This window comes from Sporosarcina sp. P13 (assembly GCF_002743055.1).
In the GTDB taxonomy this organism is placed as follows: domain Bacteria; phylum Bacillota; class Bacilli; order Bacillales_A; family Planococcaceae; genus Sporosarcina.
In genome coordinates, this window is the sequence record NZ_PDYM01000005.1 from 1 (window position 1) to 57671 (window position 57671).

Below are 57671 nucleotides of genomic sequence, written 5' to 3' on the forward strand. Positions count from 1 at the left end.
CCGTCCGCCGCTAACAGTTAGAAGCAAGCTTCTAACTGTTCGCTCGACTTGCATGTATTAGGCATGCCGCCAGCGTTCGTCCTGAGCCAGGATCAAACTCTCCATAAGACTGACAGTCGATATGCCGCGAATTGCGTCGTCGATTTCAGTCGTTTAGTCAGTCACGTACCTGAGTACGCTCCTTCCTTCTCTTCCTCATCTCCTAGCACTTCACAACACCTCGCCAGTCAGTAGAACAGAAATTCGATTAGCTCGAGTTTCATTTGCTGGCATCAATTAAGATACTCATTTTGTTTATGTCACCGACAGAGTCGATTTACAAACATTTATTTCGTTAACGTTTTGCTGTTCAGTTTTCAAGGTTCATTGCAGTGCTTGTCTCGACTGCTTATTAAATATACCAAAGGGGTTCAATAATGTCAACAACTTTAAATATCTTTTTTAAAAATATAGACTGTATTTCTCCCCCCCTTCTTCATCAAACGAATACAAACAAAGAAAAAACCGCTCCCCTATTGGCCGGAGAGCGGTTTTTTATGTCTATTCAATATAAATGAAATACAATATAAATATCACAAACAACATGTACATGATTGGATGAATCTCTTTTCTTCTACCGCTAACTAACATAGTGATCGGATAAAAGATAAAACCAATTGCGATTCCCGTGGCGATACTATACGTCAACGGCATAGCGATAACTGTAAAGAATGCAGGTACAGCGATCTCAAAACGGTTCCATTCTATGTTCCCTAATGTAGAAACCATCAATACTCCTACAATAATCAGAGCTGGGGCAGTCACGGCTGGTGTAATGACTAGCAGTAATGGCGAGAAAAATAACGCCAATAAAAATAATACTGCTGTTACTATGGAAGCAAATCCCGTTTTCGCCCCTGCAGCAACGCCGGCTGTAGATTCAATATAAGATGTCGTCGTCGATGTTCCCATTGCAGCTCCCGTTACGGTTGCCAATGAATCAGCTAGTAATGCTTTACCTGCACGTGGAAGACGATCCTCTTTCATAAGTCCCGCTTGTGTTGCAACCGCCACTAACGTGCCTGCCGTATCGAAGAAGTCAACAAACAGGAAAGTAATAACGATCACAAGAAATTGAGTTGTCATTAATGAAGCGGGATCATTAAAGATTGCATCGAATGCCGCGCCAAACGTCGGAGCAACGGACGGAATTTTATCGACTACTTTATGTGGCACTTCTATTAGACTGACTGCCATACCTAAAACTGTAGTCAAAATCATTCCATAGAAAATGGCGCCTTTAATTTTACGAACCATCATAATGATCGTCACAACTAACCCGAAAATCGTTAGTAATGTAGGGCCCGCAGTTAAATCACCTAGACCTACTAAAGTATTCTCGTCTCCTACAATGATCTTCGCGTTCTGCAATCCAAGGAAGGTAATAAATAAGCCGATACCAGCTCCAACTGCGAATTTAAGCTGTGCTGGTATCGCATTAATAATCATTTCACGCAACCCAGTTAATGAAAGAACGATAAAAATCAATCCAGAAAATAGAACACCTGTTAAACCAATTTGCCAAGGTATTCCGTATGTTAACACTACTGTAAAGGCAAAAAACGCATTCAGTCCCATACCAGGCGCTAAACCAATTGGATACTTCGCTATTAACCCCATAAATAACGTTCCGACCGCTGCTGAAAGTGCTGTAGCAACGAAAACGGCTCCTTTATCCATTCTCATGGAATCAGGCAAATCTGGCACAACATCTAAAGACAGCATAATTGGATTGACCGCTAAAATATAAGCCATTGCCAAAAATGTAGTGATTCCACCGATAATCTCGCGACGGTAATTGGTACCCAGCTTATCAAACTCAAAATACTTTTTCATCTTGACCTTCCTTACTCTCATTATCTAAAAAGAGGCATACGAATGATATTCGCATGCCTCTAGTCAATCCAATAGAAGATTCTCTTCTATTTCGGATCGTAGTCGAAACATTTACGGTGCTTCGGTAGAGACTTCCAGGCCATATTCCTAGCGTTATACGATCATATTCAATTAATTATTTTATTCCCACTCGATTGTGCCAGGTGGTTTCGCCGTAATATCATATACGACACGGTTGACTTGATCGACTTCTGTAGTAATACGCGTACTGATCTTCTCCAGTACATCCCACGGAATACGTGCCCAGTCAGCTGTCATACCATCTACCGAATGAACTGCTCTGATTCCAATTGCGTAATCATACGAACGCTGTTCATTACGGACACCTACACTGCGAATGTTCGGTAAAACTGCAAAGTATTGCCAAATCGCACGATCTAACCCTGCTTTTGCGATTTCATCACGCAAAATCCAGTCTGCATCACGAACGATTTCTAACTTATCTACTGTAATTTCACCAAGCACACGAACACCAAGGCCAGGACCAGGGAATGGCTGACGGTTAACGATTTCTTCAGGTAAACCAAGTTCCGCACCAACTGCTCGAACTTCGTCTTTAAATAACGCACGAAGAGGCTCGATCAATTCGAAGTCCATATCTTCTGGCAAACCACCGACATTATGGTGTGATTTAATAGTAGCAGATGTAGCTGTACCACTTTCAATGATGTCTGCATAAATTGTACCTTGTGCTAAAAATTTGATGCCGTCTAACTTAGCAGATTCTTCATCGAACACATAGATGAATTCATTACCAATGATCTTACGTTTTTGTTCTGGATCTGTAACGCCTGCAAGCTTATTCAAGAAACGTTCGCGCGCATCAACTTTGATGAAATTCATGCTGAACTGTTCGCTGAATGTCTTAACGACACTTTCTACTTCACCTTTACGAAGCAAGCCGTGATCAACAAAAATACATGTTAACTGGTCGCCAATTGCACGGTCAATCAAAGCAGCTACTACTGAAGAGTCCACTCCACCACTCAATGCACAAAGAACTTTACGATCTCCGACAGTTGAACGAATTTTCTCTACTTCGATATCTATGAAACGATCCATCGTCCAATCGCCTTTTGCTTTACAAATATCGAAAACGAAATTGCGTAAGAATTCCTTACCATGTTCTGAATGATGCACTTCCGGATGAAATTGAATCGCATAGATTTGTTGTTCATCATTTGAAATTGCTGCAATATTGCCAGCAGAGTCTTTTGCAGTCGCTGTAAACCCTTCTGGTAATTGCGTAACATTCACACTGTGAGCAACGTAGACATTTTGCTTCTCTGTTTGACCTGCAAACAATGGTGATGTTGTATCCACTGTAATCTCTTCTGTTTGAGCAACGCAGTCTGCCGTCTTTTCAATTGCACCACCTAGATGATTCACGATTAACTGCGTTCCATAACTAATACCTAGAACTGGAATGCCTAACGTGAATATTTCCGGATCAATCTCATATGCAGAAACATCTTCAAAAGATGCCGTTCCACCAGAAAGTACGATACCTACTGGATTCATTGCTTTTAATTCTTCAACAGTCGTAGTATGCGCATGTAATTCACTGTATACACCAAATTCACGGATTGTTCGCGTGAAGAGCTGATTATACGTACTACCGTAATCGAGTACCACCATTTTTTCTTGTTCGACTAACAAAGGAGCATTTGACAACTGATCCACCTCTTCCAATTTAATAGTGCCGATTCACGCCTCAACTACAAAAGACGCGTTAGAAAGTCAACTTTCCACGCGCCCCCTTCCACCACAGTATACAAACCATTCTATACAATGATGGTTGACGTTCGTTAGTGCAAGATATGTCGAGGCCATATCAAGCATTGATTCGCTATTTATTTTACTCATATTTCAAACAAAAATCAACAAATAGTGCTAATAATTAAATCTTCCCAAACTTCATTTAACTTATGCCATTCTTGTGATTGAACATCTTTTCCGTATACACCCTTTTCATAAGCTTGTGTCAATATACGCATACGGTCACCACCATACTTTTCATCCACCATTTTCGCATAATGCGATAGTGTCATTCCCGCTTCTTTCTTTATTCCCGCGCGATTCAGTTGCCGTAATAATTGGCTATACTGTTGTTCAAACTTCTGCCAACCATCCGAACGTTTACGAAGTTTGCGTACATTCCATTTCGGAAGCCACGTTCCCCTAAGTCGATAAGCAAATGCAACCCCGCCAGCAAGCAAGAGAATCACTATGACATATAACCACCATTGTCCAATGAACCAAAGAACTTTTTCTTTTAGCTTCTTAACTAATTGGGATGACTTATTTTTCTTCTGAGTCGGCTGTACTTTTTCTACTTGTGACGCATCTTGTTGCTTTACACTTCGCTCTTTTTCGACCAATTCCGCAGTATCCAACTTTATATCTGTCGGATGCGTAAAACCAATCGTTGGCTCAAAGGGCATCCAGCCTATTTCCGGTATATACGCTTCTACCCAAGAGTGCGCTTCGTCATTCGTTACACGATAGACACTTTTCCCTGACGCTTTGTATGATAATTCCCCTGGTGCAAAACCTTTTACCCAACGCGAAGGTATTCCAGCCGAACGAAGCATTACCACCATAGACGTAGAAAAATTATCACAATAGCCCCTTTTCGTCTCGAATAAAAATTGATCTACATAATCTTGATCCTCACCCGGAATTGCTACATTTTGCGTTTCATATATAAATCCACTTTTCTTAAAGTATTGCTCCACCGCTTTAACTTTATTATAGACACTCATTTCAGTTTCCGTAATTGATAAAGCCAACTCTTCTACACGCCGCGGAAGGTTTTCTGGCAGTTGGGTATAATTAGTTAAATCTTCCGTGACCGTCTCAAAAGCGAGCATCTCCGTTTTTTGTAATTCGGACATCGTATATTTTGGTGGTACGTATTCCACTTCATACTGTTCCAATTCTTCTTGAACACCCATCAATAGATATAAGCGATTCGCTGCAATCTCATGCATAATCGAAAGTGGTTCAGGATATAGAACTTTCTTGGTACCATAGGGTGTCACGAGAAAGGGCAACTTTTCACTAAATTGAAGTCTTGCGTAGGACGGTTTAACATCGTCAGAATCCCATAAATTTTCATTGGTCCGCAAAATCTCTGTAGCTACTTCTTTGTTCTGGATCCAACCTTTTGAAGTATACGTATCCTTCGTTTCGATTCGCCAATATTGACGATTCTTTACAGCCACCTCAAACACTAACTGATGATCTTGGACAAAGGCACCACCGAGTTGGGAATCATCGGGATCATATCCCGCTTTCGAAACACCTTCTCCTTGTTCATTTCCATCAGCTCCAGCTAATGATAATAAAAACGGCACTGGATCAGGCCAAGCCGGCGGATGAACAGGTGCATTCTTAGCGAGCAAACCGACAATCGATACGAAAAAGAGCAATGGAAGTGATAAAAGAAGTAAACGTTTCGGACGAATTGATATCCGTTCCTCCCCCGTCAAATGGATAAGCGTTACATAACCGACGACTAGCAGACCGACAATCATAATTCGAACAATAGAAGCTGAGGCATCATACGGACTAAACGTATCAAGCAGTGCAACGAATAAGACCGTAAGTGCAAAAAACATCATCATACTATTACGTACTTCAATCCAATACCGGATTAAATAAGCAATCATCCAAATTAATATAAATAGTAGAAGCGTACGGAATGAATTAGATAACTCCCATAGCTCCCCCTCAACTAAGTACAGAACATTTTGCTTCACATCCGCTAAAATGATGGCAATCGTATCTGTAGATAATAGTAGTTGATCAAAGTAGATATAATGAATTGCCCATAAAATATAAAGCACTTGTAAAGGTGCACTGATCCACCAATTCACATCAACTAACGCTAGGATAAAAAACAGCAGGATATAAATAAAAAACAAAGACGCATATCCGAAATCTGTCAGTTCCACGATGGGAATAAACCATTCCCAAAGCAAGATGACACTTAATCCATACAAGAATAATAAGGCTTTCCAATTCAAACGGCTCTTCTTCAAGATGTCACCGCCTCTTTTAGTACCAATGAAATATTCGATTGGCTAATCAGCCGGACGCTAATACCTAGTTTCCTAACTTGCACAACTATTAACTCCAAATCTTTTGTAATCGAATTTCCATCGACTGCTACAAAACAAATAATCGCGGACGGTCTACGATAGCCTTCTAGCACTTGATTTATGAATTCCATTCGAAGATTTCCGGTAATCACTAACAATAGATCATCCTTATCGGTATGCTTCATGGGCAAAGATAGGGTAGATGTTTCTTTTGGCTGAATTTTCGCCAGATGAACTAACGCTTGTTCCAGTTGATCGGTTGAGCGAATATCAAGATGCCGTTGATCAGAAAGCAATAACGTCAGACTTGCTTGATGCTGCCGAGCAGTCACAAGAATGGATGCTGCAAATCCCACTACTGCCTCAAATGTTTCTGACGGTGCACAATCGAGTAACACCATAAACTGTTCGGATTGTTGATCATCAAATTCTTTAGTCATTAACTTTTTCGTGCGTGCAAAAGATTTCCAGTGAATCCAGGATAACCGGTCACCCGTTGCATATTCTCTAACACTTGAAGGCAAAGTCGCTTCTCTTACTAGCATATAAGCTGACATTTCCCTCCCTTCACTCGTTCCAAAAGAAGATGATTCATAGACCAGCTCAGTCAGTTTCGGATATACGAGAAATGTATCCCCTACCGCAAACACCCTACGTTTTTTAATCCAATTAAAAAAGTCCACTACTTCAATTTCTATGCTTGGCAATATATATTCCCCACGCTTAATACTCGTCAATGTGTAGGTGAATGAATATTCTTTGCGAAATCCTAGTAACACCATTTGTTGAACTTTACGTTCTTTCCCTGCGAATCGCCTACAATCTGTAATGACCGTGTACAGTAGTGGGAACGGCCATTTCCTTTTCACTACCAAGCGAACAGTCACTCGTCCGTCACTCGTTAATTGACTGGATTCTATTTGACGTTTTACGGTGAAGTCGCGTAATGGATACAAATTAAGCAACATCGAATATGTAATAAAAGGGAGGATCATATAGAAAATAAACCAACTAACAAACCCACCTTGAAATTTCGAAAAGACATAAGCAATGATCCCGATGCCAATGACACCTGCAGTACGTCCGATTGATTTTATTCGCTTCATATAGTAGAAGACCTACGTATTGGCACTTCTAATCGATGTAAAATTTGACGAACGATTTCTTCAGGTTTTGCACCTTCATACTTAGCTTGCGGACGCAAAATCAATCGATGCGAAAACGCGTATGGCGCTAAATACTGCACATCATCCGGTAAAACGAAAGAGCGCTCTTGGATAAATGCATAGGCTTGGCAAGCTTTCATAAGCGCTAATGAACCGCGAGGACTAACCCCTAATGACACTGACTCATGTTGGCGTGTCGCCTCAGCGCAATCTACTATATAAGAAACAATCGTATCGTCCACGACCACTTCTTGAACTTGTTGTTGTAACTCCAATAATTCATCTATTGTCAAAACTGATTGAATTTGTTCGATGGGCACCTGTCGTTCCGCACGCTTTAAAATATCTATTTCTTGTTGTTTCGTCGGATAGCCCATTTTCAATTTAAAAATAAAACGATCTAACTGCGCTTCAGGCAACGGATAGGTCCCTTCATATTCAATAGGGTTTTGCGTTGCCATAACAAAAAATGGTTTCGGTAGCTGAATTGTCGTACCATCTACAGTAATTGAGGATTCTTCCATACCTTCTAATAAAGCGGATTGCGTTTTGGGTGACGTACGATTGATCTCATCTGCTAAAACAATATTACCGATTAAAGGACCGGGGCGAAATTCAAATTGCATCGTTTGTGGGTTGTAAACAGAGACGCCCGATACATCTGAAGGCAATAAATCTGGCGTAAATTGTATACGCTTAAATTGTGCACCTATCGTTGTTGCGAGTGCTCTAACTAGCATCGTCTTTCCAACACCTGGCACATCTTCAAGCAAGACGTGACCCCCAGCGAGTAATGCCGTTATACTTAACTCCGCAATTTCGCGTTTTCCGACAATCACTTTCTCTATATTCGTCAATACCTCTTCAATCCATTGTGAATGCACGGCGTTCCCCCCCTTCTCTATTTATTTACTCCGTTCATCTATATGTAATTATCATACCCGAAACCAATTCTTCCGACAAACAGAAAAACTGCCGGTCTTTTGTATAAAAGACCAGCAGCCATTATTTCCAAAAGTCGTCAAACACCGTGATCGGCAAATGTCGTTTATGAGTTGAACGCAAATAATGTCCTTCTATTTTCTTTCTTGCTTCATCAGAAACTTGCTTGCCTTCTAGATAATCATCGATTTCATCATACGTTACGCCTAGGGCAATTTCATCGGGTATCGCAGGTTTATTACCTTCAAGATCGGCTGTAGGGATTTTTTCGTACAGATGTGGGGGGCACTCTAGCGCCTTCAGTATTTGTTTTCCTTGGCGCTTATTCAGCCGATAAATTGGCATAAGATCCGCTGCACCATCTCCAAATTTCGTATAGAAACCTGTAATAGCTTCTGCCGCATGATCGGTTCCGAGAACGACGGCGTGATGAACAGCTGCTACCGAAAATTGGACCTTCATACGCTCGCGTGCTTTTTCATTACCTTTATCAAAATCGGTAATATGTATACCCGCATGTTTTAGCGCCCGTTCACTCGCATCGACTGCTTCCTTGATATCTACTGTATATACTACCGAAGGACGGATAAAGCGCAGTGCATCCTGACAGTCATCTTCATCGAATTGCACACCATATGGTAAACGAATGGCATAGAAGCGATAGATTTCCTCCCCTGCTTCTTCATTCAATTCATCAACTGCCATCTGCGCCAACTTACCGACTAATGTAGAATCCTGTCCACCCGAAATACCCAGTGTCATTCCTTGTAAAAATGTGTTCTTTTTCATATACATTTTTAAAAAGTCAATGGAAGTTCGGATCTCTTGCTGCGCATCGATTTCCGGCTTCGCACGTAACATTTGGATAATTTCTTGCTGCAATGTCAACGCTCCCACTCCCTTGTCATTTTGTATAATTGCGTACCATTTCATGAACTTCTTCTATATTACGTCTTTTGTTGTCCCAACACTTCTGACTTAAATCGACAGGATATTCTTCAGGATTCATGGAACGTTTATATTCCTCCCACAACAAATCTAGATTGCTGTTGGCATATTCACGAATAGCATAGACGGATGGATTTTCATAAATAACATCTCCACCGCGAATCACTTGTTCGTGGAGATTCACCGCTTTGAAATTCGTTACAAACTTTGAGATAAATGTATGCACTGGATGGAACATTTTAATACGTTCTTCTGATGCCGGATCCTCATCATGCATCGTAATATAGTCACCTTCTGCTTTACCGTTTTCCAAATCTATAATTCGATACAGCTTTTTGCGTCCAGGCGTTGTCACTTTTTCTACATTCGCCGAGATCTTGATCGTATCTTCCATCTCACCATCACTATTTTCAATCGATACAATTTTGTAGACCGCCCCAAGCGCTGGTTGATCGTAAGCTGTTATTAGCTTCGTACCGATTCCCCAAATGTCCACTTGGGCCCCCTGTGCTTTCAAGTTCAAAATCGTGTATTCATCCAAATCATTGGACACGACGATTTTAGCATCCGGGAAACCCGCTTCATCGAGCATACGGCGCGTTTCTTTGGATAAGAACGCAATATCTCCACTATCAAGTCGAACACCGATAAAGTTAATGCTATCGCCAAGTTCCTTAGCTACTTTGATTGCAGTAGGCACTCCAATTTTCAATGTGTTATACGTATCCACTAAGAATACGCAGTCTTTATGGCGCTGTGCATATACTTTGAACGCTGTATATTCGTCTTTATATGCTTGTACGAATGAATGGGCATGTGTGCCTGAGACAGTTAAACCGAAACGCTTCCCTGCTCGAACATTACTCGTTGACTCCGCTCCACCAATTATAGCTGCGCGTGCGCCCCATATCGCCGCATCCATTTCATGTGCACGACGACTACCGAACTCCATGACGATATCATCTTTCACTACTTGTTTAATACGGCTCGCTTTCGTACTGATCAACGTCTGGTAATTCACGATATTAAGTAAAGCTGTTTCAATTAACTGTGCTTCAATAAGATTCGATTCAATCCGAATAATCGGTTCGTCAGCAAATACTAACTCCCCTTCCTTCATTGAATAGACGTCTCCTGTAAATCGGACATCTTTCAAATAATCAAGGAAGTCGTCAGCGAATCCAAGTTGTTCACGCAAATAAGCTAAATCGCTTTCAGTGAATGAAAACTCCTGTAAGTATTTTAATACATGCTCCAGGCCTGCAAAAACTGCATAGCCATTACCAAATGGGATTTTTCTGAAATACACTTCGAATACAGCTTTCCTCTCGTGTACCCCATCTGCCCAGTAAGACTCTGCCATGTTTATTTGGTATAGGTCTGTGTGTAACGCTAAGCTGTCGTCTTGATATAATGAAGTCATAGTCGTCTCCTTCTTCCGCTACAATAATGGTTTCATTATACACTATTTCCCCTTTCTCTCCGCAAAGTAACCATCTTCTGCATCTATTAAACATGAAACTTTTATTATTAGCATTTCATATATATAAAGGAGTGATGATAGTGAGTTCGATTTTACCTAATCACATGTACCTTCTTTATATTAGGAATCACCCACCACAATATAAGTTGCTTTAACTGGACCATGTACACCTACGACTAAATTCATTTCGATATCAGCCGAGTTGCTTGGGCCGGTGATGAAGTTGATGCAGGAAGGCACCAATTCGCCGTTGTCGAGTTTTTCACGGATTAAATCGGCAGCTTGTGTAATTCTCGGAACAAGGGTACTTTTCGGGATTATAGCTATATAATGTGTCGGTAGCAAACTGACGGAGCGTCCTTTGTCTGCGCTACTGAATAGCACGACAGTACCTGATTCTGCAAGTGTCAGATCACTGAATGTGATACCGACATTCGCTTGCTCGGCTCGTACGATATTCTTATCGCCAAGTGTCGTGTCCCAACTGTTCACTTCCATCTCTTCAGAAGGCCACTTTGTCTCAATTAAATCAGACAAGCCAAATTCTGCAAAGCGTGGATCTTTCCAAAGTGATAATGGTCCGCCACCATATAACTTAACTGTTTCGTTCAGCGCATTCGCCAAATTTGCAAGTGTTGTCTCAACTAAATCCGTATGAATCTGTTGGCATTGTTTTCGAAGTACTTCAAGCAATTCATCTGCAGAAGCATCTGTAAGTACCGCACGTTGTGGTTGATACTTCCATACCGGTTTCTCCACTTGCATTTTCGGCTCTCTACCAAGCCGCGTTGCAATTTCTCCTAGAAAACTATCACGGTTTTGAATTGTTCCTGCCATGTTTATTTACCCCCTTTCTGATCATAAAACCAATCACGGAAGCGCGTGTTACCTACTGCAGGAAATTCTCGCAAGTCCGTCCAATCTTTTAATGGACCAGGTCCTTTTGAAATTCGGTTATTTTTCGTTAATGGCTTCATTGCAGTCGATGCCACTTTCGCACCCATCGAATATAGCGGATTAGATGAAGCTCCGATTCCAAATGCTTTCATGGCAAGTTTTTCTGAAATAGGCGAACGACCTTCCTCTTCCACGATGACTCGTCGATGCTGATGAAGTAATTCATGAAGTGGGATTTTCACTGGGCAAGCATCTGTACAAGCTCCGCATAATGTGGAGGCAAAAGGTAATTCTTTGAAATCATCATAGCCACCAAGCAAAGGCGATAGCACCGCACCGATCGGCCCTGAATAAATCGAGCCATACGAGTGACCACCGATATGACGATACACTGGACAAACATTGACGCATGCTGCACAACGAATACATTGCAACACCGATTGGAATTCAGTACCTAGAATTTCTGAACGACCATTATCAACTATCACCAAATGAAATTCTTCCGGTCCATCGGCGTCCCCTGCATCTCTAGGACCAGTTAGTGCCGTGACATAACTAGTCAACTTCTGTCCGACCGCACTGCGAGTCAATAAACTGACTAACACTTCAAATTCCTCAAATGAAGGAACGATACGCTCCATGCCCATTACCGTAATCTGCGTTTTCGGCAGAGCAGATACTAGACGCGCATTCCCTTCATTCGTTACGAGACTAATCGAACCTGTTTCCGCGATGGCAAAGTTACAGCCAGTGATCCCGATATCCGCCGCCAAAAATTCCTGTCTCAGCTTTTCACGTGCATGTAATGCCAATTCCTCTGGTTTCGACGTGTTCTTATAATCGAGTTTTTCGGTGAATACAGCACGAATTTGTTCTCGGTTTTTATGGAGTGCCGGAGCCACGATATGCGATGGTGGATCGTGATCATCTACTTGTAGAATATACTCCCCTAAATCTGTCTCGATGACTTCGCAACCAGCTTCTTCTAATACCGCATTCAAATTAATTTCCTCTGTCACCATCGATTTTGATTTAACAACTTTCTTACCTTCTTTTTTCACTATGACGTCACGAACGTAAGCGCTTGCTTCTTGTGCTGTTTTAGCAAAGAATACATGACCTCCACGCTCCGCTACGTTCTCACTTAGTTGATATAAATAATAGTCTAGATTTTCTAGTACATGCTGACGGATTTCTTCACCATGAGAGCGCCACTCTTCCCAGCTTCCGAGTTCTTCAGCAGCATCCAGCTGACGACTATGCAATCTCTCCTGTGCACTTGCCACTGCTTTACGCATAAAGTCATCGGAAATATTGTCCTTTGTACGCTCATTGAAGTTTTTCGTGCTAAATTTCATCGACATAAACATTCACCTCATTTCTATTCGCGGCTATTCAGTACTTGCGCTATGTGCATGACGCGAATCGACTTGCCTGTTCGCTCTGCGCGTCCACCGATATTCATCAGACATCCGCAATCCGCTCCGATTAAGTAATCCACTTCCGTTTCCATCGCACTGTTTACCTTCTCGTCTACCATCTGTTCTGAAATATCGCCCATTTTGACAGAAAATGTCCCACCGAATCCACAGCAATTATGACCGTTCGGTAATGGGATCATTTCTAAACCTTCGACTTGGGCAAGTAATTTCTTTGGTTGTTCTTTCGCTCCTAGTAATCTCGTCATATGGCACGACGGATGATAGGTTGCTTTTCCCGTTAGTTTCGCACCAACATTTTCAACTTCTAAAACATCTACTAAAAACTGCGTGAACTCATACGTTTTATCCGCAAGTTTCTGTGCTTTGTCTCTCCACTGTAAATCATCATTGAATACTTCTGGATACAATTTGAACATCCTTGCGCAAGACCCTGATGGTGTGACAATATATTCAGCGTGTTCGAATGTCTTAATCATGTTTTTCATCGCAGCCTTTGAACTTTCTACGTAACCGCTATTATAAGCCGGCTGGCCGCAACATACTTGCCCTTTAGGAAACGACAGTTCACACCCTTGTCGCTCTAACACTTCTACCATGTCTTTTCCCACGTCAGCATAAAACATATCTACTAAGCATGTGATAAATAAACTAACTTTCATATTCACTCACCCCTTTAAAAGAAATCAAGTCACTTCTATGTGCATACAATCCGCTGTCGTATCTCAATCTATTCCATCGCACACGCGGAAGTCAATGTTTTTAGAATAGTCAATCTTCAAGTGCCGGAATTCTCCCCTATTTGTGGAACTGAATCTAATTTATCTACAAGCGTTAATTCGCCACAACGTATTAATTCTACTAACGTTTCCGCTACTACTTCGTAAATCTTTTTCGGCTTAAAATATTTGTATTTTGCGTTCGGCCACTCTTGTCTTGTGAAATCATTATAGTCTATATTTGTCTACCATGTGCATTCTATATATTTAAAAGACAAAAAAACTAGAAAGAGCAAAGTCTAGCTAGCTCTTTCTAGTTTACTTAGTAATGAATACTTTCTACGAACTTGCATTTCTCACATTCTCGATGTGTAGTTGATTCTGTAAATCGATGAATGCAATTAGCTTGTATCTCGTTTAATTGCAATTCCAATTGACGCAAACTTTGACGTTGTAAAGCAATGAGATGTACTAACGAATTCGCCGTTGACATATGACTCACTCCTTATTCAGAGATAGATTTCCGCACCTGACTTTTTGAATTCATCTGCTTTACTTTGCAAACCTTGTTCAATTGCTAGCTTTTCTTCCAAGCTATTTTCATCTGCATACTTACGTATATCGTGGGAAATTCGCATACTACAGAATTTGGGTCCGCACATAGAACAAAAGTGAGCTACTTTCGCACCTTCAGCCGGTAAGGTTTCGTCATGATATTCCATGGCACGCTCAGGATCCAAGCTTAAATTGAATTGATCCTGCCAACGGAATTCAAAACGTGCTTTAGATAAAGCATCATCACGTTTTTGTGCATTCGGATGTCCTTTCGCTAAATCCGCTGCATGCGCTGCTATTTTATACGTAATGACGCCTTCGCGTACGTCCTCTTTATTCGGTAAGCCAAGATGCTCTTTTGGCGTTACATAACAAAGCATCGCCGTACCAAACCAACCAATCATCGCTGCCCCGATTGCAGACGTAATATGATCATAGGCAGGCGCAATATCTGTCGTCAACGGACCTAATGTATAAAATGGAGCTTCTTGACATATCTCTTTTTGCTTATCCATATTTTCTTTGATCAAATGCATCGGGACGTGGCCTGGCCCTTCAACCATCACTTGCACATTATGCTTCCAAGCAATTTTCGTCAGCTCACCAAGCGTTTCAAGTTCTGCGAATTGGGCCTCGTCATTGGCATCTGCAATTGAACCCGGACGTAAACCATCTCCTAAAGAAAAAGCAATATCATATTGTTTCATAATTTCACAGATTTCCTCAAAGTGTGTATAAAGAAAACTTTCTTGGTGTTTTAACATACACCATTGCGCCATAATTGAACCGCCACGTGACACGATGCCCGTCATACGATTCACTGTCATAGGAATATAACGCAATAACACCCCCGCATGAATCGTGAAATAGCTAACACCTTGTTCCGCTTGCTCGATTAACGTATCACGAAACACTTCCCAGGATAGATCTTCCACCCGACCATTTACTTTTTCAAGTGCTTGATAAAGCGGCACAGTTCCAACCGGTACAGGAGAGTTCCGAATAATCCATTCACGTGTCGTATGAATATTCTTTCCTGTAGATAAATCCATAATATTATCTGCACCCCAACGTGTAGCCCATGTCATCTTCTCAACCTCTTCAGTAATCGATGAGGACACTGCAGAGTTGCCGATATTGGCATTAATCTTAACATGGAACTTACTTCCGATAATCATCGGCTCCGCTTCTGGATGATTGATATTGCTAGGGATAATTGCCCGTCCTCTAGCGACTTCATCGCGAACTAGCTCTGGATCTACCGATTCACGAATTGCAATAAACTCCATCTCAGGTGTAATGATTCCTTGTCGGGCATAGTACATTTGTGTTACATTACGTCCTTTTTTCGCACGTAACGGTTTGCGTTTTAATAAAGGAAATTGCTGAGCATTGTTCATCTGTTCCGACGTACGAAAACCGTTATCTTGCGGCTTCACTTCTCGTCCTTCGTATTCTTCCACATCATTCCGCTCAAGAATCCAAGCTCTTTTAATCGCAGGAAGTCCTTTTTCTATATCTATTTCATATTCAGCTTCTGTGTACTTTCCACTTGTATCATAGATTCGCAAAGGTTCATTTGGAAATTCTCCTTGCTCAGTCACAGTGGATGATAAGGTGATTTCGCGCATTGGGACAAGGATATCTGGACGACTACCTTGTACATACACCTTTTTACTTGCCGGAAAACACGTATGAATCTGGATTTCTTCTGTTGCTTTTTTCACTTTGTCATCGTCTCCTTTTTCGAGGGTAGACCATGACTACATACAAGTAAAGGGAATCGACGAAAAAAAGACCAGTCCCATCGTAATGGACCTGGCCTTCTAAAACGCACAAATAAGCACGTCGATTGAAAGATAAAACTTCCCCACGCTGGTACGAGCCAGATCAGGTCCAAAGAGTTCGGAATGCTTGCGATTCATTTCATTCCATCTCAGTCCAGTTTAGCTGGACACCCCTAGTTATGATTATTAAATTGTCGAACATTTCCATTTTAGCATAGACTTCTACATTGTCAACCAATTGTCTTTGAACTATTTTCCAACTGATGCAACTGCGCCTTTACTTCTTTTCCATCTCGGTACCCCGACAAGCTACCGTCTTTTCCAACGACCCGATGACAGGGAATCACTAGCAGCAACGGATTATTTCCGATGGCAGAAGCTACTGCTCGAACAGCAGATGGTTTGCCAATGCTATTAGCAATGACTGAATAACTGACCGTGTCCCCATAAGGTATTTCTTGAAGGGCGTGCCATACTTGAAGTTGGAATGGCGTGCCTTGTCGATCAATCGGCAAGTCTATAAAATCTGTCTGTACACCAGATAAATACTTAGCAATTTCATTTGCATAAGTTGCCAACCTATTAGCACCTTTCACCATTTCTACTTTACCGAATTTCTTGTAACACCAGTCGAACATACATTGTTCGCTATCGTCAGCCAATCCTACGTAACAAAGACCTTGTTCAGTAGCTGCCAACGTTACTTGCCATTTAACAAATTGAAACTTGGTCCAATACACCAATACCTTTACACCCTTTCAGTTAGCCGAATAACTTCAAACCAACAGCCCCTACTATAATTAACGATAAAAAGAAGATGCGCTTAACGCTAGCAGACTCTTTAAAAATGACAATCCCCATTACTACCGCACCCGCCGCACCAAAGCCTGTCCAGATAGCATAAGCTGTACTCATTTGAATTTCACGCATAGCAAGGGATAGAAATACAAAGCCAAAGCTAAAGATGCCCACAATAAGAAATAATCGTTTCATCGAACGCTTCTGTAAATAATAATTGATACTTATGACACCAAAAATCTCTCCTAGACTGGCAATCACTAAGTAGACCCAAGCCATGATTAATCGCCTCCTTGCTGATCGGCTTCATCCGTTGTCATCTTAATACCGACGACTCCGATTACAATCAACGCGATAAATGACAAGGTGATCCATGTGAAGCCTGCTTTGAAAACAAGTATATCCACTATTAAAATCGCAGCGGCTCCTGCTCCCGTAAATACAGCATAAACAGTTCCTGATGGGAGTTTCTCACACGCTTTAATGATGAAGTAAAAACTACTGATAATCGCTACGGTCGTACCAGCCCATTGCAAAAAAGTCCCCGAGTAGCGTAATCCAACTACCCAAAAGATCTCTACGAGCGCCGCTAAAGCGACATAACCCCAAGCCAATGCGTTCGTCCCCTTTCACTCACTACGTACCTTTTAGTATAACAAATCTTTAGGCGGAACAAAAAATGAACCCATCATCTAAGAGGGTGACTTGCATCTACTATGTCCGCATGATAGAATGAGTTTGTCTATAGTATTGCCTATATTATGAATATTCTTATCGAGAGAGACGGAGGGATAGGCCCAAAGATGTCTCAGCAACCAGCCGTATCGGCATGGTGCTAATTCCAAGGGTGAACACTCACCTTGAAGATGAGTATATGACAAACTAACTTGTATGTTCGAGGGCCTATTCGAAAAGAAGAGGTCTTTTTTTATTTTTCTAAGGGGGATGAAGGTTGATGACAAACAACGGATTAGAAACAAGATTAGTACAATTAGGAAATAACACAGATAAGAGAACTGGTGCGGTCAATACCCCTATTTACTTATCGACTGCTTATCATCATGAAGGACTTGGAAAATCTACTGGATATGATTACACGCGAACAAAAAATCCGACACGCTCCGTTCTAGAAGAGGGAATCGCTAATCTAGAAACCGGCGATCAAGGGTTTGCTTGTAGCTCTGGAATGGCAGCAATTCAGCTAATTCTATCTCTGTTCAAAACAGGCGATGAAATACTTGCGCCCGAAGATTTGTATGGTGGAACCTATCGTTTGTTCAATCAATACGAACAAACGTATCAGATTACGACACGCTACTTATCATTTGAAGATGTCGCGGAAGTGGAACAGGCAATTACAGAGCGCACAAAAGCAATATTCTTGGAAACGCCTACAAATCCGCTTATGTTGAATATAAATATTTCAATCTATGCAGCGCTCGCAAAAAAGCACAACTTACTGTTAGTTGTCGATAATACATTCTTAACACCCTATTTCCAGCGTCCGATTGAAGAAGGTGCAGATATCGTCATCCATAGCGCAACAAAATATATCGGTGGGCATAATGACGTGCTTGCTGGTCTAGTTGTCGCAAAAGGTGAAGAACTTTGCGAGCGTTTGTTCACGAATCATAACGCGATTGGTGCAACACTTTCTCCACTTGATTCATGGCTCATTGTCCGCGGGCTGAAAACGTTACACTTACGTATGAAACAACATGATGCCAATGCAAAAGCGATGGTTGCCTATTTGGAAGAAGAACCTTTAATTGTGGATGTGCTCTATGCGGGAATCGGTGGCATGGTATCTTTCCGTGTACAAAATAGCGAATGGGTTGGTCCATTCCTAGAAAATATGCAACTTATTTCATTTGCGGAGAGCCTTGGCGGAGTGGAAAGTTTCATCACATACCCAACGACACAAACACATATGGATATTCCAATCGAAGAACGGAATCGTCGCGGCGTCGATGATCGTCTACTACGTTTTTCTGTAGGCGTTGAAGATATTGAAGATTTAATCGCCGATGTTAAACAAGCACTTTATGCTGCAAAAGAGGCAGTAGAAGGCGTGAAAGTTCAATAAGTTTACTTGTCTTAGAATTTTTCATAAAGATACAAAAAAGACATCCAACTAGGATGTCTTTTTTGCATTAATGAGCTTGCTGCCATTTTTTCTTTTCATTTGAGTAAACGACTGCTGCCGGGGCTGCAATGAATGCTAGTGCTGCGATTCCCGCTAACATACCTGTCATCTCTTGGTTTCCTAAAGAAAATCCTGCTGCTGCACCAAATCCGATTCCTGCCAAAACTGCCAACACAACTACTTTATACATTGTACACCCCGACCTTTCAAGTTATGATTCCGAATATTTCGTTGCTTTTAGCATACTCCCATTGAGAACGTTTTTCAAGTATAAATGAGAATATTTTTCATTGAATGATTAATTTATTTGTAGTCTATGCAGTGAAGGAAAAAGTTATGTTTGTTCACGTCAAAAAAAGGCCCAAGCAAACTACTTGGACCTTTTCATGTATAATTATTTCGCTAGTAACTTCAATGACTCGCGATTGAATGCTGGAATATCGTCTGGTTGACGACTTGTAACAAGCTGATTTTGACAGACGACTACTTCTTTGTCTGCAAACTTTGCACCCGCATACTCCATATCGACGCGAATAGATTTATACCCTGTTGCGTCACGTCCTTCTAAAGTCTTTGCTGTAATTAACAGCTGAGGTCCGTGACAGATTGCGAATACTGGTTTGTCTGCATCCATGAACTCTTTGGCAAACTTTACGAAACGGTCGTCCCCACGCAAAATATCCGGTGAGAATCCACCTGGAATGAATAATGCATCATAATCAGACGACTTCACATTATCAATTGATTTATCTAGTTTCACTGCTGTATTCTCTTTCATACCCGTAACTTCCGCTCCAGCTTCCGTCCCAATGACTTCCATTTCATGACCAGCATCTTTATAAGCCTTCGCTGGTTTCAGATACTCTGAGTCTTCAAACATATCTCCTAATACCGTTGCAATTTTAGCCATATTGCTTACCACTCCTTAGTTGATGTTCTATATTTACTGTTCCACAAGTGTACGTTCCTTAAACATCCATCAACCAAAGTCTACTTCTTATGCATTTAAACGTGCAGTGACATTCGCTACATTCTTCATAAACATGTGTTTTCGTGTGCCTATATGAAGCTCCGGACCGGAAAATGCTCTACCGAATTTGATACGATCTTTTGCACTCGTCCGAATTACAGTCTTCACCGGACTCTCTGAACGCAGTTAAAAAAATACTCCAATAATAACAAGTGCAGCGATAATATAAAACCCGACAACTCCGATGACGTCAGCGGTTACAACAGGTTTCTTTTGGAACACGTCGATCAACTCGAGATCTTCTCGAAGTTGCTTTACTTCCTTACGTAATTCTTCCACTTCTTGATTTAGCGTACTGATTTCATGCGATTCCCTTGTAACTAGTTCCTGTTTTTCATGAGTCTTTTTATTAGTTTCCATAGAGCGGTCGCTCCTTTGCGGTTTCTTCACTATACGTTCAACCTGCCGTTTAAGATTCAACTCGCAACAAAAGTTTCCATTTGCAATTTTATGCGACTGGGTGTACTATTAGTTTACAAGCTGTATTGTTCGTATGTACATTAAGTTTTAACCTTTAAGCTGTAAAAGGGAGTTTATTACGAAACGGGAATGGCGTGCCGAGTTCCATTTTAGCAATTCGGACAAACAGGAACGTTTCCGCAAACACCCACTTTGAGGAGTGGTGGTTTAAAACTTTCTATGACTAAACTACGGCAAAGACGGCTTTTATAAACCGAGAAAACACCTTCCTTTTTAAAAAGGAAGGTGTTTTTTTATATGTCTATCAATCAAGCCACATCGCTACAGGATTCTGCACATTTACGGCAAGTTTTTTTCACACTTTCGACAGTGACCTCAGTCATGTTTTAAGCATTCCTCAAGTTGACATAGCACATCTCCATATGTACTAGCCTACCACATGTAATTTATTTTGTATTTTCCGCTCCCATTTATGCTTAAATGTAAATAACTCATTCCTTATTCATTGAAAGCACTTTCATTTCTCAGTTATACTAGTACCAATCATTAAAAATGACGAGGTGTTTACTATGAAATTATTTAAATGGACAGGTCCGCTTGAAGATGCAGGTCACTTACCCGAAGATACCCATGCGATTCTTATGAATAATGACGAGGAAGTTTTAGTATTACAGGAAGCTGAAGCTACACACTTAGAAAACACGGTCGAATATGAAGTAATGGATCATAGCGGCGACCTACCTTCTGGACGTTTCGCAGTGTTGAATAATATACCCGTGTCCGAAGATGGCCGCGAGATTTTTGAACAACGTTTTAGTAATCGTGCGCGTTTAATTGAGGCGGAACCAGGTTTCGTAGCCATTCGTGTACTACGTCCTATAGATTCCGATACATATGTCATTTTGACTATGTGGGAAGATGAAGAATCCTTTACAGCTTGGCAGTCTTCACAGGCTTATGGAAAAGCGCACGCCAAACGCGGCACAGATGACGGTGTCGATAAACGTCCGAATATCTTCCCAAGACCTTCATTTGTTACAACGTATAAAAAGTAATTGTATAAAAGATTAATTTACGACCATACTACTCCTGAACGTTTATCATACGTAAGGAGTGGATTTATTGGGTATTTTAGATGGCAATTCAAAAGACGAGCCGTTACACTATGGTGAAGTGACTGCAATTTGGGCATTTATTGGAGCCAATAACGGTTTAATCAGTGGCTACGAAGCCTTTGTCAATCAAGCAGGTGATGCAGATCTCAAAGAATTACTAGAACAAGCGATTAAGACGATGAAATCTGAGAATGCCTCATTCGGTAAAGTATTAAAAGCGAATGGTATCACGCCTCCTCCCGCGTTACCAGAGAGACCGAAATGTAATCGTGAGGACATTCCTGCGGGCGTTCTCTTTATGGATCAAGAAATAAGTGGAGCTATTTCCATTAATGTTGGTCAAGGACTCGTTTCATGCAGTTTGGCGATGGGTCAATGCTTGCGTGAGGATGTTGCCGCCATGTTTGCCAAAGCTCATATGGAAAAAACAGCATTCGGTGCAAAGCTACTAAGTTTGAACAAAGAAAAAGGATGGATTTTCCCTCCACCCTTTCATATGAATTAATCCTAAAAGAAATTTCACTGGTCACAGTGAAATTTCTTTTTTTGATGTAATAGTTTGTTCAATTCTGCACAAGCTATCTGTGTAGATGGCTAGTCCACTAACAATCGAAAAGGAAGTGCATACAATGAATAAACGAAAAGAAGATCGTCAACGTCAAGAACAACCAAATCAAAATCAGCGTCAGCGTCAAGGGCAACCAAATCAAAACCAGCGTCAGGGACAACCTGAAAACATGGAGTTTGGAGAAGAGTTTAACTTCGATCAGAAACGTGAACAGCCAAACGGTATAGAAAACAAAGAACGTCGTAACAACAGAAAGTAAACAGGTCTGAATAATTTAATAAACTATACCCTATAAGAAGGACGCTTTGAGAAAGTCCCTCTTATAGGGTGTTTTATTTATACATGAAAATGGTGTTTGGGTGAAATCAAAAGAAAAAAGTAGTTATTTGATAAAAGGGTACAGGATCAACTATACAATGCACCCTGTTACACTTCAAAAAAAACACATCATCCTTGCTGTTCTAGGATGATGTGTTTTTTCAGAACTATTCTATTGTTCCTGTACTTTGTAATTTGACGTCTGCCTTTACTTTAAATTCAATCGTCGGATACGCATTTTCCCACATCTTCACTACATCCCTTCGATGTAATCGAGTACTACGGTAATGCAATCCGAAGCCGAAAGGATCTAAATTTTCTTCCTGCATTCTTTTGAAAAAATGATATGCTTTTTTTTGCACTTCTTTGGATGCCATGTGATTGTACTCATCTAACTTGGATACGGAAAGTTTCTTATTTGACTCTCCAATAATTCCTTTCAGTTTAATGTGAACCTCAATTGTCTTTGGCGTTTGATTTTTACTTTCACTAATTTTATAGCTCATCTTACTTTCACTAATATCCAACAGTAACTTCAATTGATCATTTTTAACTTGATAAGTAAAGCCTGTAGAACCTTTTAATAGTGAATCATAATATTTAGTTTCCACAATACTGAGAATAACCGGTTCTTTCTCCCTAGAGATAACAACTGAATTATTCACTATTAACTCATCTTTTTTTTCGTTCGTCTCGATTAATGGCAGGACGGAATTAATCCCTTTTGCCAAATGATCCCTACGTAATTGAAATAAGTACGTCGTAACGATAAATGGGCTTTCAATTGCGGAATCCCCGAAGAGGTTAAATAATGCGACCGAGGCTGGCGCTTCAGTCGATGGCTCGACTTTCAGTATGGTTTCTGCCGATGGTCTAGCTGCAGCGACGTAGGCAATCTGTTGAATATCAGCGCGTCTTACAAAATAGTCCATAAATTCTTGCAAATGTCCTGCCAAAAGTTCCTCGTGAATAACAATTGTCTTCATATGTCCCAGTTCCAACACTTTATCCACATGCGTTTCCAACAAACGAATCGCTTCACCAACAGAGGCTCCTTCCTCAGATATATAAGCATAGCCTGGTTTTGTCGAGCTTTTAATAGCACCAAACGGTAATGCGATTTTCAATGTTACTTTAAAACCTTTATCAAATTTGTCTGAAGGGTCTATACCAACCGCAGCTACAAAAAGGCGTTTATCAATATCTTTAAAAGCACAACCTGTTTGTAGCAACACACTCCCTAGCAACAATGCCATTATTAACACTTTTATAATTGGGGAGTTTCTCATGACTTCGCCCTCCTATTTAGAACCCATAACAAACCTAACAATCCAATGATTACAACAAACATTAGGTTGAAATAATAGGAACTATAGGTAAACAAATCATACTCCGTCAATTTTACCGTGACGAGAAATGCCACTACCCAAAAAACCACCAGAAGTAGACAAGTACGTATAGTTTTTCCTTTATCAGTCATTGACTTTTTCAAACGAAATACATTTTCAAATAAATTAAATGAGATGTGCCAATGTATTACGATATTTAAAAATGCGATCGCCAAGAAGATTAACAAGAAGATAAATACGACACGCTCAATCACTCCATACTTCATTCGAATAGAATCACTCGTAAAGATCCAAGGGTAAATAATATCTTCAATACGATCAAATCCTAATACACCAATAGGAATAAAATAAGTCGTGAAGATGGTGAACACTCCCAATAGGAAAACGAGAGTAGCTTGTTTCAGGCCGAACGTCATTTTCTTTTTAAAAAGAGAATTGAGAATTATAATGTCAAACGTTCCAGTGAAGAAAAACAATGTTGTTGAAAAGACTAAATAATTTGGAGGATTATCGATAAACGTCATCGCTAACTTTACATGGTCCCAACTGATTTGCGGTGAAAAATAAAGCTTTACTACATAGTAAATAGCAAAAGGTAATAGCAAAACAAACACAAGTTCAAGTGTGAATAGAATACTACGACTCTTCATAATAACACCAAAGCTAATCACAACAATAAACATAGACAAGGTTGTGAATACAGACATTTCTGGAGTTAAAAACCGTAACAATAAATCGACGTATGTTATTAACGTCTGCAGACCCGCGATATACCAGATCGTCCCAAGTACCAACAAAATGGGTATTGAAATCCATCTATTTACATATAAATCTAAAATTTGCGGAAGGCTCTTACCTGGAAACGCTTTAAAAGATCTAATTAGTGCCCAATTGATAAACACTCCAAAAAACAGTGCAAGAACCATTGATACAATGGCCCCTTGTTCACTTTTACTAAATAAAATTCTTGGTCCAGCAGCAATGACATTAGCCACCATATTGGAGATTAATAAGTAATAAACAAAGCGACTCATTGTTCATCCGCCTCTAATTCTTCTTGGCGGTTTTTCCAGAACAATCGTAAGTACGGCTCACCAAAGCTATCCTTATTCACTAAATAGATAATTAACCCCAACATACCAAGAACTAAACCTGCTAGACCAAATACTGTTGTATAGATCAATAATAAAAAACGACAAACTCTAATTGCATAATTCATCTCACTAATCGGTATGACGAATGTGGAAATAGCTACTAATGATACAACGATGACCAAAATATTTGAAGTTAGCGCAGCCTCTACTGCAGCAGTTCCTAAGATCAATCCACCAACAGTAGTCGCTGTCGCACTAATGGTAGTAGGCAACCGCATACTAGCTTCTGTTAGTAGTTCTATGAATATCAGCATAAAAAACACTTCGATAAAAGAAGGATACGGTACACCAATTCGACTTGCCGCCACTGTCAATGCAAGCTCTGTTCGGAAAACATCTGGTGTGTAAGACGTAATACCAACATATAAAGCCGGCAACATAATACAAGTAAACAATCCACCATAACGAAGAAATTGAATTAATTTAACTACCCAAAATGAGTAATAATTATCTTCCATTGAAGCCATAAAATCAAAAAATACAGTGGGTGCTATTAGAGCATGTGGACTTCCGTCTACTATAATAATTACTTTTCCAGCTGCCATATTATGAAGGACTCGATCGGGTCGTTCCGTAAGAAGGGTCGTTGGAAATAAACTATATTTCACATCGTTCATATGATGCTGAAGATCCGAACTCCCCTGAATTAATTTTGCATCTATCGACTGAATACGCTTTTTTAAAACTTTCAACAACTTAGGACGAACAATATCTTTATCATAAACTAACGCGTATGATCGATTTGAAGCCTCTTCTAACTGCAATGTCTCGATGATAAGTGAAGGCTGATGATAACGTTGGCGAATCACATTAATATTTGTCTCCAAACTATCACTTAAGCCTAGTTGTGGGCCGTGAATGGTCGGTTCCATCTTCGCCTCTTGCACTGTATTAGACGCTATCATTTTTAATTCAAGTAAGTTGATTTGCTTGTCAAGCATGACAAAGACATTCCCTTTTGTTATTTCAATAAGAACATCCTCATCACCTGAAGGCATATTTGTTTCGTAAGGTAAGGACCCAATATAGTCCGCAAAGTTTTGTTCTTTGGGTAATTCATAGAAAGGCTTTACAATAATTTCTTGCAGTTGCATCATGTCTACTACACTTTTCAAATACAGCAAATGGACAATCCGTTCTTTACTTTTCAATGTTTTTTTCACTACATCGGCAGAAGGTGCCAATTGTTTGGCAAGCCGATTTAAATAGGCCGGTGCTTCGTTTTCTACTTCACCCAAAATCATCACTTCTTTCTTCGCGCGTAAGTATGTATTGTTTAGTTTGTCCGAATACTGGAATTTTTAATCAGTAAAGACTAAGAAGTCATGCGATTTACCAACTCAATATACTCTTCGGGAAATTGTTTCAAATCAGCTTAAAGTGGTTATTATAAAAAGAGGACTATGATTTTTAAAGAATGGGAGGAGGAAGAGCCATGAATTTAGCTGCCATTGGGGTACCGGGACTAATTATTATCTTAGTCATCATTTTAATACTATTCGGACCGCGCAAACTACCTGAAGTCGGTTCTGCAGTAGGAAAAACATTAGCCGAATTCAAAAAATCCGCAAAAGACATCATGGATGACGATGATGAGCCGAAGAAAATCGAAGCGCAGAAAGTAGAACCAAAAGAGCAGGTGAAATAATTGACACCCTCCGAACAAAAACAAACAAATGAATCTGTTGAATCTACCGAATCGGTTGATTCTATTTCTATAGAAGACTCTTTGCTTGAGCCTACAGTTGTAGATCACTTAACCGATTTACGTAAACAGTTGATTAAAAGCGTTGCTATCTTTTTAATATTTTTCATTGGCGTCTTCAGTACAATTAACCTTTGGTTTCCTTATGTTACAAGAGGACATAAGTTAATTGTACTAAGCCCGATGGAAATAATTTCTTTCTATATGTCAGTCTCTGCAGCTTTAGCATTTGGTTTAGCCTTACCTTTTGTCTGTAATTTTTTATGGCACTTTGTCAAACCAGGATTGAATGAGCGCGAAAGTCGTTTTCTAAGCCTGTACTCCCCTGTGATGTTTTTACTATTTACAGTAGGTTTAGCATTCGGTTATTTTGTCGTCAATCCGCTGAGCTATAACTTCCTTATTTCGCTCGGGGCGATGAATTTCGATATTATGATTTCTGCACAGGAATACGCACGATTTTTATTGCTTACGACTATGCCGATCGGTTTATTGTTCGAGTTGCCAATGGTCGCGATGTTTTTAGCTGCGATTGGTTTGTTGACTGGCGACACGATGAAGAGAGTGCGAAAGTGGTCTTATGTGACGTTAGGTGTACTTTCGGCATTGATTACACCACCTGATTTTCTAAGTCAATTAATCGTACTGATTCCGATGATGGGACTTTATGAAGCGAGTATCCGGTTAGTCATGCATATGGAAAAACGTTCGCAAATGAAAGCAGAAGAAAGCCAATCACGGCCAGCGTGATTGGCTTTTGTTATGTGGATAATCTACACAATTGCTTTCCGTTTACTTGAAGTTGGTATTTTTAGCTCTTCACGATATTTACTTACCGTTCTCCGTGATATCGTCACTCCTTTCACTTCCCTAAAATGATCAGCAATTTTCTGATCAGATAAAGGTTTTCGTTTATCTTCTTCAGCAATCAAAGTTCTTAGTAACGATTTAACCGTCGCTTGAGAAATACTAGCACCTGTCTCTGTGTCTAACCTGGAAGTGAACAAAGCACTCATTTCGAACGTTCCCACAGGTGTCTGTATGATTTTGTTCGATACTACACGACTAATTGTCGATTCATGCATCTCAATACGATCTGCAATATCCTTTAATGTCATCGGCACTAGCGCTTCACTACCATTTAGAAAAAACAACCGCTGTTTTTCTAGTAATTCCGTCACCATTCGAATAATTGTCTGGCGCCGTTGTTCAATACTCGACAAAAGCCACTGCGCTTTCTTATGATATTCATGCAAGTATGATGATAGCTCTGTCGAACCTTGTAGCGAGGAGACATATTCCTGCCGCAAACTAATTCTTGGTAATCCACGATCATTCAAATGAAAGGATAAGTTACCATCCTTCTCAGTAACGATAATATCAGGCGTTACGAATTCAATCTCTGTTCCTACAAGTTCAGGGCAAGGACGTGGTTTCAGTGTAAGTAAATACTCATACAAATCCTTTACTTGGTGCAATGTAATATCCATCCCCTTCGCAATTTCAGACCATTTCCGCTCAGCTACTAGAGATAAATAGTTTGCAATGAATTCCTCAGCCAGTTCAGGGTGGGATTGCGATTGCTTAACTTGAAGCAATAAACACTCGCGCAGATTCCGCGCACCAACACCAGGAGGTCCTAGTTGCTGCAATAACCCTATACCTCTTTCCAACTCGCAAGCATCCATCGACACCATTTCTTCAGATAAATATCCGTTATCATCTAAATTATGAATCAACGTTTTCAGTAACCGTTTTGTATCACTATCAGTGAAATTGACATTCACCTGCTTAATTAGCTGATCTCGCATACTTAACGTTTGTTCTTTTATCCATTCCTGAGGATCCTGTCCTTGTCCTCCCACTGAATTTCTCCCGTTTTCCTGAAATGAATCAGTTCTTTCACGTTCTTTTAACTCAATTAAGGGATTTTCTAATTCTTGTTCCCGAATATATAGTTCCAAATCATGTGTATTAAGCTGTAGTAACTCGATTGCTTGGCGAAGTTCCGTAGTCATTCTTAAATTTAATTCTTGCCTTTGATGAAGCACCATTTTCATATAATACGCCTCCAATTTATCTACTGATATTCCTGACCGACATTTGAATGCGCTTTCATTAGTCTATGTCTATCTTAACATGTAGATGAAATTATTCTATATAAATTAATAGTTTTGACGTATTTCTATCATCACCTATCCTCTCTATAACTTAATCTATATTATGACATTACGCATAACTCCAGATACTATAGGTTCATGAAGTCCTACCCGTTGAAGATTTTAACTCAATCCATAGAAAAGAGTCGAATGATGGGCCCCACATCAATCGACTCTTTTCACTTAATAATTTCATGTATTCCTTTATTTACTCTCTTTATGCAGTGTATGCTTCTTCAATCTAGGACTATATTTCATAAGTTCAATGCGCTCGGGATTCGTTCGTTTATTCTTTGTTGTCATATAATTACGATCGCCCGTTTCAGTACATACTAGCGTAATATTTACTCTCATTTCGTTCCCCCTATGTTAATTTTATATATTGAATGAAGGCAAAGGATCTTCAAACTCGGACCACTTCTGAGCCATTTCTTCTTCTGTAAGCAAACACTCATCCAACGCACATTCTACTTGGTGTCGATCCATATCAATACCGATCATGACGAGTTCTGTTAAACGATCGCCATGCACAGTATCCCAGCGCTCCAATATTTCCGGCTCTTCATTTGCAATTCTATTTTGTTCTGCTTGTGGATACGTCGCAATCCAATTACCCGCTACTTGGAACGTCAATGAAGGTCCCGCTTGAGACAATAGGCAAACAATGTCATTCCTTGTCGCCAACCAAATAAATCCCTTCGCTCGTACGACGTCCACGGGCCATTCCTCAATCCATGACATGAACCGCTCAGGATGAAAGGGCTTATTACGGCGATAGACAAATGAAGTAATACCATACTCTTCCGTTTCCGGAACATGCTCTTCATTTAATTCTTTCAACCATCCTGCCCCTTGACTAGATCTTTCAAAATCAAATAGCCCAGTGTTTAACACCTGATCTAAAGATACTTTTGAAAATTCACTTTCGATAATCTTAGCTTGTGGATTAAACTTCTGCACTACCGCCTTTAACTCATGAACATCTATCGATGCGACTAAATCAACTTTATTTAATACAATAACGTCTGCAAACTCTATTTGATCAATTAATAAATCCGCTATATCCCTTGTGTCCGTATCATCCACTGCCTGCTTACGGTCCAAAAGACTTTCCCCAGAAGCGTAATCGTTCCAAAAACGATTTGCATCCAAGACCGTTACCATTGTATCAAGTGTACAGATCGCGGACAGATCGATTCCGAGTTCTTCATCAATATATGTAAATGTTTGAGCGACCGGTATAGGTTCACTAATCCCGCTTGATTCAATCACGATATAATCAATCACACTGTCTTTCACCAACTTCTCCACTTCTATTAGCAAATCTTCTCGAAGCGTACAGCAAATGCAGCCATTCTGCATTTCAACCAATTTCTCATCCGTTTTGGAAAAACCATTTTGTTTTACTAAAGAAGCATCGATATTCACTTCACTCATATCATTAACAATTACAGCGACTTTCAAATTCTCCTTATTACTTAAAATATGATTCAGCAACGTCGTCTTACCTGAACCGAGATACCCACTCAATACAGTGACTGGAACTTTTTTTGTACCCAATAATTTCACTCCTTTTTTTGGAAAACAACCTATTATAAAAAAACTCCACATCTTAAACCGTAATGATTCCTATTTATAAAAGCGTAAAAAATACAACATCAATAAGTCTGCTTTATTATAAACAGGAATCATTCCTATTTGCAAGTGTTTTATTAATTAATTTCTAATGCTATAGGTTCAGACCCAGTAGCTATACATTATTTACCCATAGAAAAAAGTCGATTGACGGAAATCTTCCTTCAATCGACTTTTCTCATTCCATGTTATTTAGATATTCTTTCCAAGCAGTAATACCACCCTCTAAGAGAACAACATCACAATCACGATCTGCAAGGATATTCGCACACTTAGTTGCAGAGTTTCCAGTCGTACAAGTAATGATTACTTCTTTATCCGTTGGCATAGATGAAATAAGCACCTCTTGTTGATCCTCTAGCTTAAAAATCTCTGTTTTCGGTATGTGTATACTTTCTACTGTTGGTCCATCAATATGGAAGTCGTTATATTTATCTTCGGCTCTTACGTCCACAAGCACGACCTCTTCTTGCGACTTCATTTTCTTGAACAATTCTTCTGCCGTAATCGTTTTTAGTGTCAACTTGATTTCCCCTTTCCATGCAATCCATCCTAGTATAGACGATTTCTGAAAAGTTAGCGATACAAGACTACTTGTGATCTACTCATTAGAGTCCAGGTAAGAATCCACTCATCAAATTCAATAAATAAACCATACCGAGCGCAGACAACCCAGCGATGAAACCACCAATCGACCATGCTTGAATCGTTTGTGGAATTGTTAATCGTCCGAATTTATTAACAACCCAAAAACCGGAATCATTCGGTAATGACAAGCCAATCGCACCGGCACAAATCGCGAGTCCTAGTAGGATTGGAGATACACCAAGCTCGCCTGCCATCGGTCCGAGAATTGAGGATGTCGTAACAAGCGCAACTGTTGCCGATCCAAGTGATGCACGCAAGATTTGTGAGAAGATGAATGCCAGAATGAGAACAGGAATGCTCCAGCCTTGCATCGTTTCAATCAAATAATCACCGATGCCACTTTGATTGATGACGGCACCGAATGCACCTCCTGCTCCTGTAACAAGGATAATCATACCGGCAGAATTGATTGCTTCATCATATAGCCTTTTATACGGCACATGAATATACGGTTTCAATACAATCAATGCGACAATCACACTGATCAGTAGAGCGACATTTTTATCTCCGATGAAACCTAGAATGCGTGACGCTGTTCCTTCTTCTAACCATAACTTTGTTACTGTATTTAAGAGAATCAAAATAATCGGTAACCCGAGCATGAAGAAAGATAAACCTGTAGAGATTTCTTTGCGTCCTTCCACAGGTTCAGGGACGACAATATCTTCCACTAGTTCTTCAGGTGTTGTATGAATTCGTTTACCGATGAACGTTCCGTAGAAATAGCCACCGATCATAGTGGCAGGTATTGCACAAATAATACCGTACAAGATGAATAGCCCTAGGTCTGCCCCTGTATTCTCTGCCACGACAAGTGGACCTGGCGTTGGCGCAATCATACTATGTGAGACAATCAAACCAACACCTAGCGCGGTAACGAATGTTACGATTGAAATTCCTGTACGTCTCGACAAACTTTTCACTAATCCGCTTAAAATGACGAATGCTGCGTCAAAGAAGACGGGAATCGAAACAGCGATTCCTGTTAATGAAAGTCCTGCTGCTGAATGTTTTATACCAAACACTCGTAGCACAGCACCCGCAATTTTCTCGATTGCCCCCGATACACCGAGGAACTGACCGAAAATAACACCTAGACCAATCAAGATTCCCACACCGACTAACGTATTACCAAAACCGGTCGTAATCACTTTCGGAATTTCTTCTATTGGAAAACCAAGTGCAAGTGCCGTAACAAAAGCTACGATAATTAACGTCACAAATGGTTCAATCTTCATTTTCAAAATCATGAAGAATAAAGCTGCGAGTGATAGTAAAAAAATTACGATTAGCATATTACCTTCTACCATATAGACACTCCTCAATCCTTGTAGTCTAATTTTTCTACGACATCACGTAGCGTATCGACTTCTCCAACGTTTCCGGGGAAAATAATATACGGAATACCTGGAAAACGACTTTCTTCTCCTGTTTGCCATACGGGTATACCAGGAGCGATCTGGCCCGCCACTTCCGCCTTTTTCACGGCTAATCCAATTGTCCCTACATCACTCGACGTGATTCCGCCTTTAGCGATAACGAACGCTGGTTGCGGATGACAGTTTGCAACAAATTGCGTCACAGCTGATGAAATTTTCACAGAAAGCGCCAATTCCTCTTCTTGACGTCCTTCCCCTAGATCCAAACGTGCACGGGAAGTAAACACACAAACCGTCGTTCCTTCACTGATTTTCTCATTGATTCGTTGTTGAATACGTTCTACCTCTTCATTGAATTTCTCTGTATCTACCACTAAGTTACAATGAAATTCCATAAACTCTACTGATTCGAGTGACTTCAGTGCATTCAACTGATCCGTCGTTTTCTGTACATGGGATCCGACAACGATTAATCCACCTGCTGTCGATTCATTGTGCATTAAGTCTTTTTTCATCAAATATGGTTTGGAAGAAATATTACCAATTACTTTTGTAAAGGAAGCAGCCGTTCGGAATAGGAAGTGTTTTCCTTGATCCATGACACGCATCAAAGCAATCGTGAACACTTGTAAGTCCTCTTCTGTTACCGCATTAACAATCAACTTCTGGAAATCTTCCAGTTGATTTAATTTCCACTCAATTGTTTCAAAGTCAAACGTGCGCAACTCGTCTAGCGAAACGGATAACACACTTTCTGCAGGGTATTGATTTTGCGTTTTCTCAGCGATATATTCTTTCAAATTACTTTTCGTAAACCCAAACATCCGGTCTTTCGCAAATTCCGTTTCACCAGCTGGAACATACTGTCCATTCTGTATGACATAATGCACGTCATCAATCGTTTCTCTGCCGCCTTCTTTGAAAAACGGAATGAGTATTTCGCCATCGACAGTGTAGGCATCATTTCTCTCCAGCGTATTTTTCAATACTTCCGTCTCTAGGGGATAATGACCACGCAACGTAGAATCACCTCTGCTAATCATTAAAAATTCTTTTCCTGTTCGCTTGGCTGCAGCGGCCACTCTTTCTGCAATCTGTGTATGAACTTTCGTTGTCTCATCAACAGAAAATGCACGAGAATTGGTTAATAAAAACACCAATTGGCGCGGTTCATCAAACATGGCCTGAATGGTTTCTGCAGACCAATCTGTATAAACGGGAATACCATGAACTGTCTGAACACCCGTAGGATCATCATCCAAAACAATGATTTTTTGACCGAATACAGATCGTTCCGTGTTCCATAATGACTTTAACCCTGGGCTGTATGATTGTAGTTCTTCGATTCGTTTCCTCAAATTACTTACCACCCTTAGGCACTTCAAAATTCGCCAATTTTTCATAGTACTGAATCAAACCTACGTGATCGTCCGCGGCTTTGCCATCCACTTTCAACGCATGAAACATTTCGAGCACATCTGTCGTCAACGGCATCGGCACACCAATATCGCGTCCTGCTTGCACGACATTTGTCAAATCTTTCATATTAATATCGATTCGTCCGCCTGCTTGGAAATTACGCTCCAAGATAAGAGGTATTTTCGCATCCAACACTGTACTACCCGCTAGCCCACTTCGTATCGCCTCATACATCTTTTCAATATCTACACCTGCTTTAGATGCTAGTACCACCGCTTCTGACATTGCCGCGATTGTCACATTCACTAGAATTTGATTTGCTAATTTAGTCGTAGAACCGCTACCGTGACCTCCGACATGCGTCACGTCCGCAGCCATTGCCTGCAGAACTGGAAGAGCTTTCTCTAAATCGTGGTCTTCACCACCAACCATAATCGCTAATGTACCATCAATCGCTTTCGGTTCCCCACCACTTACGGGGGCATCCATGAACCCGACACCTAGCTTTTTGAGTTCATGTGCACAGAATGTCGAATCCGCTGGCGATACGGAACTCATGTCAATGACGATTGCTCCTGGACGAAGTATTTCACTAATGCCGTTCATGCCAAATAGCACATCACGCACGATTGCCGCATTTGGCAACATAGTAATGACAATATCGCTGTCCTTTGCAGCATCCACAGGAGAAAGCGCTTCCACTGCGCCCGCATTAGTTACGAATTGCATAGCTTCTTCACTTAAATCAAATGCCTTCACTGTCAATCCAGCTTTTACTATATTCAATACCATAGGACGTCCCATGATTCCAAGACCAATAAATCCAATTTTCATAAGGAATTTCCTCCTTTAATTATGTAACAATTAATGCTATTAGTATACAATAAGTATTCTGTCTTGTATACATTTTATCCACTTTTGAATACTTTAACGCAAAATGTGAAATTATCTTGTATACTGTATGGTAATGAACGGAGGAGATGCGTAATGGAGATCACTTCACGGAGTGCACAATTGCTGGCGTACGAAACAATAAGAGAGCAGATTATTACCGGCAGTTACCCAGGTGGCATGAAACTAGTGGAAGTTCAACTTGCTGAAGAGATTGGCGTGAGTCGGACACCGGTACGTGAAGCCATCCGCCGTTTAGAGCAAGAAGGATTGATTAAACGAAAAAAAGTAATCAAACCAACGGAAAAAGATCTACGCCATATGTTTCAAATGCGTACGCTAATTGAAAGCCATGCAGCAAAAATGGCAGCTACATATATGTCGCCAGAAATTATTAGTAAGTTACGTAGAAGTATTCATCTAGCAAAAACGAGTGACTCGCAAGGTATCGTCAAAGCAAACAAAGATTTTCACGATCTAATTGTCCAGGAATGCAGAAATCCAATCATGATTGATACGGTGGATAAGATGCAGTCAATTATCTATTTGTTCAGCAAAACCGTTGTCCAGTATCAGCGACCTTTGCTTATTGAAGAGCATATTAAGATTTGCGATGCGATTGAACGGCGTCAACCCGAACTTGCGAGTAAACTAATGGAAGACCATCTAAAAGCAGATCTCGAGTTTACCCTTACTATCGTTGAATGAAAAAAAGATAGGTATCCTCCAAGTAAACACATTAGAGAACGTCCTATCTTCTATTAGTATGTACGACTATTCTGCATTTTATACAAAAAACTCCATCAACTGTTGCTAGTTGACGGAGTTTCTTTTAGACATTCGCTCGTACGGGTGCGGGTTCATGCCAAGGATAGTTATTTGTTAAAACAGTTGCAAGATCCTTACTCTGTTGCTTACGCATTTTACGGATTTCCGCACGTTGAGGAGCCGTTTCATGCAAATACTTTTCCTCTTCTGTTTCAGGAACAACTTGCGGTACCGCTAACGGCTTCTTGTGCTTATCCAACGCAACAAACGTCAATAAAGAGGTGGCCGCTACTTTACAATCCCCACTTGCCAAATCCTCTGCGATGACTTTAACAAAAATCTCCATAGAAGAATTTCCAGTCCACGTCACATAGGATTCGAAACAAACAGAATCAGAAGGACGAATTGGGTGTAAGAAATCCACGGAATCCATGGATGCTGTGACACAATCCGCCCTACTATGCCGTGCCGCGGAAATCGATGCGATTTGATCGATATCACTCATCAAACGTCCACCAAATAACGTGTTGTGATTATTTACATCATTTGGAAAGATCCTACTCGTTCTGACGACCCTAGATTCCCGGCACTGCTTTTCTAGTCTCATTGTAAATGAAGCCTCCTCTAGATTTGTATTCGACTACCTCGCTAAGTAGATCGAAAATTTGAATAAGTCCTATTATCCTATTAAATATACGCCCCGTTCACAAAGTTGTCAAGATTAAAAACTTGTCGGTTTAACTACGCTTAATCAATTATTTTTCTGTAACGGTGAAATATCCTTTTCTTCTAGCAAGCCTATTTCAAGTAAACCTTTCAAGATTCCATCATCGTCACAAGATGCGGTGATTACATCTGCTACTTCTTTTAATTCCGCAATCCCATTTTCCATTACAATCCCCGTACCTACCGATTGAATCATTTGCATATCATTTAACCCGTCTCCAAATGCGTAGCTATTTTCGATTGGGATATTCAGATAGTCCAATATTTTTTGAATGCCTACTGCTTTAGACGCGCCATCAGGAAGCATATCTACTGAACTCTCATCCCATCTAACAAACGAATATCCTTTGAATATATCCATATACTCTTCTGTTTCTTCAACATTACTATAAATCTGTACTTGATTAACGTCGGAATGTAAAAAAATGTTAGAGTCTACTGGAGGATACGGTATTTTCAATCGTGTCGTGCAGCCTATCACTAATGGGTGAGCCGCAACATTTGTCACAAATGACTCAAACGTGGCGTACGTTAAACCATGTCCATTTCTTTCGGCCACCTCAGTTAGTTGCTGAAGCACTTCCCGTTTTATTGGGTTTGAGTAAATTTCTTTACCTTCGAATACGACATGTTGACCATTCATCGATATATAAGAGTCAAATGATAATTCCTCCAGCAACCATTTAAACATCAATGGTGCTCTTCCCGTACAGATTACTGTATAAACCCCTTTAACCTGTAATGCTTTCAACGCTTGCTTCGATGACTCCAAAATCGTCTTATCACGGCTCATTAATGTGCCATCTAAATCAAAAAACACAATTTTCTTATTTGATACCATTTAAGATTCTCCCTTCTCGCCCTATTATCCTAGTAATTACGCTATCATTGACAATGATACGCTATTTGTTATTATGATTGAATTCGTTTGTTCTTTTTCCAGACGACAAATACAACTACGTGGAGGTAATTATAATGAATCACAACGAAGAACGTGTAAGCGGGGAAAACGTCACGGATTATTTACAGCGACCAACATTCACGAGTGTTGATGAAGAAAGACAATATAATAAACAGCGATTAGCTGGAGCCTTCAGATTATTTTCTCGTTTCGGCTTTACGGAGGGGGTAGCAGGTCATGCAACCTATCGGGATCCAGAATTCAAAGATCATATGTGGGTAAATCCTTACGGTATCGCTTTCGGTAAGATCAAAGCATCGGATTTAGTTTTGGTTAATCCCGATGGAGAAGTAGTACAAGGTAAATACTCACTACATAAATCTGCACTCATGATCCACTCGGCTATTCACGAAGCAAGACCTGACGTGATTGCTTCAGTTCACTTACACCCTTTATACGGTAAGACATGGGCATCGACAGGCCGATTAATCGATCCATTAACGCAAGATGCTTGTGCTTTTTATAACGATCACTCCGTATTAGATGAATTTTCAGGGGTTGTTTATGAAGAAGATGAAGGTGTGAAAGTAGCAAATGCATTAGCTGATAATAAAGCGATATTTTTAAAGAATCATGGCCCATTAACCGTTGGACAGTCTGTGGATTCTGCAGCATTCTGGTTCATCACACTTGAACGTTCTTGCCAGGTTCAACTACTTGCAGAAGCCGCCGGTATTGTAAACCCAATTCCTGCTAAGTATGCAGCAAGTACAGCAAAACAAGTAGGTAGAGAAGCTGATGGATGGGAAAACTTCCAGCCATTGTGGGAGAAAATTGTCGGCGATGAACCAGACTTTCTCGATTGATAGGTTAAAATGAAACTACTCGACAAAAAAGCGATTATTTCCTCGGAAATAATCGCTTTTTTGTCTTTATTCATCTGCATAACCATTGCGCTGTTACGAAGATTAACAGATTGCGCCGAATACATTGGTTTTTCATGCTACAATAAGATTAGATACTAAGAAGGGTGGACTTGTATTGAATAAGAAATTGTCTATCTATTTACTTATGTTAGCAATCGGTTTTACACTTTTAATTTTAGCAATCATACTCGATCTTCCGGAAAAACTACAGTGGCTATTTTTAGCGATTGCAATTATATTAAACGTCACTAGCGCTGTTGCCGCTATGAGAATCGGCTTACGAGAAATGAAACCCGATAAACGATAAGTTAATTCGTCAGCGAAATAAACAAGTCAGTGGCTACTGAAGCCACTGACTTGTTTATAGTTTAATTCTTTTTTCTACGTAAGCCTTTAAACCATCTGCCGAATATACGTGACGCTTCGGCAATATGTATGCACTCACTGTACTTGTGTATATGTAAATATAATCTGCGTCCTCTATCATACGCTGTATACCACCCCACTGTACCTGCGTCTCGCCCATTGAGGTCTTATCTGAAATACCAGCCTTATTCATCTTCATAGAATGTTCGCCGATCAGCCCTTCATTTTTCCCTTCTTTCAACATCTTACGCACTTGTCTTGTAATGTGGAAATAGAAGTATTTTGGATAAAGAATTATCCATAAAATCGCAGTCAATCCGAAAGCAATAAACAAAGGCCCTCTTGCCATATCCGTAAAAACGGATAAGAAATAGGCAAACAAGAAGAATATTAGGGGGGATACAAAACGTTGCCACTGCAATGAATGCTTACCTACTTTTGAATTTTTGACATGATATAAATTAAAAGCCACGACATCTTCTTCTGTTAACTCATACTCAAATTCCATCTGGTCCCCCTGCTAAATGAGACGTATCATTCAATAAGGAACAACTTTTGTTCTCCACATCTATTACAGTCAATGACGTATTATCAATTGTTACCGCATATTTTTGATCTTCCAGTAACGCAACGATGATTCGTTTAAGAAAGCTACCATGACTGACAACGAGAATTCGTTGATCTGGATTCAAGCGGACTTGATTCGCTACAAATTCAAGACCTCTAGCTATGACACTTTCTTCTGTTTCGCATTGCAAATCTAGCTCCCGCCACTTCGGCCCCCATTTTTGCTGACGTTCTTGCTCTGTCGTTCCTTCGATTAACCCACCACTTCTCTCACGCAGGCGTTCATCTTCTATCACTTCCACATTTAACTGCTTCGCAAGCAAATCCGCTGTTTGTCTTGCACGAGTCATTGGACTAGTGTAAATAATATCCCAATCTTCACCAGCAAGGCGCCATGCCAACTTTTCAGCAGTTAACATTCCTTCATCATCCAGTGGAATGTTTGAACTTCCTTGTGCACGTCCTTCTTTATTCCACGCAGTCACGCCATGTCGAACAAAGCCGATAATAGTCAATGAAACCACCCCTATATAATTTTACTCATCCCTTATATCTAGTCCTATCATGGATGCAAACTGAATAGCTTGTCGTGTAGATACGATACAACCGTCTAAATCCTTAATAGAAACGGTCAAACTATCAAATTCAGAAGTTTTTATTTCTACATTTTTCAAAGGTGTCTCATCAAAACTAGCTTGATCGAGTGTACATTCCACAAAACGCGTTTGCTTCATTTTACAATCATAAAAATCTGCGTCTTTCAGCTGACACCCGTGAAATTGTAAACGCTCCCATTTATTATGAACAAATGCACTTAGATTACCAATGCATTGATCAAACAATACATCTGTGAACCTAGCATCTGTAAAATTCACACCAAGCATTTTGCAGTTATGAAAGCTGGCTCGATGAATACTAACTCCTGTTAAATCCGAATTAGAAAAGTCACAGTTCTCAAAACGCACATCTGTAATGAACAAGCCTGGTAATGAAGCATGCTGAAAACTAGAGTTTTTAATGAAAGTATTTGTTAGATGGACGCGCTCTACCGTTTCACCATCAATTCTTGAGTCGACTATCTTACAATTTTGTAAGATAGGATCTTCCTGATTTAATAATTCTTGCAAAGTAGCAAGTGTTAATTGCTCCGAAACCTTTGGTTGATTCAATTTCATGAAAATCCGCCTTTCTAACAAACGGTGGTTACATAAAAAATTATATTTATAACATTTTCTTAGCTTGAATATATTGAATCGCTTGCTGGACACTAGCAAACGTTGTCAAATATTGATTGTATTCTTTAGACATCGCTAACTTGCGTGCAATAATTGGTGATACACCTGTTATATAAAGACGGCTACCCATTAGCTGTAGAACTTCTTTTATTTCAAAAAAACGATAAATAGGGGTTTCTTCTTGCCAATGTAAACCTGTAATATCAATCATTACATGATCAATATCTTGCGCATGGACATAGTCACTTAACTTCATAATCAACAGGTTAAAGCGTTCTTCACTCATTTGCCCGATTAACGAAACTGCGGCCAGGTTATCGAATATTTTCATAATAGGTAACATTAGCTGCTCTATTTCTAAGTCTTTCGTATGTAATTCTTCAATTTGTCTGTATTGTACAGAAACGTCGGTCAGCGTACCAATAAAATAAGTTGCCTTCTCTATTGTAATCGGCCGAATACTAAGACGGTTCCAAAATAGCTTGCCATCTTTTTTATAATTTTTCATCACAATAGTAATAGGTTGTTTTTCCGCAATGGCCCTTCTAACTTGCATTATAGCAGCCTTATCTGTTTCTTCCCCTTGAAGGAATCTACAATTACGTCCCATTACCTCCTGACGCGTATAGCCAGTCAGTGTTCCAAATACTTTATTCGTATGAATAATAGGATTATCCTCTCGTGAAGGATCGGTTACCAACGCTCCAACTCTACTACCATCAAGCATCGCTTCTATTAATTGTCTTTGAACGGTCTCTGTTAATTGTTTAATATAGCTCACACCCTAACGTTTCAAATACCCTCTCTATCGTAGCATATTCTTAGTCATATTGTATAAAAGATTAGAATGGACTGTCACGCTATATAATCTTAAATCCTATTCTTTTTTCATACATTTTCAAAAAATTCTCTGACGTTAATATTTCGCTCGGGGATTTTTAATTTCACTTTATACGAGTTGGTTTCATCTTCACAAATATAATAAAGGGGCCGGGATATTACTAGAAAATAGTCCGTTTTCCTACGCTTCTGTATAATAAAAAAGATACATTTATAAATACGTAGTCAAAAAGAAAAGTGCATGAAGGCGAATTGCTTCATGCACTTTAGAGTCTTTGGTCCTATCTTTTCATTATTTCCGATCTTCTACATCTAGTTTACTTCCATCATTAAAATGAATTTCCAATTCAAACTTTTCATAATTAGATTCCAAGCCAAAAGCTTTTAGTACTTGATCAATTGCTTCTTCATTTGTACTATCTTTCGTTAACTGCAATTGTTGAATTTTCGGGTATAGTTCATCGAACGCTTCTTGTCCTTTTAGGTGGACGCTGTTCAATTCGTCTTCAACTTTCGCTTCCAACGGTTCATTATTGTCTTGCTCAATTTCCGCTTCGTACTCTATGTCTTTACCATACGAAACATCAACATCGATTTCCTTAAATGAAAGTTTGTCCATGTCTGCTTTCATTTTGTCTGTTGTTGCATCTGTTGTCTGTGTTGTTGTACTTTCCACAGAAGCATTCGTGTCTGCAGGCTGTTCTGCTGGTGCCAATGGTGTTGGAACATCAACCGGTTCTTTCGTATTGTTTCCGCATCCCGCAAGGCCAATAGCCAGAACTGATACAGTAGTCATCAATAATCGTTTCATTCAATATTCCTCCCTTTACATGTGATTCCTTCTATAGTTTACCCAATCCTCTATTTTTTAATCGATTAGTTTTATTTCATAAAGGGTATATTGATTGGTAAAGGAGTGATTCGCGTGAATAATTATGATGAACTATTTGCTTTAGAAACAATAGATGCGATTGAATCAGCAGTGCAAGTAGATGGAAATTTACGTCGGGCTCATGCGATGGGAGTCGCTTTTGATGCGATTTTTAAGCCTACAGAAGCGGCCATTCCTTGGACAACTGCCGCGCATTTGCAAAAACAGGAAGTACAGGCAATTGTACGTTTTTCACATAGTTCGCCAAGCGTGGATCCAAGTAAAAGACTAAACCCTGTTAAAGGAATGGCTGTCCGCTTTGAACTGCCTGGTGGTAACTTTACAAATCTAGTAATGGTGAATATACCGATTTTCATCAGCAAGACCCCCGAAGCATTTACCCGTTTAATACGTTCTTTCGATAAAGACGCAAGCTCTTGGAGCGAACGAATAGATTCAATACTACATGACACAAATTATACAGCTTTCGCTACAATCTTAAAAAAATTGAAACCTTTTCAAAACTTTGAGACTCATCATTATTATGCAATTCATGCTTACGTACTTGTGAATAAAGAAAAGCACAAGCAAGCTGTTCGCTTTGAGTGGCAACCGCTTCCTATAAATGATCGTAAAGTTGAAGCTAGTTCAATGGAGAATGAGTTGATCAAAAAGGTAGAGCAACAAACAGTGCAGTTTCGATTGCTCGTACAATTAGCTGAACCTGGTGATCCGACTGATGATCCAACAAAAGCATGGCCAAATGATCGCAGAAAGATTGAAGCCGGTATACTGACATTGACTTCCGTTCGAGCCGACAACGCAGAAAGTATTGTATTTGATCCGACAGTTACTACAGCCGGACTGGAAAGTAGCGATGACCCTATACTACGTTTTCGTTCAGCAGCGTATGAAGAGTCAGCTAGACGACGAAGAGCGATACAATAATCATTACCAATACCAGAACTTACACTTGCCGAATTTAATAAATATACTAAAATTCATCTGAAACTAGTTACACTCTATTTTAAATACTCAAACGATCTTTCTAGTATAGCTACAGATTACTTTTCAAGTTAACAAGCATAGTTCAAACTTGATTTTTTCATTACGTTATTGTTATTATTTAAAAGGTGTCAATTCAACTAATGTGCGTATAAACCATTCTATTAGAATGAGTATTGGCTAGGATTTCTGGCGTAAGGGGTTGACTACTCACTAGAAGGAGCTGATGTGTATGACTACAGAAAAGAACTTGGTGTTTGAAGATTCGGAAGATGAAGTGGTTAAAGATTATTCATTAGATCGTGTACCAATCGAAGATCGCAATAAAAGTTGGCTGAGCATTACGAACATCACGTTTGGAATCGCAACTGCCATCTTTTATTTTCAGATGGGGAGCGTCATGGCCTTACAGTTCGGAGCACCGAATGCTATCGTTTCGGCCATTTATGCGATTATTGTGGCGGGACTTCTCGGTACCGTCATTGCCTATTTATCGGCAAAGTCTGGTATGAATGTAAACCTATTATCACGGGGTGGTGGCTTCGGCTATATCGGCTCATCTCTTACTTCACTGATTTACGCCTCGAACTTTATTATGTATTGCGCGTTCGAAGGTCTGATTCTAGTATCTGCAGTACACCATTTCCTACCGGACTTTCCTAAATGGATTTTAATTGTGGTATTCGGCACTATCATTATTCCACTTAATTGGTTCGGAATTGAGCAGCTAGACAAGCTTCAGAAATGGTCTATGCCTATTTTTCTTATCTTCCTTGTTACAGCGATTGTCCTATCCATTATTAAACCACCTCTCTATACTGGATCTGTTTTCTCCTATATGCCTGAAGGCGTAACATTCGGTGGGACAGCATTGCTGTTTTGCATCGGAATGCATAACGGAATCATCGGGTTGACCGCATTACTCGCTTCTGATTATGCGCGTTTCCTAAAGCCAAAAGACCGAAAATATGGGTCTATTGCGATTGGGTTTATACCACAGGTTTTCTGTTACGGCGTGATGGGTGGTCTCGGAATTTGGTTCGGCGTACGTTTCCTTGAAAAAGATCCTGGCGTTTATATCGTTCTATTGCTAGGTATTGGAGGAGCACTATTTACGATGTTGACGCAATTACGGATCAACGTCACAAATATTTATAGTAGTTCATTATCACTTTCCAATTTTTTCGAGAATGTTCTCCGCTTTACACCTGGACGAAGATTTTGGGTTGTCGTTTCTGCTTTCTCCGCAATCGCTCTGATGTTGGGTGGAATAGTAGATCACTTGGATAAAGTCATGACCTTCCAAGGTGTATTCTTATTTTCATGGGCCGCAATTTTAGTGACTGATGCTTTAGTCGTTAAAAAATGGTTAAAGATTGGTCCGACATATTATGTAGCTAGACAGGAATATTTATATAAATGGAATCCTGTAGGCGTCGTTTCGTTACTAGTCGCCAGTACATTTGGTACGATAGCCGCATCAGGAATCCTCGGTGTATTCTTACAATCTACCGCTGCATTTTTTGCCGCTTTGCTTGCTGCATTATTGACAGTTGTGATAGCTATTTATACAAAAGGTGCATACTATTTGGAACGCGAACCGAAAGATATTACAGCCGATGATCGACTCGGGTAATCTAAGAAATGAATATAAGAGTAATTGGTATTAATAAAGCCGTCACCCAAATAGGGTGACGGCTATTTCTGTGTGATTAAATTACGCTTTATCGTCCTGCCCATAAAATACCGGTGGCACAGATCCAAACACTCTGCGGTGATAAAGCATTGGATCTTTCTGTTTGTCAATTTGAAGATCCACCACTTCTCCGATAATAATCGTGTGATCTCCCGCTTCTATCGTTTGGAACGTTTTACATTCAAATACACCAAATGCATCTTCAATAATCGGCACACCACGATCAGACAATTCCCACTTACATGTGGAGAAACGATCTTCTACACGACTAGCAAACGTGCTGCAAAGTTCTTGTTGATCTCCTGCAAGCACATGCACTGCGAACTTTCCGCCTTCCGTAAACGCTTTAATAGAAGAAACTCTATGATCAATAGACCACAATAGGAGCATCGGGTCTAACGAAACCGAAGCGAATGAATTGACCGTTAATCCAACAGGCGTTCCATCTTCTGTGACAGCAGTCACTACAGTTACTCCCGTTGGATAGTTTCCCATAATTTCTTTGAATAAATTTTGTTGTTCATCTTTTTTCATAAGCCATTCTCTCCTTTATTAATAGGCTATATCCGAGTTACAAATCTAGTCTGCATTCCCTTCCACTAGCCGTTGCTTACTCTATCATAGCACTTCTGCCATCTTTCTTCATTTTTCTCAGCTTCTACTCAACTTTTCTTTCAGTATATTCACAATGCGGCACAATGAGTGACATTGCTAGCGATAACTTTGACCATTCTGATCTCTACTTCATAAACGGCGGCGGTATTAAATTATGGCAATACAGAGATAGAGCGATTGTGATGTTACTATTTTACATTGATCATTTATTAAGGGATACTAGGTATATGACCAATAGCACGCGCTAGTGTACAAAAACCTGGAGTTGATTTAATTGAACAAAAGAGGACGTAAAGTAGGTGCGAATGGCGCAAAGAGTAGAGAGTTACTTTTACATATTGCGGCGGAAGAATTTGCTCAGAACGGCTACCATGACACGAAAATTAGCACAATCGTCAAGACGGCCAATGTTACCCAACCTACATTTTATTTATATTTCAAAAATAAAGAAGCAATCTTTAAAGAATTAGTGGACAATTTTAAAGAAAAGCTATCTACCCTGACTAGAGATAGTAGATTATCAAATAATATGGATCCACAGTTAGCACAAGCAAGAATCAAAGAAAATCTTACTTCAGTCTTCCGGTTATTGGAACATAATAAACATGTGGCTAGAATCGGATTTATCCTTTCAGATGATGCCTACGAAATAAAGGAAAAAATGTCAAAACAGATTGAACAAAATCTTACTGTAGAAGTGCAGCATGGCTACTTCCATTCCAACATTGATCTAAGTACAGTCGCCTTTTCACTCATCGGTGCTATTGAGCGCTTAACTATAACTAAATTATGGACAGACAAAAAAAATTCTGAGGAACTAGCTGAGGAAGTTACAGAACTCTTTTTATACGGATTAAGTAAAAATGCGCGTAGTTAAAAGCGCTACAGTTGCTCGTGTTTGATTTCAAGGAACAGATTTCTACAGATCCAACAATGGCACTATCCGAAAAAATGGAGGAACTCAACAACTTAAACAAAGCCTATCATGCAGTAGTGGAAGAGTTAATCGGTACAGACCAATTCTCAGCTAATTGTATACAAACAACCCCCTCGATTTCGTGATCGAGGGGGTTATCGTTTTATAGTGCTTCTTTAATAACACGCTTATAATTTAACACCGACAACATACCGAATATGGAGTACAGCGCGGTATAGATCGCCATAACAATAAGCATTGGTGTCAACATTTCAGTTCCAAATAAAAACCAGCCCGATTTCACTGCAAAATAACTATGACATAAGCCTACGACTAATGGAATACCAAAATTGAATAGTTGTTTATGTTGCACACCTTTCAGTAAATCCGTTTGCGTATACCCAAGTTTCCGTAGAATCGTGTAATTCGCTTTTTCATCTTCGCTTTCATCCATTTGCTTAAAGTAGAGAATACAGCCTGACGTAATGAGAAAGGCCAGTCCAAGGAAACCAACAATAAACATGATGACACCAATTCCTTGCTTTTGTATCATTTTCTCTTCATATTTTGATTCATTGCCCGCCCAGATGTCGATATCTAGTGCATGAAAAATCGTATCTGCCCGTTCAATATCTTCCCTATTGGTAATCGTGACACCTGTATATTGAGAAAACTCGGTACTTAGCTCAACATCTTTATCAGCCAACATCTGTTGATAGATGCTTTGATCGACAATTGCGACTGGAAACGCGCCTGTCGCTCTAGCTGGGAGAACCGTTAGATCTTCCATTCCTTTGTATGCTAGTTTGTAAACATATTCTTCACCCGTAAAGACAATCATTCCTTGCTCTTGAATATGCATAAGATTATTCAAGAAATCACTTTGATTGGCCAAATAGACCTCTGTTTCTGCCACATCTAACTGCTCAACTACCTGATCACTGATGACGAGCATTGTAGTATCTGCAAAACTAAATAACGAATTACCTTCTTCAGCCGACATAGATAACACTTCCGAGAGATCCACTTGGAAGTTCAGTAAATCGATCGTCTCATAGCTGTTCGCAATACCCTCTTTTTCAAGCGCCTGTACAAATTCTGCACCATGTTCAGTCAATATCGAAAAATCGGCAGGAATATTTTTCTCCACCATCTTTTCTACAGAGTAATACGAAATATAACTTAGTGACAGCAAGGCAATCGATAAGGCTGACAATGTCGTAATAATCATCAGTAGCAAGGAATTCGATTTCATTCGAAACATGATCGAAGACAACGACAACACGTCATTGACATTCAAATAACCGTTCTTGCGCTTACGAATGATGTTAAAAATGAAACTGACAGAGCCTTTATAAAATAAATACGTTCCGATAATAACAGAGGCCAAGATGGCGATCATCACGACAAAAAACTGATTACCGAGGAACATACCGCTAAATAATTGCGAAGATAAATAATAACCAAATAAAATGAGCCCAATGCCAAACACACCAAGAATGGCTTGAAGAGCAGTCATCTTCTTCAATCGTTGCTGCGTAACAGTTGCCACACGGAACAATGATAAAATACTTTGTCTTCTAATAAAAACTGCATTCATCAATAAAATAAGTATATAAATTGCGGCAAAAACGACTAACGTCTGAACGAATGCTTCTGAAGAAAAACGTAAAGTAGCTACATCCTGTATGCCCGTTACTTTGAACAGAATCATCATCAACAAACGAGACATTGAAAAGCCTAAGAATATCCCAACAATAAGCGATCCGACATATAACACTAAATTCTCCACACTTAAGATGTGAAAAACCGTCCCCTTCGTCATACCAATCAATTGAAACAGCCCAATTTCCTTACTGCGTCTCTTAATAAATAAGTTGTTCGCGTACACTAAAAATACAGATACAATAAAAATTAGTAAAACCGAACCTGTTTTAATAGCCGCTGCGCCTTTCACTCCACCTGTCGTATCATCCAAAGCTGGATCAAATTGCAAAGTCATAAATGAAAAGTACAATGCTACACTGAAAACTAATGCGAAAATATAGACGTAATAATGCTTGAAGTTTTTCTTGATATTACGAAAGATTAATCGATTAACTGTCATGTTGCACCCCGCCTAGCACACCTTGCGTTTTAATAATGTCGTTGAAAAACTCGGTACGCGTTTGCTCTCCTTTATATAATTGCGTATAGATTTGACCGTCTTTAATGAACACGACACGTTCACTAAAGCTTGCCGCGAGTGGATCATGTGTCACCATGACGATTGAAGCATTGCGTTTCGTATTCAAGTCGCTTAGTTTATTCAATAGATCAGATGCCGCTTTTGAGTCGAGCGCACCTGTTGGTTCATCCGCAAAAATAATACTTGGATCATGAATGAATGCGCGTGCTGCAGAGGTCCGTTGCTTTTGGCCGCCCGAGATTTCATTCGGATATTTGTCGGCTATATCGGCTATCCCTAGATCTTCAGACACTGCATGAAACATTTCATTCGCTCTCTTTTTCGCTACTTTTTGCACAGATAACGGGAGTAGGATATTTTCTTTTACTGTTAACGTATCGAGCAAATTATAGTCTTGAAAGATAAAGCCTAAGTGACGCTTACGAAATTCCGCCATTTGTTTTTCTTTCATTGCATTTATGTTTTGTCCTTCTATACTAATTGTTCCCTGGCTTACTCGGTCGATTGATGACAGCACGTTTAGTAGGGTTGTTTTACCAGATCCAGATGCCCCCATAATACTGACGAATTCACCTTTATTCACTTCTAGGTCCAGTGCGCTTAGTACTTCTGTTTTATTCAATTTATTGCCGTAGGTTTTATAGATTTTCGTTGCTTGTAAAATCACCATATCCATCACTCCTCGTTACTTCTATATTAATCAATAGTTAGCATTTTCTCCTGTCTTTCATATGACAATTAGAAAAAGCATGTGACATTATCGTCACATGCTTTAGACTTCTAAGCGAGAACCGTTGCGAAGTACAGCTTTTGCTTTATCATCAACTTCCTTTACACACTGCTATACGGACAAATTCATTTTCTTTCGGGAAGGTTAAGATAAAGAGAGTGCCTTTTCCTAGCGTTGACTGTACTTGTATATCAATAAGCAATGATTCTGCTACTAGTTTGACTAAGTATAGTCCCATCCCCGTAGCAGCATGGTCTTGATGGTTCGCTGTTCCTGTGAAACCTTTATCGAATATCCGCGACAGATCTCTTTTATCGATACCCTGGCCAAAGTCTTCAATCGAAATCGTCGTCACTTCATGATCAGTGGTGCTTCGAATATAAATATCTGACGCTTCGCTATATTTCACAGCATTCGTTAATAACTGTCGAATCATGAAGCCTAACCACTTTGAATCTGTTAACACTTCTTCTGTTTTCAAGGACACTTCAAACCCAATCCCCTTTTGCATACACCAGAGTTTTAGCGATTTGATTTCTTGAGACAACAGCTTTTGAATATTCGTTTTTTCTATAAATAAATCATTTTGGATAAATGGAATGCGTTTTTGGTGAAGTTGCTGATCGAGTAATAAATGGATTCGAAGCCATTCATACATTAATTGTGAGCGAAGCACCGGATCTGACGTTCGTTCAATCATTAATTGCATCGTCGTTAACGGAGTCTTCACTTCGTGTATCCAATTAAGAATGTCGTCTTTCTCTTGATTCACGCTGATTTGTAGTTGATCTAGCTGATGTTTAACTATTGCTTGCTGTTCAGCAATCCATTCATAAGTTATTTTTTCAAATGTAGTAGATGCCTCTGGAAATTCAGTCATATCAAATGATGCATCGAGCATGTTCAATTCCCGATAAAATCTAGTTTCTTTGACGTATCGTACAATGATAAACAAGCAAAATAGTAAGCAAGATATGAATACGATATAAGCAGCAGATTGGAATGAAATACTCGAATCTAAAAAGCCCATCAGCAAAACAAGTAGCTGCAAGAGACAGAAGAACAGGATCCAACTAGCTCTTTCTTTTAAGAATACTCGAATCATAGCTGTGTTTCCTTTGCCATATATCCTTGCCCTACTTTCGTTTCGATTACATCGTTTAGCCCTATTTCTGCAATCCTTTTCCGTAATCGATTGACGTTGACCGTGAGTGTATTATCACTGACAAATCTCTCATCGTCCCATAAACTCGTGATCATCTCTTCTCTTGTCACAATCTCATTCTTTTTTTCTATGAGTAATTTCAATATATATATTTCATTTTTAGTCAGTTCAATCGAACCGTTTTCATTTGTTAACGTACCTTTAACAAAATCAACAGTAGCCTCGCACCATGTTTTCACTTCCAATGTTTGATCTGTATTATAGTTATACACACGTCGTAACGTTGCTTGTATTTTTGCGATAAGCACTTCGAAATGGAAAGGTTTTTGCACAAAATCATCTGCTCCGAGTTGCATCGACATAACCATATCTGTCGGATGATCCCGTGAAGAAAGAAATATAATGGGCACATTCGAATGCGTACGAATCATTCGACACCAATGAAATCCATCGAATTTCGGTAGCTGGATATCAATGAGTACAAGATCAGGCTTGTTGTCCGTAAATTCCTGCAACACGTTACTAAAGTCTTTCACACCCGCCACGTTATACGACCAGTGCGTCAAGCGCTCTCTTATTTCCTCATATAATGTTTGATCATCTTCAATTAACATAATCGTAAACAATGAAATCACCACACTTTTCATAATTGCTTTTAGTTTATCCTATCTAGCGACATAATCAAAACAGCGCACCCTATAGGCACGCTGCTCTCACTTCTATTCATCGTAAATAAAACAAGCCACCATTGATTATATCAATTGTAATTCTAGGCATAAAACGTTCTGCTATTGCTTGTTTTTCAATCTCATAGCTATTCGGTTTCTCGTCCAGGCCCTCATAAAAATAATCTAGTACAGCTTGATCTTTTCTCCACCTTTTCTTCGCCTCATCTACCCATTGATGATCCTCTTTTTCAATGAGTTGATTAATTACATGATCCAATCGTTCAAATGCACGTTGAGGTTTAATAATGAATGGAAGATGAAAAACATGTTCGGGTGGTTCATTTACTAAATCTAGCGTACATAACGTTTCTTGAAAATCTTGAAAGACAGCACCTGTCATCAAGTTGATGCCTAAGGAGTACAGTAACTCTTTCGTCTGATGACTCCTATAAGAAACTTTTACGTTCACTCCGAGCCACGGCGTCAGAACCTCATCACTTGATACTTGCTCGTGCATCTTCACGAATGAACCCATTTCTCTAGTGACGCGGAATAATTGATGGAGTCGTGGAGAACCTATATGCAGAACCTCTCCTTTAATACCATCCCTTAACTGCTCAATATCAGTGATGAGCATAAGCTTGGCAGGATTCGGTGTTTCACCGACAGTTTCAATATAACGCCAGTAAAATGGTCGATTCATAATCTTTTTATCCATCTCGATCGTTAGCTGTACGTTCATATAATGTGGGTGTTGCGTAAGGATCTCACAATTGCTATTCCTGAAAAAATGATGTAAGTATTCATTTATTTCCTGCGGTTGCATGTAGTTCCTCCTTCTCTTAAACGCTTATCGTGTCGTCAAAATATCATCCAGCTCCCCTACTACTTTTTCAAATGTTTCTATCTTACCTTCGAGCACACCTAAAATATGATCATCAATCGTGTCTTGAACAGCTAAATTATAAATATGGACATCATGCGCTTGACCTAAACGATGCACCCGTCCAATTCGCTGCTCCAATTTCATCGGATTCCAAGGTAGGTCATAATTGATCACATGATGGCAAAACTGTAGATTGATACCTTCAGCACCCGATTCAGTGGCAATCAGTACTTGTGCTTTTTGCTGGAACAGATGCTTGATCCACTCTCGACTGTTTTTGCTTAACCGTCCGTTGAAGATGACATTCGATATGCCTTTCGAAAATAAGACATCACTCAAATAGAGTTGGGTCGCACGATATTCCGTGAATAAGATGACCTTATCGTTCGCTTGTGTAATAAGTTCGACCGCCTTATCTGCTTTCGAATGCGTAGACTGTTGCACCAGTTGCCGCATAATTGCATTCACATGCTCTTTCTCTTGTGGGCTTGTGCACTCCTCGAGTAATTTGCTTAATGTAACGAATACAGCATCTTGGCTACTACACATTTCGCGTTGCAATGTAAGTGTTGTAAATGAATCCGCAAAGACAGGAGATACTTCTTTTAGTTTTGACAGGATGCGATAAGTCTCTTTTTCACTAGATGTAAACTCGACAGGAATCGCCTGCACTTTACGCTTTGTCCATTCAACTCCAGTATCTTGGCGTCTGTTCCTAACCATTACTTGACCGACTAATTCCTTTAAATATTCTTCTTGCTCCGCATTGCGTTTCTTCGTTGAGAATATAGATGAGAACTCTTCATAATTTCCTAGATGCCCTTGTTTCAGCAACGTCACTAAATAAAATAATTCGAATATATCATTTTGAATGGGTGTAGCCGTCAGCAATAAACAGAACTTTTTCTTTAGATTTTCCACAAACTTATAGCTAATCGTTTGATGATTCTTCAATTTATGCGCTTCATCTACAATGATTAAATCATAATCTTGCGCAAGTACTTTCTCTTTATGGGGACTACGTTTTGCGGTATCCATACTCATAACGACAACATCCACATAATCTAGTTCATAATTCTTTTTATACAGTAGCGCAGGGATATGGAACTTCGTGTGTAACTCTTCTACCCATTGATTGGCGAGAGAAGCTGGTACTAAGATGAGTGCTTTTTTCACCAGCCCACGGATTAAGTATTCCTTTAGGATCAGACCCGCTTCAATCGTCTTACCAAGGCCTACCTCATCTGCCAGTATCGCTTTGCCATTCATCTCTCCAATGACCCGCTCTGCCACCTCTAGTTGATGGCCAAGTGGTTTGACACACGGTAAGTATTTCAATGATTGAAGACCTGTAAAGCTATCGATTAGCTGTTTTTTCGCAATGGTGTAGCTCATTTTATATACTTCCCAAGAGTCCCAAGGCTTTCGTTGTTCTAGTCTTTCAAGGAAACCTTCTTGCCAGACAGTTGACTTTTCTAGTTGCATCTCTTCACCTCTGCGTACATTTTCATTAGTAGTAGGGTGTCCAAAAAAGAGTTTCTTATGAATTCTAAAAAGAAAAACCCCTCAGTTGGGGTTTCTCACAGTTTACGGATTAAATTTCGAAAGCAGTAAAACTACCCTCTTCATCAAATTCAGTGACGTGAAACACACGGTCTGAAAATGATTCAGCTACATCCGTATCATTACCGACTACCAATGTAAGAACGTTGAATTTTTTTAGCTTCTTCTTTTCACGGAACCTTTTCAGGAACTCCTTACTTACTTCGTCTTCTCCATCCGTCACGAAAATCACATCGGCTCGTTTGAATGTGCTTTGCTCAATCACTTTCAATGCCCCTTCGAGTGATTGTGTGAAATCCGTTCCGCCACCTAGATACGTTCTGGCTAAGCGAATCAACTCATTGCTTGAGATTTTCCCTTTTACATATGTATCTAGTTGAATGGTTGTTGAAAATAGCAACACACATAAGTCTCTGCGCTGCTTTTTTGCAATTGACAGTAACGCTAATATAAAGCCTTTTGATTGGTTATCAAGCAATTTCATACTGCCCGATTGATCTAAACAACATATGATAGGACCTTTCCCAAGCTTCTCCTGTTTCTTCTGCTCATATTGCATCGTTTCGCCTTCAGCAAAGCGACGTAAAAAATCATTTTTCGTAGCATCGTGACTATATAAGCTTAATTCCATCGGCAAAAGACGCTCTATTTCATTACCTATCGTCACGCCTCGCCGTTCCATCGCATCGACATAAGTGGACTGTTGTTTCTTGCGTGCCACTTCTTTGAAACGTCCTGCCCAATCCGCAATTTCCTGCATCTTTGGATCCGTGGCGACTTTATCAGCTACCGCTAATTGTTCACGGAGCGGCACTTTCTTCAGTTCAGCGTCCCCTTTCCCCGTGCTAGAACCGCCCATTAAAGAAATTACACTCTCTTTCACTTTGATAGTTTCTTCTACCGCTTCATCCATTGCTTGTAGGAAACGTTCACCATTCGTCTCCAGTGTGAGCTCTAGCTTGTCGCTCAATTGAACGGATGCCTCTTCAAGATCCTGTATCAAACCACCCTCAGCCTTCTCCATTTCTTCTGCTTGTCGGACTGGCATTTTATCTTGCAATGCCTGCACCGCTTCCAATCGATCTTGCAGTTCCTTGTCTTCTACCTTCACCTCTGCGAGCCATGAATTGATCTTTTCACCAAACTTTACTGCACAGACAGTCGCTGCCAAATCGTCTAGTCGCGTATACCTTCTATATTCTTCGAAGTGCTGGTCGGTCAGAAGCTTTTCTATTATCGTTCGGTTCGGCTTCAATGAACTATCGACTACTTCTTTTAAGAGCTGGGGCTTCATTTTGTATAAAGCTGCCCATATATCACCTAGGAGCGACTCCGTTGTCGGTAATTCTCCTTCTTCTCGCACTTTCTGAAGGCCTTCAGACATCGCAAACAACTCTTTGAACCTTCTTTTGTCAAATGCATCAGTATTCAATACGGAGCGGTGATCCCTAATGATTTTGCTTCGCTTCATGAAACCCACCCCTCTCACATTCTGAAAAAGACTCCAAGGCGCTTATCATTTTTGTTCTTTTTTCCATCGGTTGTTCCATAATACGAGTGATCTAACCTGCTGCTTTCCACTTCGTTCTTCATAGAATGTAACTTACTTAGTAATATGTCGATTTCTGTTGAACGACTTGAATTACTTTCTTTCAGTTTATTCAGATCTGCATTTAATGCTCCGATCTTCTTTACCGCTTCCATGCCCGCTTCTGTGGATTGATCACGAACTGCTGTGTCATAAATTTCATTCGCTTCGTTCTCCATGGAAGATAGCGTACGTGCAACGCTATCTAGCGCATGTCGGTGGACAATGTTCGATACGACTTCTTTTTGGTCTAGCGTTTCCCAAAGAGCATTTTCAAGTATCGCGATATCATCAATTTGTACAGTTTCCCGCTTATTGATTAATGCCTTCGCCTTCAATACACATAGGGATTGTTTGAAGCGACGATCAGATGGCTGTATCCCTTCATCTTGCAACTCTCTTCGGATTGTTGATAGTGTATCGTACACTTCGTCAGGAATTGCGACTTTGTTTGTCAGTTCTTGTAGCTTCACTAAGTCGTCCAAATGCATGGAAGGAGTCTCCACAGTTTCGCCATCATTTTTCAGCATGGAAACGAAGTTCGCTTCATCCGCAATGAAGTCAATCTCATAGCGTAAAAGAAACCTGTCAAATAACGCTTCTAGTCCTTCCCCTTCTTCTGGATATTCATTGGACGCACCGATCACGGATATGAGTGGAACTTTGACAGGTGACCCATCATTATAGAAAAGTCGTTCGTTTATAAGCGTCAGTAAACAATTCAGAATTGCCGAGTTGGCTTTGAAAATTTCATCTAGGAATACTAAATGAGCTTCTGGCATTTTTGTTGCAGTGTTTCGTTTGTACACTCCTTGTTCCAAGTCCCTCAATGATAACGGTCCAAAAACTTCCTCTGGCGTACTGAATTTCGTCAATAACCATTGGAAATAGCAAGTACCTTCGACAATTTTAGCAAGTTCCACAGACAATGCAGATTTTGCAGTTCCTGAAGGTCCAATCATCAACATATGTTGGCGAGAAAGCAGAGCAACTAAAATCCCTTCCACTTCACTCTCGCGTTCGTAAAATTTTGCATTGAGTGAGCACTTAATTTCTTCTAGCCTTTGTAAGTTTTTATTTATCATGTAGCATTCCCCTTAGTTTGTATTCGAAATACACAGCCTTCCGCGTAACGGATTCCCGTACTACACAGTCTTACTCAACAGTTTGCTTGAAATTCCGTCATTTTAACCTCGGTGTGGTAATATATTTGCCTTCATGATGTTTCCGTTACCTAACCCTTTTCTTTTTCACTATTTTAGAATTTTTCCTGAACTAATATATTTTTCATTCATTACGCTGAGAATTTAGTTGATATTTAAGTGTTCTGATCCAAATCATTTTTAAATATTGAATCTTTATTTCTTACTTGGGCATACTAAACCGTATAAATGCCTATAGATAGGAGCATATCATATGGAAGCGTCAGCTAAAAAACAAGATCAAAGTTTTAAAGAGCAACAAATTAAACAGCAACAACAACAGCTAAAAGAAAACCAAACACCAGCTGAACAACAGTTTGATATCAAAAAGAAATTAGCCATGCAAGCTATGCAACAAGCCGTACAGACTATTCAGCAGATGGCATCGATGAACGATATCCCGTCCTTGCAACAAGCACAGCAACAGTTACAACAAGCCATTCAGCAACTGAATTATATGCAAGGAATATCAATTACCCAATCCACCACACCCGAACAGCAGCAATTAGAACAAGTTCAGCAACAAATTAAGCAAGCAGCACAAACTCTTCAACTTATTCAATCTCTTAACAGTGGAAATAACAGCTTTCAAAAAGGGTAAAAAACGCGCAGTAGATTCCGAACGGAACCTACTACGCGCTCTTTTTATTGACTTTTTTGCAATAAATTATTCACAGCCTCGCGAATCTCTTGATAGCCTGTACATCTACAAATATTTGATTGCAGCCACTCTTCTACAAGTTCTTCCGATGCATTCGGGTGATTCGTTATAAGCGCATGGCAGTTGACGATAAAACCAGGTGTGCAAAAACCACATTGAATCGCCCAGTGATCAACAAATGCTGATTGAACCGGAGAATTCAACAAACCCTCAATCGTCGTAATTGGCTTGTTTACGACTTCAACAGCTAATGAAAGACAAGAATGTGTGGGTTCCCCATTGACTAGTACCGTACAAGCACCACAATCACCATCTTCACATGCACGTTTAGCCCCAGTTAATCCTAGTTGCTCTCTCAGCGTACATAACAGAGTATCCGAGGCTCGAACAACCGCTTCGTGCGTTTCTCCATTCACATGTAAATGAATGACTTTCTTCGTTGGTTTATTCTTTATATTCATTCCCCCATCCCCATTTCTTCCATTATGTCGTACAGCATATTTCTTAAGACAAACACTCGGTACTCATTGGATCCTTGAAGATCATCCAAAACGTTTGTAGGAAGACTGTTTATTGCTTTTTCAATTCTTTCGCTTACTGATTTCTTGGAGTCATTTAATATATTTTCGACTTCTTGTGATCGAAAAGGGTACTCGCAAACCCCACTAAAAGCGATACGAATTTTTTTATCCTTTACAATCGCCGCCGCTGAAATAACGGGATACCCTACCTTAGAAAATCTGGTCTTTTTAAGACTTGCATAAGGTAACTTGGTATACTCTGTGTCAATAATCACTTGCAGCAACAGCTCCCCAGCCTGTACTTTCAGCTTCTTATCAAATACAGAAGATAATGGGACAATTTTCTCTTTCGTTCC

60 protein-coding genes, 1 rRNA gene, 1 other RNA gene and 3 riboswitches (1 of these 65 running past the window's edge) are annotated in these 57671 nt (G+C 39.9%); of the genes, 15 read left to right on the forward strand and 47 right to left on the reverse strand.

Annotation, left to right across the window (positions count from 1 at the left end; genetic code table 11):
* The 16 genes from CSV79_RS04070 to CSV79_RS04140 all read right to left on the reverse strand — a co-directional run.
* Nucleotides 1-108, reverse strand: a 16S ribosomal RNA gene (locus CSV79_RS04070); the annotation flags it as partial.
* A gap of 432 nt (nt 109-540) precedes the next feature.
* Nucleotides 541-1875, reverse strand: a complete 1335-nt coding sequence (locus CSV79_RS04075; RefSeq protein WP_099687761.1) for an NCS2 family permease — start codon at nt 1873-1875, stop codon at nt 541-543.
* A 79-nt stretch (nt 1876-1954) separates the two neighbouring features.
* Nucleotides 1955-2056: riboswitch (purine riboswitch) on the reverse strand.
* Entirely contained in the window at nt 2056-3573 is a 1518-nt protein-coding gene (gene guaA, locus CSV79_RS04080; RefSeq protein ID WP_099687891.1) for a glutamine-hydrolyzing GMP synthase, read from the reverse strand. Its footprint overlaps the riboswitch before it by 1 nt.
* A gap of 242 nt (nt 3574-3815) precedes the next feature.
* Nucleotides 3816-5981, reverse strand: coding sequence for a transglutaminase TgpA family protein (locus CSV79_RS04085; RefSeq protein WP_099687762.1), 2166 nt, complete (start codon nt 5979-5981; stop codon nt 3816-3818).
* Nucleotides 5978-7147, reverse strand: a complete 1170-nt coding sequence (locus CSV79_RS04090; protein ID WP_099687763.1) for a DUF58 domain-containing protein — start codon at nt 7145-7147, stop codon at nt 5978-5980. The genes CSV79_RS04085 and CSV79_RS04090 overlap by 4 nt, the downstream gene beginning before the upstream one ends.
* The gene (locus CSV79_RS04095; RefSeq protein ID WP_099687764.1) at nt 7144-8091 is read right to left on the reverse strand and encodes an AAA family ATPase; all 948 of its coding nucleotides are present in this window, start codon (nt 8089-8091) and stop codon (nt 7144-7146) included. Before CSV79_RS04095 ends, CSV79_RS04090 begins: the two co-directional genes overlap by 4 nt.
* A gap of 121 nt (nt 8092-8212) precedes the next feature.
* Nucleotides 8213-9037, reverse strand: coding sequence for an ammonia-dependent NAD(+) synthetase (gene nadE, locus CSV79_RS04100; protein WP_099687892.1), 825 nt, complete (start codon nt 9035-9037; stop codon nt 8213-8215).
* A 16-nt stretch (nt 9038-9053) separates the two neighbouring features.
* A complete protein-coding gene (locus CSV79_RS04105; protein WP_099687765.1) occupies nt 9054-10520 on the reverse strand; it encodes a nicotinate phosphoribosyltransferase in 1467 nt (488 codons plus the stop codon).
* Between the two features lie 180 nt (nt 10521-10700).
* Nucleotides 10701-11417: a LutC/YkgG family protein gene (locus tag CSV79_RS04110; protein ID WP_099687766.1), complete on the reverse strand. Its 717-nt coding sequence runs from the start codon at nt 11415-11417 to the stop codon at nt 10701-10703.
* 2 nt (nt 11418-11419) lie between these two features.
* Nucleotides 11420-12841 (reverse strand): LutB/LldF family L-lactate oxidation iron-sulfur protein, encoded by a 1422-nt coding sequence (locus CSV79_RS04115; protein WP_099687767.1) that lies wholly within the window; start codon nt 12839-12841, stop codon nt 11420-11422.
* 17 nt (nt 12842-12858) lie between these two features.
* The gene (locus tag CSV79_RS04120; RefSeq protein WP_099687768.1) at nt 12859-13578 is read right to left on the reverse strand and encodes a (Fe-S)-binding protein; all 720 of its coding nucleotides are present in this window, start codon (nt 13576-13578) and stop codon (nt 12859-12861) included.
* A 379-nt stretch (nt 13579-13957) separates the two neighbouring features.
* Nucleotides 13958-14128 (reverse strand): hypothetical protein, encoded by a 171-nt coding sequence (locus CSV79_RS16735; RefSeq protein WP_158232461.1) that lies wholly within the window; start codon nt 14126-14128, stop codon nt 13958-13960.
* A gap of 16 nt (nt 14129-14144) precedes the next feature.
* Nucleotides 14145-15917, reverse strand: a complete 1773-nt coding sequence (gene thiC / locus CSV79_RS04125) for a phosphomethylpyrimidine synthase ThiC (RefSeq protein ID WP_099687769.1) — start codon at nt 15915-15917, stop codon at nt 14145-14147.
* 123 nt (nt 15918-16040) lie between these two features.
* A riboswitch (TPP riboswitch) is annotated at nt 16041-16162 on the reverse strand.
* Between the two features lie 45 nt (nt 16163-16207).
* Nucleotides 16208-16717, reverse strand: a complete 510-nt coding sequence (locus tag CSV79_RS04130) for a methylated-DNA--[protein]-cysteine S-methyltransferase (protein ID WP_233201369.1) — start codon at nt 16715-16717, stop codon at nt 16208-16210.
* Nucleotides 16718-16739: 22 nt separating this feature from the next.
* Nucleotides 16740-17054 (reverse strand): DMT family transporter, encoded by a 315-nt coding sequence (locus CSV79_RS04135; RefSeq protein ID WP_099687771.1) that lies wholly within the window; start codon nt 17052-17054, stop codon nt 16740-16742.
* 2 nt (nt 17055-17056) lie between these two features.
* Nucleotides 17057-17389, reverse strand: coding sequence for a DMT family transporter (locus tag CSV79_RS04140; protein ID WP_099687772.1), 333 nt, complete (start codon nt 17387-17389; stop codon nt 17057-17059).
* 154 nt (nt 17390-17543) lie between these two features.
* Nucleotides 17544-17648: riboswitch (SAM riboswitch) on the forward strand.
* 82 nt (nt 17649-17730) lie between these two features.
* Here CSV79_RS04140 and CSV79_RS04145 point away from each other — a divergent pair.
* Complete coding sequence (locus CSV79_RS04145; RefSeq protein WP_099687773.1) at nt 17731-18861, forward strand: methionine biosynthesis PLP-dependent protein; 1131 nt, start codon at nt 17731-17733, stop codon at nt 18859-18861.
* A 67-nt stretch (nt 18862-18928) separates the two neighbouring features.
* Here the strand turns inward: CSV79_RS04145 and CSV79_RS04150 are convergent, their stop codons facing one another.
* The 3 genes from CSV79_RS04150 to CSV79_RS04160 form a co-directional block, all read right to left on the reverse strand.
* A complete protein-coding gene (locus tag CSV79_RS04150) occupies nt 18929-19111 on the reverse strand; it encodes a hypothetical protein (RefSeq protein WP_099687774.1) in 183 nt (60 codons plus the stop codon).
* A 204-nt stretch (nt 19112-19315) separates the two neighbouring features.
* A complete protein-coding gene (locus tag CSV79_RS04155; RefSeq protein WP_099687775.1) occupies nt 19316-19831 on the reverse strand; it encodes a type 1 glutamine amidotransferase domain-containing protein in 516 nt (171 codons plus the stop codon).
* A 246-nt stretch (nt 19832-20077) separates the two neighbouring features.
* Complete coding sequence (locus CSV79_RS04160; RefSeq protein ID WP_099687776.1) at nt 20078-20311, reverse strand: hypothetical protein; 234 nt, start codon at nt 20309-20311, stop codon at nt 20078-20080.
* 114 nt (nt 20312-20425) lie between these two features.
* Between CSV79_RS04160 and ssrS the strand changes: the two genes are divergently transcribed.
* The 4 genes from ssrS (at nt 20426) to CSV79_RS04180 (ending at nt 22313) form a co-directional block, all read left to right on the forward strand.
* A non-coding RNA gene (gene ssrS, locus CSV79_RS04165) (6S RNA) lies at nt 20426-20621 on the forward strand.
* A 319-nt stretch (nt 20622-20940) separates the two neighbouring features.
* Nucleotides 20941-21426 (forward strand): antibiotic biosynthesis monooxygenase family protein, encoded by a 486-nt coding sequence (locus CSV79_RS04170; protein WP_099687777.1) that lies wholly within the window; start codon nt 20941-20943, stop codon nt 21424-21426.
* Nucleotides 21427-21493: 67 nt separating this feature from the next.
* Nucleotides 21494-21991, forward strand: a complete 498-nt coding sequence (locus CSV79_RS04175; RefSeq protein ID WP_099687778.1) for a DUF3231 family protein — start codon at nt 21494-21496, stop codon at nt 21989-21991.
* A 124-nt stretch (nt 21992-22115) separates the two neighbouring features.
* Nucleotides 22116-22313 carry a hypothetical protein gene (locus tag CSV79_RS04180; RefSeq protein ID WP_099687779.1) on the forward strand — a complete coding sequence of 66 codons (198 nt, stop codon included), beginning with the start codon at nt 22116-22118 and terminating at the stop codon, nt 22311-22313.
* A gap of 226 nt (nt 22314-22539) precedes the next feature.
* On the opposite strand, the gene CSV79_RS04185 is transcribed toward CSV79_RS04180, so the two are convergent.
* The 3 genes from CSV79_RS04185 to CSV79_RS04195 are packed head-to-tail and all read right to left on the reverse strand — an operon-like array spanning nt 22540 to nt 26113.
* The gene (locus CSV79_RS04185; RefSeq protein ID WP_099687780.1) at nt 22540-23661 is read right to left on the reverse strand and encodes a Ger(x)C family spore germination protein; all 1122 of its coding nucleotides are present in this window, start codon (nt 23659-23661) and stop codon (nt 22540-22542) included.
* A complete protein-coding gene (locus CSV79_RS04190; protein ID WP_099687781.1) occupies nt 23658-24755 on the reverse strand; it encodes a GerAB/ArcD/ProY family transporter in 1098 nt (365 codons plus the stop codon). The genes CSV79_RS04185 and CSV79_RS04190 overlap by 4 nt, the downstream gene beginning before the upstream one ends.
* A complete protein-coding gene (locus tag CSV79_RS04195) occupies nt 24752-26113 on the reverse strand; it encodes a spore germination protein (RefSeq protein WP_233201358.1) in 1362 nt (453 codons plus the stop codon). The genes CSV79_RS04190 and CSV79_RS04195 overlap by 4 nt, the downstream gene beginning before the upstream one ends.
* A gap of 179 nt (nt 26114-26292) precedes the next feature.
* Between CSV79_RS04195 and tatA the strand changes: the two genes are divergently transcribed.
* Nucleotides 26293-26523, forward strand: coding sequence for a twin-arginine translocase TatA/TatE family subunit (gene tatA, locus CSV79_RS04200; protein ID WP_099687783.1), 231 nt, complete (start codon nt 26293-26295; stop codon nt 26521-26523).
* The gene (gene tatC, locus CSV79_RS04205; RefSeq protein WP_099687784.1) at nt 26524-27330 is read left to right on the forward strand and encodes a twin-arginine translocase subunit TatC; all 807 of its coding nucleotides are present in this window, start codon (nt 26524-26526) and stop codon (nt 27328-27330) included.
* Nucleotides 27331-27353: 23 nt separating this feature from the next.
* On the opposite strand, the gene rpoN is transcribed toward tatC, so the two are convergent.
* From rpoN to garR, 7 genes are all read right to left on the reverse strand, one after another.
* A complete protein-coding gene (gene rpoN / locus CSV79_RS04210) occupies nt 27354-28640 on the reverse strand; it encodes an RNA polymerase factor sigma-54 (protein ID WP_199171868.1) in 1287 nt (428 codons plus the stop codon).
* 303 nt (nt 28641-28943) lie between these two features.
* On the reverse strand, nt 28944-29093 hold the full coding sequence (gene rpmG, locus CSV79_RS04215; protein WP_099687786.1) for a 50S ribosomal protein L33: 150 nt from the start codon (nt 29091-29093) through the stop codon (nt 28944-28946).
* A gap of 21 nt (nt 29094-29114) precedes the next feature.
* The gene (locus tag CSV79_RS04220) at nt 29115-30299 is read right to left on the reverse strand and encodes a GTP-binding protein (protein WP_233201360.1); all 1185 of its coding nucleotides are present in this window, start codon (nt 30297-30299) and stop codon (nt 29115-29117) included.
* 253 nt (nt 30300-30552) lie between these two features.
* Nucleotides 30553-30897 (reverse strand): rhodanese-like domain-containing protein, encoded by a 345-nt coding sequence (locus tag CSV79_RS04225; protein ID WP_099687788.1) that lies wholly within the window; start codon nt 30895-30897, stop codon nt 30553-30555.
* An 85-nt stretch (nt 30898-30982) separates the two neighbouring features.
* On the reverse strand, nt 30983-32332 hold the full coding sequence (locus tag CSV79_RS04230) for a GntP family permease (RefSeq protein WP_099687789.1): 1350 nt from the start codon (nt 32330-32332) through the stop codon (nt 30983-30985).
* A gap of 11 nt (nt 32333-32343) precedes the next feature.
* Nucleotides 32344-33804 (reverse strand): four-carbon acid sugar kinase family protein, encoded by a 1461-nt coding sequence (locus tag CSV79_RS04235; RefSeq protein WP_369824917.1) that lies wholly within the window; start codon nt 33802-33804, stop codon nt 32344-32346.
* Complete coding sequence (gene garR / locus CSV79_RS04240) at nt 33761-34654, reverse strand: 2-hydroxy-3-oxopropionate reductase (RefSeq protein WP_099687790.1); 894 nt, start codon at nt 34652-34654, stop codon at nt 33761-33763. Before garR ends, CSV79_RS04235 begins: the two co-directional genes overlap by 44 nt.
* Before the next feature lie 153 nt (nt 34655-34807).
* Between garR and CSV79_RS04245 the strand changes: the two genes are divergently transcribed.
* Entirely contained in the window at nt 34808-35419 is a 612-nt protein-coding gene (locus CSV79_RS04245) for a GntR family transcriptional regulator (RefSeq protein WP_099687791.1), read from the forward strand.
* 124 nt (nt 35420-35543) lie between these two features.
* On the opposite strand, the gene CSV79_RS04250 is transcribed toward CSV79_RS04245, so the two are convergent.
* Entirely contained in the window at nt 35544-36086 is a 543-nt protein-coding gene (locus CSV79_RS04250) for an acyl-CoA thioesterase (protein ID WP_099687792.1), read from the reverse strand.
* A gap of 144 nt (nt 36087-36230) precedes the next feature.
* On the reverse strand, nt 36231-37046 hold the full coding sequence (locus tag CSV79_RS04255) for a Cof-type HAD-IIB family hydrolase (protein ID WP_099687793.1): 816 nt from the start codon (nt 37044-37046) through the stop codon (nt 36231-36233).
* Nucleotides 37047-37180: 134 nt separating this feature from the next.
* Between CSV79_RS04255 and CSV79_RS04260 the strand changes: the two genes are divergently transcribed.
* Both CSV79_RS04260 and CSV79_RS04265 read left to right on the forward strand, forming a co-directional pair.
* Complete coding sequence (locus CSV79_RS04260; RefSeq protein ID WP_099687794.1) at nt 37181-37972, forward strand: class II aldolase/adducin family protein; 792 nt, start codon at nt 37181-37183, stop codon at nt 37970-37972.
* A 175-nt stretch (nt 37973-38147) separates the two neighbouring features.
* Nucleotides 38148-38339 (forward strand): hypothetical protein, encoded by a 192-nt coding sequence (locus CSV79_RS04265; RefSeq protein ID WP_099687795.1) that lies wholly within the window; start codon nt 38148-38150, stop codon nt 38337-38339.
* 54 nt (nt 38340-38393) lie between these two features.
* Here the strand turns inward: CSV79_RS04265 and CSV79_RS04270 are convergent, their stop codons facing one another.
* The 5 genes from CSV79_RS04270 to CSV79_RS04290 all read right to left on the reverse strand — a co-directional run bounded on the left by CSV79_RS04270 (nt 38394) and on the right by CSV79_RS04290 (nt 41851).
* Nucleotides 38394-38906 carry a YcxB family protein gene (locus CSV79_RS04270; protein ID WP_099687796.1) on the reverse strand — a complete coding sequence of 171 codons (513 nt, stop codon included), beginning with the start codon at nt 38904-38906 and terminating at the stop codon, nt 38394-38396.
* Complete coding sequence (locus CSV79_RS04275; RefSeq protein ID WP_099687797.1) at nt 38896-39480, reverse strand: histidine phosphatase family protein; 585 nt, start codon at nt 39478-39480, stop codon at nt 38896-38898. The genes CSV79_RS04270 and CSV79_RS04275 overlap by 11 nt, the downstream gene beginning before the upstream one ends.
* 21 nt (nt 39481-39501) lie before the next feature.
* Nucleotides 39502-40140, reverse strand: a complete 639-nt coding sequence (locus CSV79_RS04280; protein ID WP_099687798.1) for a pentapeptide repeat-containing protein — start codon at nt 40138-40140, stop codon at nt 39502-39504.
* Between the two features lie 46 nt (nt 40141-40186).
* Nucleotides 40187-40981 (reverse strand): YtvA family blue-light photoreceptor, encoded by a 795-nt coding sequence (ytvA, locus tag CSV79_RS04285; RefSeq protein ID WP_233201362.1) that lies wholly within the window; start codon nt 40979-40981, stop codon nt 40187-40189.
* Between the two features lie 351 nt (nt 40982-41332).
* Nucleotides 41333-41851 (reverse strand): YusW family protein, encoded by a 519-nt coding sequence (locus CSV79_RS04290; protein WP_099687799.1) that lies wholly within the window; start codon nt 41849-41851, stop codon nt 41333-41335.
* 114 nt (nt 41852-41965) lie between these two features.
* Between CSV79_RS04290 and CSV79_RS04295 the strand changes: the two genes are divergently transcribed.
* Together CSV79_RS04295 and CSV79_RS04300 are read left to right on the forward strand one after the other, a co-directional pair.
* A complete protein-coding gene (locus CSV79_RS04295; RefSeq protein ID WP_099687800.1) occupies nt 41966-42859 on the forward strand; it encodes a catalase in 894 nt (297 codons plus the stop codon).
* A 289-nt stretch (nt 42860-43148) separates the two neighbouring features.
* A complete protein-coding gene (locus CSV79_RS04300; protein ID WP_099687801.1) occupies nt 43149-44552 on the forward strand; it encodes a purine-cytosine permease family protein in 1404 nt (467 codons plus the stop codon).
* Nucleotides 44553-44633: 81 nt separating this feature from the next.
* Here CSV79_RS04300 and CSV79_RS04305 read toward each other — a convergent pair whose 3' ends face one another.
* Nucleotides 44634-45146, reverse strand: coding sequence for a flavin reductase family protein (locus CSV79_RS04305; RefSeq protein ID WP_099687802.1), 513 nt, complete (start codon nt 45144-45146; stop codon nt 44634-44636).
* Between the two features lie 355 nt (nt 45147-45501).
* Here CSV79_RS04305 and CSV79_RS04310 point away from each other — a divergent pair, with 355 nt between their 5' ends.
* Nucleotides 45502-46104 (forward strand): TetR/AcrR family transcriptional regulator, encoded by a 603-nt coding sequence (locus CSV79_RS04310; protein ID WP_099687803.1) that lies wholly within the window; start codon nt 45502-45504, stop codon nt 46102-46104.
* Between the two features lie 11 nt (nt 46105-46115).
* The gene (locus CSV79_RS16740; protein ID WP_158232462.1) at nt 46116-46289 is read left to right on the forward strand and encodes a hypothetical protein; all 174 of its coding nucleotides are present in this window, start codon (nt 46116-46118) and stop codon (nt 46287-46289) included.
* Nucleotides 46290-46306: 17 nt separating this feature from the next.
* Here the strand turns inward: CSV79_RS16740 and CSV79_RS04315 are convergent, their stop codons facing one another.
* The 8 genes from CSV79_RS04315 to CSV79_RS04350 all read right to left on the reverse strand — a co-directional run bounded on the left by CSV79_RS04315 (nt 46307) and on the right by CSV79_RS04350 (nt 56016).
* Nucleotides 46307-48250: an ABC transporter permease gene (locus tag CSV79_RS04315; RefSeq protein WP_099687804.1), complete on the reverse strand. Its 1944-nt coding sequence runs from the start codon at nt 48248-48250 to the stop codon at nt 46307-46309.
* Nucleotides 48240-49001: an ABC transporter ATP-binding protein gene (locus CSV79_RS04320; protein WP_099687805.1), complete on the reverse strand. Its 762-nt coding sequence runs from the start codon at nt 48999-49001 to the stop codon at nt 48240-48242. The genes CSV79_RS04315 and CSV79_RS04320 overlap by 11 nt, the downstream gene beginning before the upstream one ends.
* Nucleotides 49002-49152: 151 nt before the next feature.
* Entirely contained in the window at nt 49153-50166 is a 1014-nt protein-coding gene (locus CSV79_RS04325) for a sensor histidine kinase (protein ID WP_099687806.1), read from the reverse strand.
* Nucleotides 50163-50852, reverse strand: coding sequence for a response regulator transcription factor (locus CSV79_RS04330; protein ID WP_099687895.1), 690 nt, complete (start codon nt 50850-50852; stop codon nt 50163-50165). Before CSV79_RS04330 ends, CSV79_RS04325 begins: the two co-directional genes overlap by 4 nt.
* 97 nt (nt 50853-50949) lie before the next feature.
* Nucleotides 50950-51720 (reverse strand): YqhG family protein, encoded by a 771-nt coding sequence (locus tag CSV79_RS04335; protein WP_099687807.1) that lies wholly within the window; start codon nt 51718-51720, stop codon nt 50950-50952.
* A gap of 24 nt (nt 51721-51744) precedes the next feature.
* Nucleotides 51745-53265, reverse strand: coding sequence for a DEAD/DEAH box helicase (locus CSV79_RS04340; RefSeq protein WP_099687808.1), 1521 nt, complete (start codon nt 53263-53265; stop codon nt 51745-51747).
* Between the two features lie 109 nt (nt 53266-53374).
* Nucleotides 53375-54814, reverse strand: a complete 1440-nt coding sequence (locus tag CSV79_RS04345; protein ID WP_233201363.1) for a VWA domain-containing protein — start codon at nt 54812-54814, stop codon at nt 53375-53377.
* Between the two features lie 14 nt (nt 54815-54828).
* Nucleotides 54829-56016, reverse strand: a complete 1188-nt coding sequence (locus tag CSV79_RS04350) for an AAA family ATPase (RefSeq protein ID WP_099687809.1) — start codon at nt 56014-56016, stop codon at nt 54829-54831.
* Between the two features lie 331 nt (nt 56017-56347).
* Between CSV79_RS04350 and CSV79_RS04355 the strand changes: the two genes are divergently transcribed.
* Complete coding sequence (locus CSV79_RS04355; RefSeq protein ID WP_099687810.1) at nt 56348-56734, forward strand: hypothetical protein; 387 nt, start codon at nt 56348-56350, stop codon at nt 56732-56734.
* A 44-nt stretch (nt 56735-56778) separates the two neighbouring features.
* On the opposite strand, the gene CSV79_RS04360 is transcribed toward CSV79_RS04355, so the two are convergent.
* Nucleotides 56779-57255 (reverse strand): (2Fe-2S)-binding protein, encoded by a 477-nt coding sequence (locus CSV79_RS04360; protein ID WP_099687811.1) that lies wholly within the window; start codon nt 57253-57255, stop codon nt 56779-56781.
* Nucleotides 57252-57671, reverse strand: the 3' portion of a protein-coding gene (locus CSV79_RS04365; protein ID WP_099687812.1) for an FAD binding domain-containing protein. 417 nt of this gene lie beyond the right edge of the window; 420 of the gene's 837 nt are visible here — the last part of the coding sequence; its start codon lies beyond the right edge, outside the window — the gene reads right to left on this strand; its stop codon occupies nt 57252-57254. The genes CSV79_RS04360 and CSV79_RS04365 overlap by 4 nt, the downstream gene beginning before the upstream one ends.

Bases quoted from the DNA above. Each gene is read 5' to 3' on its own strand.
- CSV79_RS04075 (WP_099687761.1), bottom strand. From the start codon at position 1,875: ATGAAAAAGTATTTTGAGTTTGATAAGCTGGGTACCAATTACCGTCGC.
- guaA (WP_099687891.1), bottom strand. From the start codon at position 3,573: ATGGTGGTACTCGATTACGGTAGTACGTATAATCAGCTCTTCACGCGA.
- CSV79_RS04090 (WP_099687763.1), bottom strand. From the start codon at position 7,147: ATGAAGCGAATAAAATCAATCGGACGTACTGCAGGTGTCATTGGCATC.
- CSV79_RS04105 (WP_099687765.1), bottom strand. From the start codon at position 10,520: ATGACTTCATTATATCAAGACGACAGCTTAGCGTTACACACAGACCTA.
- CSV79_RS04110 (WP_099687766.1), bottom strand. From the start codon at position 11,417: ATGGCAGGAACAATTCAAAACCGTGATAGTTTTCTAGGAGAAATTGCA.
- CSV79_RS04115 (WP_099687767.1), bottom strand. From the start codon at position 12,841: ATGTCGATGAAATTTAGCACGAAAAACTTCAATGAGCGTACAAAGGAC.
- CSV79_RS04120 (WP_099687768.1), bottom strand. From the start codon at position 13,578: ATGAAAGTTAGTTTATTTATCACATGCTTAGTAGATATGTTTTATGCT.
- CSV79_RS16735 (WP_158232461.1), bottom strand. From the start codon at position 14,128: ATGTCAACGGCGAATTCGTTAGTACATCTCATTGCTTTACAACGTCAA.
- CSV79_RS04135 (WP_099687771.1), bottom strand. From the start codon at position 17,054: ATGGCTTGGGTCTACTTAGTGATTGCCAGTCTAGGAGAGATTTTTGGT.
- CSV79_RS04145 (WP_099687773.1), top strand. From the start codon at position 17,731: ATGACAAACAACGGATTAGAAACAAGATTAGTACAATTAGGAAATAAC.
- CSV79_RS04150 (WP_099687774.1), bottom strand. From the start codon at position 19,111: ATGTATAAAGTAGTTGTGTTGGCAGTTTTGGCAGGAATCGGATTTGGT.
- CSV79_RS04155 (WP_099687775.1), bottom strand. From the start codon at position 19,831: ATGGCTAAAATTGCAACGGTATTAGGAGATATGTTTGAAGACTCAGAG.
- CSV79_RS04160 (WP_099687776.1), bottom strand. From the start codon at position 20,311: ATGGAAACTAATAAAAAGACTCATGAAAAACAGGAACTAGTTACAAGG.
- CSV79_RS04170 (WP_099687777.1), top strand. From the start codon at position 20,941: ATGAAATTATTTAAATGGACAGGTCCGCTTGAAGATGCAGGTCACTTA.
- CSV79_RS04180 (WP_099687779.1), top strand. From the start codon at position 22,116: ATGAATAAACGAAAAGAAGATCGTCAACGTCAAGAACAACCAAATCAA.
- CSV79_RS04185 (WP_099687780.1), bottom strand. From the start codon at position 23,661: ATGAGAAACTCCCCAATTATAAAAGTGTTAATAATGGCATTGTTGCTA.
- CSV79_RS04190 (WP_099687781.1), bottom strand. From the start codon at position 24,755: ATGAGTCGCTTTGTTTATTACTTATTAATCTCCAATATGGTGGCTAAT.
- tatA (WP_099687783.1), top strand. From the start codon at position 26,293: ATGGGAGGAGGAAGAGCCATGAATTTAGCTGCCATTGGGGTACCGGGA.
- rpoN (WP_199171868.1), bottom strand. From the start codon at position 28,640: ATGAAAATGGTGCTTCATCAAAGGCAAGAATTAAATTTAAGAATGACT.
- rpmG (WP_099687786.1), bottom strand. From the start codon at position 29,093: ATGAGAGTAAATATTACGCTAGTATGTACTGAAACGGGCGATCGTAAT.
- CSV79_RS04230 (WP_099687789.1), bottom strand. From the start codon at position 32,332: ATGGTAGAAGGTAATATGCTAATCGTAATTTTTTTACTATCACTCGCA.
- CSV79_RS04235 (WP_369824917.1), bottom strand. From the start codon at position 33,804: ATGAAAAATTGGCGAATTTTGAAGTGCCTAAGGGTGGTAAGTAATTTG.
- garR (WP_099687790.1), bottom strand. From the start codon at position 34,654: ATGAAAATTGGATTTATTGGTCTTGGAATCATGGGACGTCCTATGGTA.
- CSV79_RS04245 (WP_099687791.1), top strand. From the start codon at position 34,808: ATGGAGATCACTTCACGGAGTGCACAATTGCTGGCGTACGAAACAATA.
- CSV79_RS04250 (WP_099687792.1), bottom strand. From the start codon at position 36,086: ATGAGACTAGAAAAGCAGTGCCGGGAATCTAGGGTCGTCAGAACGAGT.
- CSV79_RS04255 (WP_099687793.1), bottom strand. From the start codon at position 37,046: ATGGTATCAAATAAGAAAATTGTGTTTTTTGATTTAGATGGCACATTA.
- CSV79_RS04260 (WP_099687794.1), top strand. From the start codon at position 37,181: ATGAATCACAACGAAGAACGTGTAAGCGGGGAAAACGTCACGGATTAT.
- CSV79_RS04270 (WP_099687796.1), bottom strand. From the start codon at position 38,906: ATGGAATTTGAGTATGAGTTAACAGAAGAAGATGTCGTGGCTTTTAAT.
- CSV79_RS04280 (WP_099687798.1), bottom strand. From the start codon at position 40,140: ATGAAATTGAATCAACCAAAGGTTTCGGAGCAATTAACACTTGCTACT.
- CSV79_RS04290 (WP_099687799.1), bottom strand. From the start codon at position 41,851: ATGAAACGATTATTGATGACTACTGTATCAGTTCTGGCTATTGGCCTT.
- CSV79_RS04300 (WP_099687801.1), top strand. From the start codon at position 43,149: ATGACTACAGAAAAGAACTTGGTGTTTGAAGATTCGGAAGATGAAGTG.
- CSV79_RS04305 (WP_099687802.1), bottom strand. From the start codon at position 45,146: ATGAAAAAAGATGAACAACAAAATTTATTCAAAGAAATTATGGGAAAC.
- CSV79_RS04315 (WP_099687804.1), bottom strand. From the start codon at position 48,250: ATGACAGTTAATCGATTAATCTTTCGTAATATCAAGAAAAACTTCAAG.
- CSV79_RS04320 (WP_099687805.1), bottom strand. From the start codon at position 49,001: ATGGTGATTTTACAAGCAACGAAAATCTATAAAACCTACGGCAATAAA.
- CSV79_RS04325 (WP_099687806.1), bottom strand. From the start codon at position 50,166: ATGATTCGAGTATTCTTAAAAGAAAGAGCTAGTTGGATCCTGTTCTTC.
- CSV79_RS04335 (WP_099687807.1), bottom strand. From the start codon at position 51,720: ATGCAACCGCAGGAAATAAATGAATACTTACATCATTTTTTCAGGAAT.
- CSV79_RS04340 (WP_099687808.1), bottom strand. From the start codon at position 53,265: ATGCAACTAGAAAAGTCAACTGTCTGGCAAGAAGGTTTCCTTGAAAGA.
- CSV79_RS04345 (WP_233201363.1), bottom strand. From the start codon at position 54,814: ATGAAGCGAAGCAAAATCATTAGGGATCACCGCTCCGTATTGAATACT.
- CSV79_RS04350 (WP_099687809.1), bottom strand. From the start codon at position 56,016: ATGATAAATAAAAACTTACAAAGGCTAGAAGAAATTAAGTGCTCACTC.
- CSV79_RS04355 (WP_099687810.1), top strand. From the start codon at position 56,348: ATGGAAGCGTCAGCTAAAAAACAAGATCAAAGTTTTAAAGAGCAACAA.
- CSV79_RS04360 (WP_099687811.1), bottom strand. From the start codon at position 57,255: ATGAATATAAAGAATAAACCAACGAAGAAAGTCATTCATTTACATGTG.